62 protein-coding genes and 2 pseudogenes (2 of these 64 only partly in view) are annotated in these 55,362 nt (G+C 61.3%); 23 read left to right on the top strand and 41 right to left on the bottom strand.

The genetic code is table 11. The features are described 5' to 3' along the window. The 6 genes in view from JQ558_RS31080 to JQ558_RS31055 are tightly spaced (at most 25 nt apart) and all read right to left on the bottom strand, a layout consistent with a single transcriptional unit that may run on beyond the window. A protein-coding gene (locus tag JQ558_RS31080) for a hypothetical protein (RefSeq protein ID WP_249142722.1) crosses the window boundary here: on the bottom strand, positions 1–387 show its beginning. It extends 459 nt beyond the left edge of the window; 387 of the gene's 846 nt are visible here — the first part of the coding sequence; its start codon is at positions 385–387; the stop codon falls past the left edge of the window. Between the two features lie 7 nt (positions 388–394). Further along, complete coding sequence (locus JQ558_RS31075; protein ID WP_212296178.1) at positions 395–1,087, bottom strand: 4-carboxy-4-hydroxy-2-oxoadipate aldolase/oxaloacetate decarboxylase; 693 nt, start codon at positions 1,085–1,087, stop codon at positions 395–397. Next, positions 1,084–1,809 (bottom strand): PIG-L deacetylase family protein, encoded by a 726-nt coding sequence (locus tag JQ558_RS31070; RefSeq protein WP_212296177.1) that lies wholly within the window; start codon positions 1,807–1,809, stop codon positions 1,084–1,086. Before JQ558_RS31070 ends, JQ558_RS31075 begins: the two co-directional genes overlap by 4 nt. A gap of 25 nt (positions 1,810–1,834) precedes the next feature. Next, positions 1,835–2,833: a tripartite tricarboxylate transporter substrate binding protein gene (locus JQ558_RS31065; protein WP_212296176.1), complete on the bottom strand. Its 999-nt coding sequence runs from the start codon at positions 2,831–2,833 to the stop codon at positions 1,835–1,837. 10 nt (positions 2,834–2,843) lie between these two features. After that, the gene (locus JQ558_RS31060; RefSeq protein ID WP_249142721.1) at positions 2,844–3,713 is read right to left on the bottom strand and encodes an amidohydrolase family protein; all 870 of its coding nucleotides are present in this window, start codon (positions 3,711–3,713) and stop codon (positions 2,844–2,846) included. Between the two features lie 7 nt (positions 3,714–3,720). Beyond that, the gene (locus JQ558_RS31055) at positions 3,721–4,434 is read right to left on the bottom strand and encodes a TetR/AcrR family transcriptional regulator (RefSeq protein WP_212296174.1); all 714 of its coding nucleotides are present in this window, start codon (positions 4,432–4,434) and stop codon (positions 3,721–3,723) included. On the opposite strand from JQ558_RS31055, the gene JQ558_RS31050 reads away from it, so the two are divergent. Both JQ558_RS31050 and JQ558_RS31045 read left to right on the top strand, forming a co-directional pair. Then, entirely contained in the window at positions 4,433–5,383 is a 951-nt protein-coding gene (locus JQ558_RS31050) for a transporter substrate-binding domain-containing protein (protein ID WP_249142720.1), read from the top strand. The two genes, JQ558_RS31055 and JQ558_RS31050, sit on opposite strands and share 2 nt — an antisense overlap. Before the next feature lie 54 nt (positions 5,384–5,437). Beyond that, positions 5,438–6,415 carry a tripartite tricarboxylate transporter substrate binding protein gene (locus JQ558_RS31045; RefSeq protein ID WP_212207383.1) on the top strand — a complete coding sequence of 326 codons (978 nt, stop codon included), beginning with the start codon at positions 5,438–5,440 and terminating at the stop codon, positions 6,413–6,415. A 14-nt stretch (positions 6,416–6,429) separates the two neighbouring features. Here the strand turns inward: JQ558_RS31045 and JQ558_RS31040 are convergent, their stop codons facing one another. The 10 genes and pseudogenes from JQ558_RS31040 to JQ558_RS37550 form a co-directional block, all read right to left on the bottom strand. Beyond that, entirely contained in the window at positions 6,430–7,689 is a 1,260-nt protein-coding gene (locus tag JQ558_RS31040) for an MFS transporter (RefSeq protein ID WP_212296173.1), read from the bottom strand. 672 nt (positions 7,690–8,361) lie between these two features. Further along, on the bottom strand, positions 8,362–10,308 hold the full coding sequence (locus tag JQ558_RS31035) for an adenylate/guanylate cyclase domain-containing protein (RefSeq protein WP_212296172.1): 1,947 nt from the start codon (positions 10,306–10,308) through the stop codon (positions 8,362–8,364). Positions 10,309–10,331: 23 nt separating this feature from the next. Continuing rightward, complete coding sequence (locus tag JQ558_RS31030) at positions 10,332–11,273, bottom strand: HlyD family secretion protein (protein ID WP_212296171.1); 942 nt, start codon at positions 11,271–11,273, stop codon at positions 10,332–10,334. Further along, a complete protein-coding gene (locus tag JQ558_RS31025) occupies positions 11,270–11,515 on the bottom strand; it encodes a DUF3302 domain-containing protein (protein WP_212296170.1) in 246 nt (81 codons plus the stop codon). Before JQ558_RS31025 ends, JQ558_RS31030 begins: the two co-directional genes overlap by 4 nt. Positions 11,516–11,522: 7 nt before the next feature. Continuing rightward, positions 11,523–12,878: a DUF1254 domain-containing protein gene (locus JQ558_RS31020; RefSeq protein ID WP_212296169.1), complete on the bottom strand. Its 1,356-nt coding sequence runs from the start codon at positions 12,876–12,878 to the stop codon at positions 11,523–11,525. A 49-nt stretch (positions 12,879–12,927) separates the two neighbouring features. Continuing rightward, positions 12,928–14,334, bottom strand: coding sequence for a DUF1254 domain-containing protein (locus tag JQ558_RS31015; RefSeq protein ID WP_212296168.1), 1,407 nt, complete (start codon positions 14,332–14,334; stop codon positions 12,928–12,930). Between the two features lie 51 nt (positions 14,335–14,385). Then, positions 14,386–15,416: pseudogene (locus JQ558_RS31010) on the bottom strand (HAD family hydrolase). A gap of 72 nt (positions 15,417–15,488) precedes the next feature. Continuing rightward, positions 15,489–17,354: an arylsulfatase gene (locus JQ558_RS31005; RefSeq protein WP_212296167.1), complete on the bottom strand. Its 1,866-nt coding sequence runs from the start codon at positions 17,352–17,354 to the stop codon at positions 15,489–15,491. Positions 17,355–17,386: 32 nt separating this feature from the next. Beyond that, positions 17,387–18,310 (bottom strand): formylglycine-generating enzyme family protein, encoded by a 924-nt coding sequence (locus tag JQ558_RS31000; RefSeq protein ID WP_212296198.1) that lies wholly within the window; start codon positions 18,308–18,310, stop codon positions 17,387–17,389. Between the two features lie 91 nt (positions 18,311–18,401). Continuing rightward, entirely contained in the window at positions 18,402–18,872 is a 471-nt protein-coding gene (locus JQ558_RS37550) for a hypothetical protein (RefSeq protein ID WP_249142718.1), read from the bottom strand. 278 nt (positions 18,873–19,150) lie between these two features. On the opposite strand from JQ558_RS37550, the gene JQ558_RS30990 reads away from it, so the two are divergent. Both JQ558_RS30990 and JQ558_RS30985 read left to right on the top strand, forming a co-directional pair. Next, positions 19,151–20,392: a helix-turn-helix domain-containing protein gene (locus tag JQ558_RS30990; RefSeq protein WP_409410608.1), complete on the top strand. Its 1,242-nt coding sequence runs from the start codon at positions 19,151–19,153 to the stop codon at positions 20,390–20,392. A gap of 193 nt (positions 20,393–20,585) precedes the next feature. Next, positions 20,586–21,629: a transporter gene (locus tag JQ558_RS30985; protein ID WP_212296166.1), complete on the top strand. Its 1,044-nt coding sequence runs from the start codon at positions 20,586–20,588 to the stop codon at positions 21,627–21,629. Between the two features lie 60 nt (positions 21,630–21,689). On the opposite strand, the pseudogene JQ558_RS30980 reads toward JQ558_RS30985, so the two are convergent. Next, positions 21,690–23,537 (bottom strand): annotated as a pseudogene (locus JQ558_RS30980) (putative bifunctional diguanylate cyclase/phosphodiesterase); the annotation flags it as partial. A gap of 461 nt (positions 23,538–23,998) precedes the next feature. On the opposite strand from JQ558_RS30980, the gene JQ558_RS30975 reads away from it, so the two are divergent. From JQ558_RS30975 to JQ558_RS30940, 8 genes are all read left to right on the top strand, one after another. Next, a complete protein-coding gene (locus JQ558_RS30975) occupies positions 23,999–25,744 on the top strand; it encodes an ATP-binding protein (protein ID WP_212207379.1) in 1,746 nt (581 codons plus the stop codon). Between the two features lie 194 nt (positions 25,745–25,938). Then, a complete protein-coding gene (locus tag JQ558_RS30970; protein ID WP_212296164.1) occupies positions 25,939–26,517 on the top strand; it encodes a peroxidase-related enzyme in 579 nt (192 codons plus the stop codon). A 131-nt stretch (positions 26,518–26,648) separates the two neighbouring features. After that, a complete protein-coding gene (locus tag JQ558_RS30965; protein ID WP_212276215.1) occupies positions 26,649–27,011 on the top strand; it encodes a hypothetical protein in 363 nt (120 codons plus the stop codon). Between the two features lie 180 nt (positions 27,012–27,191). Continuing rightward, positions 27,192–27,485, top strand: coding sequence for an acyl carrier protein (locus JQ558_RS30960; RefSeq protein ID WP_192740419.1), 294 nt, complete (start codon positions 27,192–27,194; stop codon positions 27,483–27,485). A 9-nt stretch (positions 27,486–27,494) separates the two neighbouring features. Continuing rightward, the gene (locus JQ558_RS30955) at positions 27,495–27,968 is read left to right on the top strand and encodes a 3-hydroxyacyl-ACP dehydratase FabZ family protein (RefSeq protein ID WP_192740420.1); all 474 of its coding nucleotides are present in this window, start codon (positions 27,495–27,497) and stop codon (positions 27,966–27,968) included. Then, the gene (locus tag JQ558_RS30950) at positions 27,961–29,163 is read left to right on the top strand and encodes a beta-ketoacyl-ACP synthase (protein WP_212296163.1); all 1,203 of its coding nucleotides are present in this window, start codon (positions 27,961–27,963) and stop codon (positions 29,161–29,163) included. The genes JQ558_RS30955 and JQ558_RS30950 overlap by 8 nt, the downstream gene beginning before the upstream one ends. Positions 29,164–29,265: 102 nt before the next feature. Then, positions 29,266–30,543 carry a beta-ketoacyl-ACP synthase gene (locus JQ558_RS30945; protein WP_212296162.1) on the top strand — a complete coding sequence of 426 codons (1,278 nt, stop codon included), beginning with the start codon at positions 29,266–29,268 and terminating at the stop codon, positions 30,541–30,543. Positions 30,544–30,563: 20 nt separating this feature from the next. Then, on the top strand, positions 30,564–31,499 hold the full coding sequence (locus tag JQ558_RS30940) for a lipid A biosynthesis lauroyl acyltransferase (protein ID WP_212207374.1): 936 nt from the start codon (positions 30,564–30,566) through the stop codon (positions 31,497–31,499). 234 nt (positions 31,500–31,733) lie between these two features. Here the strand turns inward: JQ558_RS30940 and JQ558_RS30935 are convergent, their stop codons facing one another. From JQ558_RS30935 to JQ558_RS30890, 10 genes are all read right to left on the bottom strand, one after another. Beyond that, on the bottom strand, positions 31,734–32,414 hold the full coding sequence (locus tag JQ558_RS30935; protein ID WP_212276211.1) for a hypothetical protein: 681 nt from the start codon (positions 32,412–32,414) through the stop codon (positions 31,734–31,736). 222 nt (positions 32,415–32,636) lie between these two features. Continuing rightward, the gene (locus JQ558_RS30930; protein ID WP_283814199.1) at positions 32,637–33,557 is read right to left on the bottom strand and encodes a pyridoxal-phosphate dependent enzyme; all 921 of its coding nucleotides are present in this window, start codon (positions 33,555–33,557) and stop codon (positions 32,637–32,639) included. A 137-nt stretch (positions 33,558–33,694) separates the two neighbouring features. Next, positions 33,695–34,801 (bottom strand): polyamine ABC transporter substrate-binding protein, encoded by a 1,107-nt coding sequence (locus JQ558_RS30925; protein WP_212296160.1) that lies wholly within the window; start codon positions 34,799–34,801, stop codon positions 33,695–33,697. Between the two features lie 5 nt (positions 34,802–34,806). Beyond that, positions 34,807–35,976, bottom strand: a complete 1,170-nt coding sequence (locus JQ558_RS30920) for an aminotransferase (RefSeq protein ID WP_212296159.1) — start codon at positions 35,974–35,976, stop codon at positions 34,807–34,809. Positions 35,977–35,997: 21 nt separating this feature from the next. Continuing rightward, positions 35,998–36,345: a rhodanese-like domain-containing protein gene (locus JQ558_RS30915; protein WP_212276206.1), complete on the bottom strand. Its 348-nt coding sequence runs from the start codon at positions 36,343–36,345 to the stop codon at positions 35,998–36,000. A 129-nt stretch (positions 36,346–36,474) separates the two neighbouring features. Beyond that, positions 36,475–36,948: a GNAT family N-acetyltransferase gene (locus tag JQ558_RS30910; RefSeq protein ID WP_212296158.1), complete on the bottom strand. Its 474-nt coding sequence runs from the start codon at positions 36,946–36,948 to the stop codon at positions 36,475–36,477. Positions 36,949–37,017: 69 nt separating this feature from the next. Next, complete coding sequence (locus tag JQ558_RS30905) at positions 37,018–38,940, bottom strand: potassium transporter Kup (protein WP_212296157.1); 1,923 nt, start codon at positions 38,938–38,940, stop codon at positions 37,018–37,020. 153 nt (positions 38,941–39,093) lie between these two features. Then, positions 39,094–40,992 carry a potassium transporter Kup gene (locus tag JQ558_RS30900; protein ID WP_212207366.1) on the bottom strand — a complete coding sequence of 633 codons (1,899 nt, stop codon included), beginning with the start codon at positions 40,990–40,992 and terminating at the stop codon, positions 39,094–39,096. 165 nt (positions 40,993–41,157) lie between these two features. Further along, positions 41,158–41,985, bottom strand: a complete 828-nt coding sequence (locus JQ558_RS30895; protein WP_211996616.1) for a flagellar motor protein MotB — start codon at positions 41,983–41,985, stop codon at positions 41,158–41,160. A gap of 33 nt (positions 41,986–42,018) precedes the next feature. After that, the gene (locus JQ558_RS30890) at positions 42,019–42,792 is read right to left on the bottom strand and encodes a motility protein A (protein WP_212207365.1); all 774 of its coding nucleotides are present in this window, start codon (positions 42,790–42,792) and stop codon (positions 42,019–42,021) included. A 210-nt stretch (positions 42,793–43,002) separates the two neighbouring features. Here JQ558_RS30890 and JQ558_RS30885 point away from each other — a divergent pair, with 210 nt between their 5' ends. The 7 genes from JQ558_RS30885 (at position 43,003) to JQ558_RS30855 (ending at position 46,501) form a co-directional block, all read left to right on the top strand. After that, positions 43,003–44,001, top strand: a complete 999-nt coding sequence (locus JQ558_RS30885) for a hypothetical protein (RefSeq protein WP_212296156.1) — start codon at positions 43,003–43,005, stop codon at positions 43,999–44,001. Between the two features lie 38 nt (positions 44,002–44,039). After that, positions 44,040–44,339: a hypothetical protein gene (locus JQ558_RS30880; protein WP_212296155.1), complete on the top strand. Its 300-nt coding sequence runs from the start codon at positions 44,040–44,042 to the stop codon at positions 44,337–44,339. 522 nt (positions 44,340–44,861) lie between these two features. After that, positions 44,862–45,344, top strand: coding sequence for a hypothetical protein (locus tag JQ558_RS30875; RefSeq protein WP_212296154.1), 483 nt, complete (start codon positions 44,862–44,864; stop codon positions 45,342–45,344). Between the two features lie 45 nt (positions 45,345–45,389). Beyond that, positions 45,390–45,773, top strand: a complete 384-nt coding sequence (locus tag JQ558_RS30870; RefSeq protein WP_212296153.1) for a hypothetical protein — start codon at positions 45,390–45,392, stop codon at positions 45,771–45,773. An 89-nt stretch (positions 45,774–45,862) separates the two neighbouring features. Beyond that, complete coding sequence (locus JQ558_RS30865) at positions 45,863–46,027, top strand: hypothetical protein (RefSeq protein ID WP_212296152.1); 165 nt, start codon at positions 45,863–45,865, stop codon at positions 46,025–46,027. Beyond that, positions 46,014–46,241, top strand: a complete 228-nt coding sequence (locus JQ558_RS30860; RefSeq protein WP_212296151.1) for a hypothetical protein — start codon at positions 46,014–46,016, stop codon at positions 46,239–46,241. Before JQ558_RS30865 ends, JQ558_RS30860 begins: the two co-directional genes overlap by 14 nt. Further along, positions 46,238–46,501 (top strand): hypothetical protein, encoded by a 264-nt coding sequence (locus tag JQ558_RS30855; protein WP_212296150.1) that lies wholly within the window; start codon positions 46,238–46,240, stop codon positions 46,499–46,501. Before JQ558_RS30860 ends, JQ558_RS30855 begins: the two co-directional genes overlap by 4 nt. Before the next feature lie 183 nt (positions 46,502–46,684). Here the strand turns inward: JQ558_RS30855 and JQ558_RS30850 are convergent, their stop codons facing one another. After that, a complete protein-coding gene (locus JQ558_RS30850; RefSeq protein WP_249142717.1) occupies positions 46,685–46,894 on the bottom strand; it encodes a hypothetical protein in 210 nt (69 codons plus the stop codon). Then, positions 46,891–47,091, bottom strand: a complete 201-nt coding sequence (locus JQ558_RS30845) for a hypothetical protein (protein ID WP_212296149.1) — start codon at positions 47,089–47,091, stop codon at positions 46,891–46,893. The genes JQ558_RS30850 and JQ558_RS30845 overlap by 4 nt, the downstream gene beginning before the upstream one ends. Before the next feature lie 217 nt (positions 47,092–47,308). Here JQ558_RS30845 and JQ558_RS30840 point away from each other — a divergent pair, with 217 nt between their 5' ends. Next, complete coding sequence (locus JQ558_RS30840) at positions 47,309–47,653, top strand: hypothetical protein (RefSeq protein ID WP_212296148.1); 345 nt, start codon at positions 47,309–47,311, stop codon at positions 47,651–47,653. On the opposite strand, the gene JQ558_RS30835 is transcribed toward JQ558_RS30840, so the two are convergent. Next, complete coding sequence (locus JQ558_RS30835; protein WP_212296147.1) at positions 47,650–47,826, bottom strand: hypothetical protein; 177 nt, start codon at positions 47,824–47,826, stop codon at positions 47,650–47,652. The genes JQ558_RS30840 and JQ558_RS30835 overlap by 4 nt on opposite strands. A 72-nt stretch (positions 47,827–47,898) precedes the next feature. Here JQ558_RS30835 and JQ558_RS30830 point away from each other — a divergent pair, with 72 nt between their 5' ends. Next, complete coding sequence (locus tag JQ558_RS30830; protein ID WP_212296146.1) at positions 47,899–48,495, top strand: RNA ligase family protein; 597 nt, start codon at positions 47,899–47,901, stop codon at positions 48,493–48,495. Positions 48,496–48,613: 118 nt separating this feature from the next. After that, positions 48,614–49,267 (top strand): DUF4145 domain-containing protein, encoded by a 654-nt coding sequence (locus JQ558_RS30825; protein WP_212296145.1) that lies wholly within the window; start codon positions 48,614–48,616, stop codon positions 49,265–49,267. Here the strand turns inward: JQ558_RS30825 and JQ558_RS30820 are convergent. The 8 genes from JQ558_RS30820 to JQ558_RS30785 form a co-directional block, all read right to left on the bottom strand. After that, on the bottom strand, positions 49,256–49,537 hold the full coding sequence (locus JQ558_RS30820) for a hypothetical protein (RefSeq protein ID WP_212296144.1): 282 nt from the start codon (positions 49,535–49,537) through the stop codon (positions 49,256–49,258). The two genes, JQ558_RS30825 and JQ558_RS30820, sit on opposite strands and share 12 nt — an antisense overlap. Next, positions 49,537–49,878, bottom strand: a complete 342-nt coding sequence (locus JQ558_RS30815; RefSeq protein WP_212296143.1) for a septal ring lytic transglycosylase RlpA family protein — start codon at positions 49,876–49,878, stop codon at positions 49,537–49,539. The genes JQ558_RS30820 and JQ558_RS30815 overlap by 1 nt, the downstream gene beginning before the upstream one ends. Before the next feature lie 20 nt (positions 49,879–49,898). Then, the gene (locus JQ558_RS30810; RefSeq protein WP_212296142.1) at positions 49,899–50,075 is read right to left on the bottom strand and encodes a hypothetical protein; all 177 of its coding nucleotides are present in this window, start codon (positions 50,073–50,075) and stop codon (positions 49,899–49,901) included. Further along, entirely contained in the window at positions 50,072–50,314 is a 243-nt protein-coding gene (locus tag JQ558_RS30805) for a hypothetical protein (protein WP_212296141.1), read from the bottom strand. Before JQ558_RS30805 ends, JQ558_RS30810 begins: the two co-directional genes overlap by 4 nt. Positions 50,315–50,429: 115 nt before the next feature. After that, on the bottom strand, positions 50,430–50,603 hold the full coding sequence (locus JQ558_RS30800) for a hypothetical protein (protein WP_212296140.1): 174 nt from the start codon (positions 50,601–50,603) through the stop codon (positions 50,430–50,432). Then, on the bottom strand, positions 50,590–50,817 hold the full coding sequence (locus JQ558_RS30795; protein WP_212296139.1) for a hypothetical protein: 228 nt from the start codon (positions 50,815–50,817) through the stop codon (positions 50,590–50,592). Before JQ558_RS30795 ends, JQ558_RS30800 begins: the two co-directional genes overlap by 14 nt. After that, positions 50,814–51,101, bottom strand: a complete 288-nt coding sequence (locus JQ558_RS30790; protein WP_212296138.1) for a hypothetical protein — start codon at positions 51,099–51,101, stop codon at positions 50,814–50,816. Before JQ558_RS30790 ends, JQ558_RS30795 begins: the two co-directional genes overlap by 4 nt. A 54-nt stretch (positions 51,102–51,155) precedes the next feature. After that, positions 51,156–51,986, bottom strand: a complete 831-nt coding sequence (locus tag JQ558_RS30785; RefSeq protein WP_212296137.1) for an N-acetylmuramoyl-L-alanine amidase — start codon at positions 51,984–51,986, stop codon at positions 51,156–51,158. A 113-nt stretch (positions 51,987–52,099) separates the two neighbouring features. Here JQ558_RS30785 and JQ558_RS30780 point away from each other — a divergent pair, with 113 nt between their 5' ends. Further along, entirely contained in the window at positions 52,100–53,212 is a 1,113-nt protein-coding gene (locus tag JQ558_RS30780; protein ID WP_212296136.1) for an acyltransferase, read from the top strand. Between the two features lie 6 nt (positions 53,213–53,218). On the opposite strand, the gene JQ558_RS30775 is transcribed toward JQ558_RS30780, so the two are convergent. The 3 genes in view from JQ558_RS30775 to JQ558_RS30765 are tightly spaced (each overlapping or abutting the next) and all read right to left on the bottom strand, a layout consistent with a single transcriptional unit that may run on beyond the window. Next, positions 53,219–53,971, bottom strand: coding sequence for a transglutaminase domain-containing protein (locus JQ558_RS30775; protein WP_212296135.1), 753 nt, complete (start codon positions 53,969–53,971; stop codon positions 53,219–53,221). Continuing rightward, on the bottom strand, positions 53,968–54,423 hold the full coding sequence (locus JQ558_RS30770) for a hypothetical protein (RefSeq protein ID WP_212296134.1): 456 nt from the start codon (positions 54,421–54,423) through the stop codon (positions 53,968–53,970). The genes JQ558_RS30775 and JQ558_RS30770 overlap by 4 nt, the downstream gene beginning before the upstream one ends. After that, positions 54,423–55,362, bottom strand: the 3' portion of a protein-coding gene (locus JQ558_RS30765) for a hypothetical protein (protein ID WP_212296133.1). The gene runs 1,070 nt beyond the window's last position; only the last 940 of its 2,010 coding nucleotides appear in the window; the start codon falls outside the window, past its right edge — the gene reads right to left on this strand; its stop codon occupies positions 54,423–54,425. The genes JQ558_RS30770 and JQ558_RS30765 overlap by 1 nt, the downstream gene beginning before the upstream one ends.

The raw sequence follows: 55,362 nt of genomic DNA, 5'->3' as shown, positions 1-55,362 counted from the left end.
AAGGTCGACGCCGTAATCATTGGCGAGGATGCCGCGCAGCCACGCGCCGGTCGTGGTGGTGAAGGAGCGGATACCGACGCGCTTGCCGGCAAGATCCTGCGGCTTCAGCGCGCCCCGCTTGGCGTTGTACAGCGCATGTCCGTGCTGGTAGCGCGCCATCACCACATCGGGCAGCAGCACCATCGGCTTGTCAAAACTCCTGGCCATCAGATAGGTGACGATGGCCATCTCGGAGACGTCGAACGCGGCCTCGCGGACCATCGGCTTGAAGCCCTTGTTGGTCGGCGAATAGTCGACAAAGTCGAACCCGACCAGATCGGATTTAATCGCGCCGCTCTTCAGCGCTGATGTCCCCGGATGATCGCCGAGCAGAGTCCGCAGGCGCATTGCCATCTCAATCGCTCTCCGGCTCATCGACATAGACAAGGCCGGCCTTCGCCAGCGGCTCGCGCATCTTGTACATGTCGAGACCGAGCACACCGGCGGCGAGTTGCTTGCGCTTGCCGTCCTCGTCGGCGTGGCGTTTTTCGCCCTTGGCCACGACATCGGCGGCATCTTTCCGCCTGACGACCACGACGCCGTCGTCATCTGCGACCACAGCGTCGCCCGGCACCACGTTGATCCCGGCGCAGACCACGGGCACGTTGACGGCTCCCAAGGTCGCCTTGACCGTGCCCTTGGCCGAAATCGCCCTCGACCACACCGGAAAGCCCATCTCGCGCAGCGCCTTGGCATCGCGGACGCCGGCATCGATCACCAGGCCCCTGACGCCGCGCGCCATCAGCGAGGTCGCAAGCAAATCGCCGAACATGCCGTCGGTATTGTCGGTGGTGCAGCCGACCACCAGAATGTCGCCGGGCTTGCACTGCTCCACCGCGACATGGATCATCCAGTTGTCGCCGGGCTGCGCCAGCACGGTCACCGCCGTGCCCGCTGCCTCGCCGCCGGCCCATACCGGACGCAAATATGGTTTCATCAGGCCGAAGCGGCCATAGGCCTCATGCGCGGTGGCGACGCCGAGCGCGCCGAGGCGGTTCACGAGATCAGCGTCGGTGCGCTTGATGTTGCGGACAACGACGGTTTTCATGCCAGTTCCTCCATCGCCATCGGGAACAGCCGCTGATAGGCCTCGCCATAGGTCATGGCCTTGCCGGAATTGCGGCCGCCCTGCATGCCCCGCTGCAATGCGACGCGCTCATAGTACGCCCACAGGTGTTTTTGCGCGGCGAGAATTTCAAAGGTCTTGCGCTTCTGCTCCCAGACCTCATCGATGTTGAGGATCACCTGCGGCTTGAAATTGCACATCTCGGGCTGGTGCGGTTCGAACAGGAACACCGGCGGCGCGGCGTAGGTGTACTTTGCGCCGGGCTTGTGGCCCATCGCTTGCGCCACCACGCGGGTCTCCTGCGCGAAATGCGCGGCGTTGGGATGATCGAAATTGTAGGGGTCTTCCAGCGCGTGGGTGAGCACGAAGGACGGATTGAGCTCGCGGTAGATGTCGACCATGCGGTCGAAATGCGCTTCGGTGGTGCGCAGCGGATAATCGCCGGCATCGAAGAATTCGATTTCCGCGCCCAGCATCTCGGCGGCCCGCTGCGCCTCGTCGCGCCGTCCCGCCTTCACTTTTTCAAGCGTGGCGCCGGATTCCTTCCAGGCGAACTGGCTCTCGCCGCGCTCACCGAACGACAGGCAGGCGATCTTGATGCGGTAGCCTTTTTTGGCATGCAGCGCGATCGCCCCGCCCGCGCGCCAGACGAAATCGCCGGGATGCGCCGTGACCACGAGGCCGGTCTTGTTTGCGTTGGTCATTGCTGTTTCCTCTTTCGTGTTCCGGCTATTGTTTCTCGATCCCCGCCCGCTCGATCACTTTAGCCCATTTCTCGATGTCGTCCTTCAGCCGCTGCGCGATTTCCTCCGGCGTGGAGGACTTGGCCTCGATGCCCAGCTCAAGCGCGCGCTTCTTCAAATCGGGCGTGTCGAGCACGTCGCGGAGCGCGGCATTGAGCGTACCGATCACCTCCGGCGGCGTGCCCTTCGGCGCGAAGATCGCGTTCCAGGAGCGCGCCTCGAAATCGCCGCCGCCGGCTTCCTTTACCGTCGGCACATCAGGCAGAAACGAGGTGCGGACCAGTCCCGAGGACGACACCGCCGTCACCGCCTTGTCTGATATGTGCGACTGCACCGCAGTGTAATTCTCGATCGCCATCTGGATGTCGCCGCGCAGCAGCGCGATCAGGACGTCGGGCGAGCTGCGGAAGGGAACAATGGTCAGGTCGACGCCCGCGGTGGATTTGAACAATTGCGCCGAAAGATTTTGCGTCGAGCCGACAGTGATGGTGCCGACATTGAGCGCGCCGGGCTTTTCCCTGGCCGCTTTGATCAGGTCTGCCAACGTCTGGTACGGCGAGCCGGCCTGGGTGACGAGGATGAAGTCGAAATAGCCCATGCTCGAGACCGGAACGAAATCCGTGACCGGATTAAAGCGTAGGTTCTTGAACAGGGACACCGAGATCGCGGTGCCGTTGCTCAGCAGCGCCAGCGTATAGCCGTCGGGAGGCGACGACAGAACCGCGCGCGCGGCGGTGATGCCGCCGGCGCCCGGCATGTTCTCGATGATGAAGCGCTGCCCGAGCTTTTCGCCGAGCTTCTCCGTGACGATCCGCGCGGTGACGTCGGCAACCCCGCCTGGACCGAAGGGAAGGATCAGCCGCACCGGCCGGTTGGGATAGTTTTGGGCGCAGGCAATCTGCGGCATCAGCAGCAGCAACGCAATTGCGCCTGCGATCGATACGCAGCGGCCGATCAACCGAAAACCATCGCGCTTGCCCGTCATGGTTGCCCCATCAAAACTCAAACAGCCGTGCGGGATTGTCGACCAGAATCTTCTGCTGCAATTCGCTTTCTGGCGCGAACAGTGGAATGAGATCGACCAGATCGCCGTCGTTCGGCATCACCTTGACGTTCGGGTGCGGCCAGTCGGTGCCCCAGATCACGCGATCCGGCGCGGTCTCGATAATCCGGCGCGCGAACGGCACCGCGTCGTGGAACGGCGGACCGCTGGAGGATACCCGCTCGCAACCGCACACCTTGACCCAGCATTTCTCGTCGCGCTGCATCAGGTCGATCAGGGTGCGGAACGGCAACTGATCGAGACCGTCGGCGGCCTTGACCCGTCCCATGTGATCGATGGTGTAACGCACCGGCAGTTTTGCCAGCAGGTCGGCATATTCAGGCAAATCGATCGCATCGAAATGCAGGTCGATGTGCCAGCCGAGCGGCGCCACCATCGCGACGATCTTGTGGAACACCGCCATGTCAGGCACGCCGCCGAGATGGCGCACGAAATTGAATCGGCAGCCGCGGAAGCCGCCCTCGTGCAGCTCGCGCAGGCCGCGCTCGGTGATCGTATCGTCGATATTGGCGACGGCGCGAAACGTGCCGTTGCTGACCGCGATGGCGTCGAGCGCGACGCGGTTATCCGTGCCGTGCACGCTGGCATTGACGATGACGGCCCGGCCAATGCCGATCTTCCTGTGCAGCGCCCTGAAATCCTCCAGCGGCGCGTCAGGCGGCGTATACGGCCGCCCCGGCGCATACGGGTATTTATCATCAGGCCCGAAAATATGGGTGTGCGCGTCGCACGCCAGCGGCGGCAGACGGAATTTCGGCGTCCGCGTATCGCGATCCGGGCCGGGAATCGTTGGCTTCGACATCATGCTCTCATGGGTTACGTGAGCGCGAACCGGCCGGGGCTTTCCTGGCTCCGGCTTTCGCGGCAGACTCCGCGGCCGCCTGGCCGTTGATGTCAGGCGCCTGCAGCGAGGCGACGGTGGCGGAAACCAGTTGCTCGATCGCCTCGGCCATGTCGGCGCCGTCGGCCTCGCCGCGCGACAACCGCGTCACCCGCTCCGGGTTGACGAGGGTGTAATAGAGCGCGCCGAGCAGGAACTGGGAGCGCCAGACCAGCGTCTTGCGCGGCAGATGCGGCAGGCTCTGCTCGATCGCTTCGATGAAGGCGTTGGTGGTATCGTCGAAGATCTCCGCAATGATGCGGCCGACCACGGCGTTGCCTTCCGCCGACATGACAGCGCGCAGCCGGGTGAACCGCGCGCCGCCACCGGCCAGATCGCTGCTCGACGAAAACGCCGGCTGCACATAGGCGCGCACGATCGCCTCCAGCCGGTCCTGCACGTCGCGCACGCGCCGCGCCGCCACCAATAGCTCGATGCGGCGCTTGTTCATGGGACCGCAATGGCGCTTGTAGATTTCCAGCAGCAGGCCGTCCTTGCTCTTGAAATGATAGGTGACGCTGCCGGGGTTGGCGCCCGCCTCCAGCGCGATGTCGCGGATCGAAACCGCGTTGAAGCCCCGGGTCGAGAACAGGCTCTCGGCCGCGCTGAGGATGGCTTCCCGCATATTGGGATTGCGCGTCATGAGTTTTCTTTGGGTTTTTCTTCGGGGGTTTGCTTTCCGCTTTTTCTTTTGTACAGATGTACAAATTATCAGGTCCAGTCAACAAATAACTGAGTGGTGGTGGGAAACACGACGCCGCTCCGTGGACTGGGCATTGGAGAGCGGTATGGCCGGAAGGCGCCAGATTATTGTTGCGATTCTGATGGTTGCGGCAGCCCTCTGCCGCGGCAGCGCCGTTGCGGCCGATCCCGAGGTCAAGCAAATCCTCGCACCGAGCGGTACGCTCAAGGTCGCGCTTTACACGGGAACGCCGACCTCGATTCTGCCCGATCCGAAGGCTGGCGGGCCGAAGGGAGTCGGTTACGATCTCGGCAAGGAACTCGCAACGCGGCTCGGCGTCCCTTTTGAACCCGTTGTTTTTTCCAGAAATGCCGAGGTCCTCGAAGCGGTCAAGACGAGCAAGGCCGACATCGCCCTCACGAACGCCACAGCCGCGCGGGCACGGGAGATGGATTTCGGCCCGCCCGTTTTTGAGGTCGAACTCGGCTATCTCGTGCCGAAGGGCTCGGCGCTCACAGCGCTGACCGAGGTGGATGCAGCGGGCATACGCGTCGGCGTCACGGCAGGAAGCTCGTCCGATGCCACGCTTTCACGCGACCTGAAGAAGGCCGAGATCGTGCGCGCAGCAAATTTCGATGCGGCGATCGAGATGCTGACCGCCGGCACCCTCCATGCCTACGCCACCAACAAGGCCTCGCTGTACGAAATGTCGGAGAAGCTGCCGGGGTCGAAAGTGCTCGACGGCCGCTGGGGCGTCGAACGCTTCGCGATCGGCGTCCCCAAAGGACGCGACGGCGGGATGGCGTTCATCCGGCAGTTCACCGAAGCCGCGAAGTCGGAAGGCCTGGTCAAGGCAGCGATTGTGCGTGCGGGGCTGCGCGGCGCGGTTACGCCGGAAACACAGAATTAGCGGCACACGCCGCCCACTTCCAACCATCGATCCGGACAAGAAGGATTTCCTGCAATGCCTACCCCACGCAAACTCATCCGTTCTGTTCTCGCAGCGGCGCTATTCTCGCTGGCCGGTACGCAGGCAAACGCCGAGGGTTTCCCAAGCAAGCCGGTGCGCATCCTGGTGCCCTATGCGGCCGGCGGTGCGGTCGATGTCCTTGCCCGAACCGTCGGCCAGTCGCTGTCGAAGATCTGGGGCCAGCAGCCCGTGATCGAAAACCGGCCCGGCGCCGGCGGCACCATCGCTTCGCAGGCGCTGACCCAATCGGCGCCCGACGGCTACACCCTGATCCTGGTCGCCAGCGGCCATCCGCTCAATCAGTTCTTCTATCCAAAGTTGCCCTACGACACCTTCAAGGATTTTACCGCGATCAGCGAGATCGCCGCGTCGCCGCTCGCCATCGTCGTGTCCAAGAGCAGCCCCGTGAAGAATCTCGGGGAGTTGCTGACGATCGCCCGCGAGAAGCCCGACGCCTTGTCCTATGGCATGTCCGGCAACGGCACGTCGGCGCACCTTGCCGGCGAACTGCTCAACTACATGGCCAAGGTGAAGATCCTCGCGATTCCCTACAAGGGCGGTGCGCCCGCCCTCACCGCCGTGATCGCGGGCGAGATTCCGATCAGCGTCAATCCCTTGCCGGAGGTCGTCGGCCAGCTCGAGGGCTCTACGGTGCGCGCGCTCGCGGTGACGACGGCGCAGCGCGCCAAGGCGCTGCCGGATGTCCCGACGGTCGCGGAGTCCGGCTTGCCCGGCTACGACGCGTCGGTGTGGTGGGGCTTTCTTGGACCCGCGGGCATGGCGCCGGAACAGGTGACCAGGATCAACGCCGATCTCAAGGCCACTCTCAAGGACCCGGTGGTTCTGACCGCGCTGGAAAAGATGGGCGCGACGCCGGTCGGAAACTCACCGCAGGAATTCGACGCGTTCATGCGCGCGGAGGCCGCCAAGTGGGAGCCGGTGCTCAAGGAAGCCAACATCAAGATGCAGTGAGGCCAGCGCGACGCCTATCGCGCATTGGCCGGGGCATGCACCGGCCATAAATCGGCGCGCCAGTGCAGCATGATCGCCAGCATCAAGGCGAGTCCGACCGCCGCGTACAGCGTTCCCGTCGCGGCGAAGCCGATCTCGTCGATCAGGCTGCCTGCGGCCAGAAGGCCGAACGGCAGGCCATAGATCACCATCATGCGCACGCCCATCACCCGGCCGCGGAAATTCTCGGCTGCCGTGCGCATCAGGATGACGGCGATCGAGATCATCGCAAGGCTCTGCGAGAAACCGGCGATGACAAGGCAGACGATCGCGGTCGGTACCGTCTGCATCTGCACGAACAGCAGCAGCGTCGCATACCACAGCACGGTCGAGGCGATCATGAGCCGCGCCACCCTGATGCCGTGAATCAGGCTCAGCACGATCGAGCCGGCCAGCGAGCCGATGGCGAAACTTGCCGAGAGATAGCCGAGCCCGGTCTGGTTGGTGCCGTAGATCGCCTTGGCCACATAGGGCAGCAATCCGTTGGTGAGCGGATAGGCCGTGAGGTTGGCGAGGAACGCGACCCAAAGCGCAGCGCGCATGCGCGGCGTGGTCCAGCAATAGGCCACGCCCTCCATCAGGTCGCGCAATGGCGAGGGCCGCAGCACCTCGCTTTCGGTATCGCCGGTCGGATACGGCTTGGCCGGTGCCACCACGCACAGTGTCAGCAAGGTCGCGACGAGATAGAGGCAGACGATCGCCACATAGGCCGCTCCCATCCCGAGCGCGGCGAACAATCCGGCGCCGCTCAGCGCGCCGGCGATGCGCGCGGTATCCATCGTGGTTCGGGAGATGCTGATCGCGCCGATCAGTTGATCGCGCGGCATGATGGTCGCAACCAGTGCGCCGCGCACGCCGAGGTCCGACGGACGGACGACCCCCATCAGGGCCGCGACGATAAAAACAAAAAGTGGGCTGAGATGGCCTGACAGCGCCAGCGTCATCAGCACGGTCGCCAGCACCGCGTAGCACGCGCGCATCATGGCCAGGAGATCGCGGTGACCGATCCGGTCCCCGACGACGCCGAACATCGGCGCGACCAATGTGCCGATATAACCCAAGGAAGCGAACACGGTGAGCAGCAGCACCGACCCGGTCTCGACCAGCACGTACCAGCCGAGGATGATCATCTCCATCTCGAACGCCCACGAGGTGAGCAGATCGGCGGGCCACTGGAAACGATAATTCCTGATACGGAATGGCGCGAGCGCGGAAGGCCGCGCGAAATCGCTCAAGACGCGCTGTCGCGGTTCATCGCGTTCCACCCTGCCCTGTTTCTTGTTCTTTGCTTCGGCTTGGATAGCGTGCAGGGATCGCTTGTGTCAATTGAGAGGCCATTGATCTCGCAACGCAAAAGGTCATACCGGATATGAGTTCGCGGTCTCGCGGCGCGATGCGTCCGAGGTTTAAAGGCTAGCTTTCGCCCCCAAATCGAGAGGGCGCAGGGAATGCCGGATGCGCGCTGCACCCGCGGTCTCGTGTGCGATTGTGCAAACAAAAGCTGCACACGAGCATACAGGGCAGCGGAGGCGATCCGACATTCCCTGCGCAATGGCTTTACGGCTTATATCGTGCTCTCCCCGGTCGGGCCGAGCTCGTTGTCACCGTCGCTCCTTAGAAGCGTTAGCCTCTTCGGAACTTGACGCCAGCATCGGGGCGTCGGGACCACACGACTTCACCGTACGCTTCAGCCGCGCGCGTCAAGCGCAACTGTTGCGTCCACCACGACCCGCCCCTCGTTGTGACGATGGCCAACGCCCCTCTGAAAGGGACGGGATGGCGATAGATATGCACTGATTTTCTCTTCGAATAAGCGAAATATTTTTGATTCCGGGGCGTGACATTATTTCTGTCGATCAGAAGTGATTTGCCTTTCCGGGCAAAAACGGCCTTGTCCTGACGAAGGGTCACACAGATAGTTTGATCTCCGGGCCGGGCCCGACTTCGCCGCTGTCGGTCCTTGCCCCGACCAATTCATAAATCTGAAACTCGGCCGCAAAGCCCTTGGGCTTGATGCGATCTACCGCACGAAACATGAAGCGGGTTTCGACGCGCTGCCTGACTGCCTCGCTCACCAGCGCCAACGTGCCGTAGTTCTTGTTCAGGGATTCAAGGCGGGCCGCGAGGTTCACCGACGCCCCCAGAACGGTGTAGTTCATCCGGTCCAATGATCCGATGTTGCCGACCACGACATCGCCGACATGCAGGCCAAACCGCGTGTTGTAGACCGGCCATCCTTCGCGCTCGAACGCGGCGTTGAGCTCACGGTTGGCCTCGATACAGGCGAGCACTGCCGCGCAGGCATTCGCAACATGATCGTCATCCTCGATCGGCGCGTTCCAAATCGCCATCACGGCGTCGCCGATGAATTTATCGACCGTGCCTTTGTTCGCCATGATCGCCTCGGACATGGCGGCGAAGTAGCGCGAGGTGTACAGCATCACCTGAGTGGGATCCCTGTTCTCGGTCAGCCCGGTGAAGTTGACGACATCGGTGAACAGCACGGTCACCTCCCGGCGCGCGCCTCCCAGCGTCATCGCGTCGCCGGTTTCCACGAGCCGCTGCACCAGGCGTTTTGGGACGAAGTGTGAGAAGGTCTGCACCAGCGTGCGCATGGTGGAGACAGACCGGCCGAGATCATCAATCTCGCGGATCGTGGAATGCACTGATGGACCGACCGCCGGCTGGAACCTCTGGATCCGGTCGGTCTCGTCCGCCAGCGCCCGCAGCGATTTGGACAGAATCGAACCTATAACGAACACGATCGGCACCATGGCTGCGACGAATCCAAGCGTGGCGACAAACAGCCGCCGGCGCTCCGAGAGGATACTGGCGAAGAACTCGTCGACGGGCGCCACCACTGCGACGCGGAGGTTGGCCGGACCTGAACGGGGGATGGTCTGGAATGCGGCGGCATACAGCCGGCCCCCCGTATCGTTGAAGAACTGTTCGGAAATCCCATTCGTGCGCCAGGCCCGGATCGCCTTGAGAACCCCCGCCATATCGGTTTCACGCAGGCTGGGGATAGTGCCCGAAACCTCTCTTCCGAGCATTTCAGACATCCGGGGATGGGCGAGAATGCGATCGCTATCGTCGAACAGGAAGGCGACGCCTGAGGCCGTCAGCTTCTCTTTCTTCAACACCTCCTGCGTTGCATCCATCAGCAGGTCGCCCGCAATCACGCCATCCCTGCCCGCTTTCAGCGCGGTCTGCACGGTGTAGCCCTGCTTTCCGGTCGCGAAAAAAATGTACGGTCCGGTCAGCCAGCTGCCATCGCGGCGCTCAGCGTCTTTGTACCAAGGGCGCTGGCGCGGATCGTAATCGAGCGGCCCCGGCAACTCCCTGATTATTTCGAGCGTCTCCGACAGAAACAGCCTTCTTGACTTGACGCGAGCAGGATCGGACCGCGAGATCACGACCAGCCGGAACGCGGCCTGTTCGGGTGCCTCCAGCCGCGCGCGCGAGTCCCGACCGGTACCGCCGATATCGTCCATCTCGATGAACGAGCCATCGTCGTAACCGACATACAGGCTGAAGAGCTGTGTGTTGTTCTTCACCATGGCCGCGAGCAGAGCATACAGGCGCGGATTATCCTCGATTTCCGCGGACTGGATCGGCGGCAGCGCATTCAGAATTTCGAGATTGTCCCTCACCAGTTTCAGTTGCGAGCCAATCCGGTCCGCCGACGATTCGGCCACCTTGCCAATGAACTGGCTGGCGGCCGCATTAGTGACCGCGGTGATCCGCTCAAAACTGAGATAGACCAGTGCCAGACCGATGACGAGAACGATCGCGACGAACAGCGTGATGACGGAGGTCTTGAACCCGAGCCGGAGGCTTGTGTTGTTCGTCATCGAAGCACCATCAATCACTCCACTCAGAACGGATTGACGTAATTCGTGATCGCAATCTGGCGCAGCAGCACCTTGCGGATGACGTGCGCCAGCTTGACGTGTTCGGTGAAGATGGCGGCATCGCCGGCGCTGCCGGCGGGCAAACTCCGGACCAGATGCGCGTCGTCGAGCCGGATACGAACGACAAACGGCACGGAGGCAATATTTTTGGGCGTCACGGCCAGTCCCGAGGTCTGCACCTGACCGGTCGCGACCGCCTGAAGGACGCTCTCGACCTTGCCGCTGTAGATCTGCCCCGGCTTGAACTTGAACGTCGCCTCGACGGCTTGGCCTGGTTCAATGTAGCGGGCATCGATCTGCGCGATTTCGACACCAACGATACTGTCGGACGTATCGATGAAGGCCATGACCGGGGCCAGCGGCAGATTGGCGACGCGCGCGCCCTTGCGCAGTGCGAGGTTAGTGACGTAGCCCTCGGCCGGCGCGCGCACCACCGTCTTGTCCAGATTCCACTTCGCGCCTTCGAGCTGCGCCTTGAGCTGATCGACTTCGGATTGCCGCTGCTCGACGTCGAATCCACGGCCGGAATCGCGCTCATACAGTTGCGTCATCTGGGCAAGGCGGGTCGCAGACAGCTTCAACTGCGCCTCGATCGCGTTGACCTGCGCTTCATACGGCACGGGATCGATTCGAAACAGCACGTCGCCCGCCCTGAGCGGCTTGTTCGCCTCGACGGGAACGTCGATCACCTCGCCGGCCACGCTCGGCACGATCGAGACCGAGTTGCGCACGAGCAGCACTGGCCCCTGCGGCGCGCCCCACCCCATCGGGATGAACAGTCCGATATTGAGCAGCAGCAGGACGATGAACGGCGACACCTTCCAGAACAGGTTGAAGCGGACGACGCCAAAACGCACCAGCAAGAACAGCAGCACCAGATAAACACAGAGCATTGCGACGATCATTGCGGGCGCTCCTCTCTGCGTCGTGCAGGCGCGTCGACATAGGCCCAGATCAGGGCGAGCGGCCAAAGCGCAAAACCGCAGATCAGCGTCACCCAGCCGGCCACCGTCACGGCCTCCGCCCACGGATGGCCGCGGGTCTTGGCGATGTGCCCGGGCAGCCAGCCGGCGATGCAGAACACCGCAACCACACAGGCAATCAGGATGATCAGGACGATCCAGGCGAAGATGTCGAAGCCACTCATTGCTGTCTCACTTTCCCGGCTCCAGCGGCGGCAATTTCCACGTCCCCGTCATCGCCGCCTTGCTCGGCCCGTAGACGCGCGCGACCAGGCTGCACTTCGCCGCCGGCGCCGGCAGCCAGTTGCTTTCCTTGTCTTTTCCCGGCGACGCGTTGCCGACATAGATCGTCAGCGAGCCGTCCTTGCCGTACTGGAGTCCCTTGGTGCGGTCGCCGATCGAGTAGCGATTGATCGGGTTGGCGTAGAGGAACCGGTCGGGAATCGTGTACATGGTCATGGACCAGAAAAACTTTGCCGGCGGCAGATTGGCCTTGGTGAAATGAACCGTCGCCGGCTTGCTGCCGTCGCAGACGTAGCCGCCATACCAGGCTTCCTCGATCGAATTGCCGTAGAGACCCTTCATGGCGGCGACAGCACGATTCAAGTTGCTCTTTTGCTGCGCGCGGGAGCCGAACAGGCCATTAGTGTCGAAGGTCTTGCTCGCCAGAGCGTCGATCGCCGCCTGTCCCTCTTTCACGCCCGCATCGATGGCCGCAAGCGTTGCGGGATCGACCTTGGCGGCGTCCCAGGGCTTGCCGGGGCCGATGCCGATTTTCTCAAACCGCTTGCGTATCGCGACTTCGCTGGGATGCGGCGGCTCGGCGAATTGCAGCAGGAAGTTCAAATAGCCGACGAAGTCATGCGTCCGCGCCTTGGCCTTGTCATAGGGCGGGAATGAAATGGCTGGAGCAGCCGGCGGAGCCGGCTGTTTCAGGAACGCGCTGAGCGGCTGCAGCTTGTACTGCGCCTGCAGCGCCTTGACGTTGGGAACGTCATCGGGACCTTGCAGCGCGGTCCGCGTCAGCGTTCCCACGATCTCGGTTTCGGCCTTGAACACCTGTTTGATCCCGGCAGGCTTCTGACCCTTCCATTTCGGGCCGGCGATCATGTAGCTGCCGGCGCCGAAGCCGGTCGAGCGCACGCCGATATAGGCGAAATTCTGCGTGAAAAGGTCGATCCATTGAACGACGTAGTAGCGGTCCTTCGGCACCGCGGGCACGCTGATCACCATCGGCTCGGCGCGCAAATCGAGCCACGCCCACGAATAGGGCGTGTCGTTGTTCGGCGTGACGACGTCCTTGTTTTCAGGCGTGAACGGCTCCGAATAATGCCGGAACACATTAAAGCCGCCGACATAGGCGCTTGAGTCCTTGTCAACCGCCTGCGTGCGCCAGGTTTGATAATTTTCCATCATGGCGTAGGCATAGATGTAGGCGTCCCTGGCGATCGTCTGTGCTTCGGCCGGGGAAACATTTTGCGCCGACGCCTGGGGTGCAATGAAAATCGTCAGGGCCACTGCCGCTGCAATTAGCGTTCGTCCAAACATTTGCTTTTCCTTTTCGGTTCGGTACAGCGGATAAAAATCCAGCTTGGCATTATTTGACCGGCTGCACCGCAGGCGATTTCCATTTGTCAGCCAGAAGCTCGGGCTTCGGCCAGTAGTAGCGCGCGGCCATCATGAACCGCCCCTTCGGCGCCGGCAGCCAGTTCGCTTCCTTGTCGGCACCTGGAGAATCGTTCTGGATGTAGATGGTCAATCCGCCGTCCGGATCACGCTTCAGGTTCGGCAGCATCGGAGAGTTGACGAGGTAGCGGTTGATCGGATTCTTCACCAGTAGCTGGCTGGGCAGCGCATACATCGTCAGTGACCAGAATGCGTTGACCGGCGGGAATTTGCCATCGGCGTAGCGCAAGGTGTAGCGGCCGCTGCTTCCATCGAGCGGCTTGCCCTCACTGTCCTTGTCGTAGATCGGATAGAGCGCCTCGTCCTTTGAATTGGCACCGATCCCGACCTGGGTGCCGGTGGCGCGCTTGAGATAATTGTTCTTCAGAAACGCGCGGCTGCCGAACAGATCGGCGCTCTTGCCGCCGAGCGTCGCGCGATAGGCGTCGATTTCCTTCTGACCATCCGCCATTCCGTTCAGCAGCGCTGCCTTTCTGGCGTCGGACAGCGACGCCGTATCGAACGACTTTCCGGGTACGATCCCGATGCTTTCGAAGCGCTTGCGAAGAGCGGCCTCGCCGGGATTTACCGAGGTAAGCGGCAGCAGGAAGGCGAGCTGATTGAAGAATTCGAGCGACTTGCTCTGCTCGGCCGGCTTCATCGGCTTGATCCAGTCCACCTCAGGCGCGGGCGGCGGCGCCGGCTTACCGAGGTATTCGGACAATGGACGCAGTTTGTAGCCGGCCTGGATTTTCTTGACGTTGTCGAGATCGTCGGGATTGAACAGTTGCGTACGGCCGACCACGTTCACGAGCTGGGTTTCGGAGCGGATGACCTTCGCGATACCCTTCGGGGTCGGGCCTTTCCAGTTCGGTCCGGCGATCAGATAGTCGCCGCCATTATTGCCGGTGGTTCGCGATCCGACATAATCGAAGTTGAACGTATAGAGATCCATCATCTGGAACACGAAGTACCGGTTCTTCTCCATCGCCGGGACGGTCAGCACCATGGGCTCGGCACGCAGGTCAGGGCCGATAAAGGTGTAAGGGGTGTCGGAGTTGGGCGTGACGAACGCGGTATCGTCCGGCGTAAACACCCGGGCGACGTTCAAGATCGAATTGAACGGACCCTTGTACTGCGGATTGCCCTTGTCGATCGAGAATTCGTATAGCGTCGAATACACCGTCACCATTGGAACGCCGTAGATGTAGGCTTCCCTGGCGATCTGCTGCGCTTCCCTGTCCGATACGGGCTTTGCAAAAGACAAAGCGGTCATGGCGCACAGCGCCAGGGAAACAGACAGGAGGAAGGCAAGCGATTTCTTCGTGATGTTTCCCATGGATTGTCCTTCCAGTTTGTCGCGACGATCTTTTTTATTTTGATGGCTGGCTCACTGCTCGGGCGGAAAGACTGTCATCCAGTCCTGCTTCATGTCGACCACCGACCAGCCTTTCGCAGCGCCTTCATCCAGCGCCTTGTCGAGCTTGCCGATCCTGGATTGCCGGTCGTAGGCGTATTCACGCTCGCGTCGGTGTGACGGACGATGCCGGCGAACCGGGCGCCCTCGCCTGCGGTGGTCCATTGCAGCATCTGCAGATCGCCGTCGGAATTGCCGAATGCGAAGATCGGTCGCCGCCCGATGAAGCGGTTGATGCCGACGGGCTTGCCGGGACCGTCATCGATGAATTCGATCTTGGGCAGCTTCATCAGCTCCGGCTTGCCATTGGCGCCGGTCTGGAGTTTCACCACGCCTGACGAGCCCACCACCTGCTCGGGCGGAATGCCGTAGACCTTTTCCATCCACGGCCGCATGAACTCGACGCCGCCGCCGGACACGACAAAGGTCTTGAAGCCGTTGGCGCGCAGGTAGGCCAGCAGTTCCAGCATCGGTTGATAGGCGAGCTGGGTGTAAGGCCGGTTGAAGCGCGGATGCCGGGCGGTCGCGGTCCATTCGATGACCGCCTTTGCGAACTCGTCGATTGTCATGCCGGTGTGAGTGGCGGCCACGATTTGCAGCAGGCCCTTTTCACCTGAGGCGGCCAGCGCCTTCATGTCCTTGTCGAGTAACGCCTTGAACGGCTGCGTCGTCTTCCATTCCGGATGCTGCGACGCCATCGCCTTGATGCGGTCGAAGCCGAACGCGAGTTGGAAATAGACCGGCTGCTCGCACCACAGCGTGCCGTCATTGTCGAAGGTGGCAATGCGCTGCTCGACGGGAACGAAGTCGGCACCGCCTTGTGTCGTTACGCGCGAGACAAACTCCGTAATGGACTTTTTGACTGCGCCGTCGTTCCAGGCGGGCAGCGGATCGGACTGAGCGACGGCGAAATGAGGGACCGTGACGAAACTGACGACCAGCCACGCAACGAACAAAACGTGGCGGACGGCATTAAGCTGGAATACCGACATTGAACCGACCATTCGAATTCGAGGTCGCTGAGGCAACAAATAATCTGGCCCGCCCGTAGGCGAGCCGGAATCGCGGTGCCTCGCTTACCTCACGCCACGCTGCCGGAGTTGTTGCTCGATCATCTGGTTCACGCCGGAGCGGATCTTGTCGATGCTCTGAGCCCTTTGGCCGGCCTTCGCACGGTTGTCCTTGATGTCGTCGAGTTGCTCCTCGAGGATCGTTGCCGGCACAAAACTCGGCGGGAACGAGCGCGGCGGAAACTCCTTGAACGTCATCACGAATGCGCCGACGTCGTCCATCGCGCCATAGACTTGTCCGACGTGGTTGAGCTGCCAATCCCAAAACGTATTGGAGGTGATGTCGGCGCGTTCGAACGGGTCCTGCAGCAGATTGAAAATCTTCTGCAAGCGAAGCTTGGTGAAGGGCTCGGCCCAAACCTGCATCGTCCCGGGTGAGCGCTGTTCGGCGTACACGTACTTGTAATCACCCTTGCGCAACGCCACCAGCATGCCGTCATCGTCGGCATAGAAGAACTTGTCGCGCGCGCTCCTGGTACCGTTGTTGTTGCCTGCGGTGCCGCTGACATTGCGCAGGAAGGCGGTCTGGTCGAATCCGTCGAGATGCACCTTGTAATTGACGCCGTTGGCCGTGTAGCCGGCCTTGAGCTTGTTGACGATATCGGGTTCGCCAGCGGCGGAACAAAGGGTCGGAATCCAGTCGTTGTGACTCATCAGTTCGTTGGTGACGGTGCCAGGTTTGATTACGCCGGGCCAGCGGACCAGGCACGGTACACGAAAGGCGCCTTCCCAATTGGTGTTCTTCTCCGAACGAAACCAGGTCATGGCGCCATCGGGCCACGAGTTCATGTGGGGACCGTTGTCGCTGGAATAGACCACGATGGTATCGTTGGCGAGGCCCATATCGTCCAGGGCCTTGAGCCGGCTGCCGACGGTATCGTCGTGCTCAAGCATGCCATCGATGTACTCGCTGTCGCCGTGGGTGTAGCGGCCACGATGGCCGGCGCGGACGTGTGTGCGAAGGTGCATGCGCGTGCTGTTGAACCAGCAGAAGAACGGCTTGCCGGCGGCTTGTTGCCGCTTGATGAAGTCGATCGCCGCGGCCGATGTCTCGTCGTCGATCGTCTCCATGCGTTTCTTGGTCAACGCACCGGTATCCTCGATGGTCTGCTTGCCGATCTTGCCGAAACGCGGATCGACCGTGGAATCGTCGCGGTCGGTCGCCTTGCATTTCAGGACACCCCGCGGGCCGAACTTGGCGAGGTAGGCCGGGTCCTTCGGATAGTCCGGCAGTTCCGGCTCTTCCTCGGCGTTGAGATGGTAGAGATTGCCGAAGAATTCGTCGAAGCCGTTCACGGTCGGCAGCGACTCGTTGAGATCCCCGACATGGTTCTTGCCGAACTGGCCGGTGGCGTAGCCGAGATTCTTGAGCAGACCGCCGACAGACGGATCGAGCTGGCTCATTCCCATCGGTGCGCCGGGAAAGCCAACCTTGGTGAGGCCGCTGCGGATACCATGCTGGCCGGTCAGAAACGCTGCGCGGCCCGCGGTGCATGACTGCTCGCCATAATAGTGCTGAAGCTTGATTCCTTCGCGACCGATGCGGTCAATGTTCGGCGTCTCGTAGCCCATGAGCCCGTTGGAATAGGCGCTGATGTTCGCGATGCCGACGTCGTCACCCCAGATGATGAGGATATTGGGTTTGCGGCCGGACGCCGCAGCGGCAGCCGTCGGAGCAGCAGGCGCCGGAGCAGGAGCCGCCGGGGCTGCTGGCGCAGCTTTTTGTCCCTGCGCGAGCGCTGCGGAGGTCAAGGTCGCCGCCGCCACCAGCGCCGACGAACCAAGCAGGATGTTGCGGCGGCTGACCGTGCGGTCATCGTTGTCGTCGGTGAAGCCTTCGGTATGGTTGTTGGTTTTTTTTTCGCTGGACACTCAACTCTCCGCTCGTTGCACGACAGTGGAAATCATCGCGTGGCTGGACTCCTCACTACACACCGGAATCCGAGGTGACTGGTCGAGGTATCGATCGCCTCCGCATGCCGCGCCGCCGGGCGATAGCGGCGGCAGTAATTCGGCGCGCACAGATGCGAACCGCCCTTGATGACCTTGCGCGGGATTTTGACGTTCGGCTGGCGTGGGTCGTAGCTGCCCTCCTCGCGCCCGCCGCGGGGATTTTCGGGAATGCAGCACGCCTTCGGCGCGTCGGCTTCATGCTTGGGCGTGTACCAGTCCGAGGTCCATTCCCAGACATTGCCGATCATGTCGTGCAGGCCGTAGCCGTTCGGCGGGAAGGCCGTCACCGGCGAGGTGCGCTCGTAGCCGTCCTCGTGAAGATTGTGCAGCGGGAATTCGCCCTGCCAGGTATTGGCCATATGCGCGCCATCGGGCGTGAATTCGTCGCCCCATGCGAATTCGGCGCCGTCGAAGCCGCCGCGCGCGGCGAATTCCCACTCGGCTTCGGTCGGCAGGTCCTTGCCCGCCCATCGCGCATAGAGCAGCGCGTCCGAATAGGAGATATGTACCACGGGATGATCGTTGAGGACGTTGATGTTGCTCTTCGGCCCGTAGGGATGCCGCCAGTCAGCCCCCTTCATGAAAGACCACCACTGGCTCCAGTCGCGCAGGTCGTAGGTCGAGTGCGGCCGCTCGAACACCAGCGAGCCCGCGTACAGCATGTGCGGCAAGGCACCTGGATAATGCTTCGGATCGGGCAGGATTTCGGCAAAGGTCTTGTGCCCGGTTGCGATCACGAACCGCTTGAACAGATGGTTGGTCACCGGCGTGCGGTCGATCCAGAAGCCGTCCACCGTCACGCGATGTACCGGCGCTTCCTCAGGATAATGTTTGTCGGAGCCCATGCGGAACGTGCCGCCGGGAATCCTGACCATGTCGGCGGTCCGGTTATCTTCCGATGGTTTGTCGTCCCGCTCTATGTCGGTTTGCAGCAGCGTCATGACACTGAACTCCTGACGTGCGCGGTTACGGGCAAACGTCCAAGAAGCCCTGCGTCTTGCCCGGATCGGTGTAGTACCAGCAGTAACCGGGCGCCGGTGGTGAGCCGGCATAGGCTGCTGCGGAAGCAGCGGCGACGAATCCGATCGCGGCACCGGCGGCGATCGCGCCGCCCGGACGCCAATAGTAATTGGCCGGACGGACCCAGCGGCCGGGGCGCGCGACACCCGGACCCACCACCGCCCCCCCACGCACCACGGTCCGACTGGCAGCGTTGCCTCGCGGACCGACGACGGTGGTCCGGCGTACAGAGCCTCCGGCTCGCGCGCGGACTTCAGTCACCAGACTGTCTTGTGTGAGTTCTTGCCTGAGTTGCTGCTGCAGCGAACCGGAGGGCACGATGACCGTCGCCGTTACCGGCGAAGGCGTCAGAACAACGAAGGCGGAGAAGGCCAGCGCGTAGAGCATTTCGTTGCGAGCGTTGGCCAGATCGATCAAGCGGGTTCTTGTTGAACGCATAGGCGGACCCTTTTCTTATTGCGGCCGCTCGCGTCAAGGTTGCGCGCGGCAGACGTAGATCAGTCAGCCCCTCTTCCCTATCTTCCGCCCAATTTTTTGGTGCGGCACATTGGCGCCAGCCTCTTCAAAGGCTTACGAGACACATTGGCGCACTTGCAGGCTAAACGAATCTCGAAGCTCTGTGATGTGCAGTTTGTGCCAATCTGCATCGGCTCGATTTCAGCCTTAATGGACAACTTCGCAAATCGATCAACGCATTGACCGAACTTCATGTCGTACTGTCCAAAACTTTAGGCAAATATTCTCGTCGGCTCCCGAGCTGCGCCGAGCGTCTGTGCAACAGCGGATCACTGAAATTCATTGTGATCGCGCTGGAGTTGTGGCTAGATCGAGTCGGGGATGGGGCATCGCTTCCTTGGGGAGTTGTCGATGCGCTATGGTTTGTGTGTGTTACTTCTCGCTGCGGCAAGGCTCCACGCGCTCGAGAAGCGGGCGGCGGCGCCATGAGCGGGCAGCTTGCGGTCAGTTCCTCCAGTCTGGACAGCTTCGAAGGCCTTCATAACGCGATCAGAGGATCGCACGTCGAGGTGATGCAGCTCGGCCGCGGAAAGTTTCGCGGCTCGTTGAGCCATGTCGGCATCGGAGATTTTTCGCTGAGCATCGGCTCGTTTTCCGTGGGCGTTCGTACCCAGCGCATTTCGACCGACGACAAGCTCGTTGTCGGAATGCTCCTCAATTCGCAAGACCGGGTCACCCACTGGTCGTTCGATATGCGTCCGGCGGATGTTCTGGTCGTGCCACCCAGCACCGAACATGACGGCATTTTCCATGGCGCCGCGGCCTATGCCGCAATCCGCCTCGATCTCGCCGAGGTCACGTCTCTCTTCAAGAGTGAACCAAGGTTGAGCGATCCCGCGGCATGGCTCGATAAAAACGTCTATCAGGCGGACCCTGCGATCGGCATCGCAGCGACAAAACGACTGCCGCTGATCATTTCCCGGTTGGCGCGGCAGCAGACCGGCTTATCCGATGCCGTCGCCGATTTCTGGAAACGGTCGATCATCGACGCCGTCACCGGAACGATCGTGCAATCGTTGCCGCCGGACACCAGAGGGCTTTTGCCCTCGGCGACCCAATTGGTCGGGAAGGTGGACGATTATCTCGATGCAGCCGGCCTTCGCCCGGTGCACGTTTCCGAAATCTGCGCCCACCTCAACGTGTCGCGACGGACGCTGCATCGCGCATTTTACGACGTCCTCGGTTTGGGACCGATAACGTACCTGCGTCACAAACGGCTTTGTGCCATTCATTCCGTTCTGAGGGAGAGCACCCCTGCGACGGTCACCGTCGCGCAGGTAGCGATCCAGCACGGTTTCATCGAGCTTGGACGCTTCTCGCACTACTATTATTCGCTGTTCGGGGAGTATCCATCGGAAACGCTTGGCGGCCGCGGGTCCCGTAGGGAGATTGGTCCGCATTTCGCTAGCAGTCCGACGTAAGCGCGGCATCGAATCGTACGTGACAAAGCTTTTCTCAGACTGCAGCCCGAATAATTCCGGCTGTAACTCATCGGCCACGGATTTTCGAACTGCCTGTGGCCTACTATTGGAAGTTGCGACGGGCTCGACGAATGATTCCGCTCATCGGGAACCAAGGAAGTTCGTGTCGCGCATGCAACGAGGGGAGTGGTGCATGTTGAGAATCGAATCAAACATCAGACGACTTGGTGGCGTGTTGGTGACGACGGCGCTCGTACTTTGCCCTGCGGTCTCACACGCCGACGAGAGCGGTATCTCATTCTGGCTCCCGGGATTATATGGCAGCCTGTCAGCGACTCCCACAACGCCCGGCTGGTCAGTCGCAACGATCTACTACCACACCTCCGTGAACGCGTCGGGAGCGGCGGCGGCCTCCCGGGTAGTCCAGGTCAACGGGGTTCCCCGTTCCGTAAATGTCAATCTGAATGTGAATCTGAGTGGTCAAGCTGACCTGCAGTTCATCGCACCCACCTACACCTTCGCAGAACCTTTTCTGGGAGGCCAATTGTCGGCGACCCTGGCCGGCGTTTGGGGAAGAAATTCCGCAAGCATCGCCGGCACCTTGACGGGACCGCTCGGCAACACATTCCAAGGATTTCTCCAGGACGCGCTCGTCTCTTATGGGGATCTCTATCCGACCTTTAAGCTGAAGTGGAACAGCGGCGTCCACAATTACATGGTCTACGGAGCGGGTGACATTCCCGTCGGTGACTACAAACCCGACCGGATCTCCAACGTTGGAATTGGTCATGGCGCCATCGATTTTGGTGCCGGCTACACTTATCTAAACACTGCTACAGGCACGGAAATCTCCGGCGTCGGCGGCGTCACTTACAACTTCAAGAATCCCGATACTCAATACCAAAGCGGCATTGATTTGCATTTCGATTGGGGCGTATCGCAATTTCTGTCCAAGCAGGTCTTTTTCGGCTTGGTCGGCTACGCCTATCAACAGATCACCGACGATTTCGGTCAGCCGGCCGTTCTCGGTGGTTTTCGCTCGCGCGTTTTCGGGATGGGCCCGCAGATCGGATACATTTTTAAGATTGGGGAGAACCAGGCATTCCTCGGACTGAAGGGGTATGGCGAGTTTGCCGCTGCCAATCGTCCGTCCGGCTGGAATACATGGCTGACATTCTCGATTTCCGAGGCCGTACCGACCACGGTGACCCCGACCAAGCGCCTGGTGAGCAAATAGCGATCGATCCAAACCACCACGGGTTTCGCCGGGAGCCCGCGTCAGGGCCGGCTACAGGATTCAAGCCGCGGATACCACCTTTCCGCGGTGCGAGAGCAGCAGCCGCCGAATGTCCTCGGCTGGTATCGCGGGGCTGAACAGAAATCCCTGTATCTCGGTGCAGCCGAGAATGTACAGCAGGTTTCGCTGCTGCTCGGTCTCGACGCCTTCCGCTGTCGTCGTCATGTCGCTCGCGGCCGCAATGTTCACCACCGCCTGGACGATCGACGACGAGGCGCCTGCGCCGGCCAGATCCCTGATGAAGGATCGGTCGATCTTGATCTTGTCGAATGGAAACCGCTGCAGATAGCTCAGCGAGGAATACCCGGTGCCGAAATCGTCCAGCGCGATGCGTACCCCCAGCTTGCGCAACTGATGCAGCATCTGAAGCGCGCCGTCGTCGTCGCGGATCAGCACCGCCTCGGTGATCTCGAGCTCGAGCCTGGATGCGGCGAGGCCCGAGGCAGCAAGGGCCGCCGCCACGTTGAGCGCCAGCGTCTGGCTCCGGAACTGAACCGGTGAGACGTTGACCGCGACGCGGATCTCCGCCGGCCAGTTGGCAGCCTCGGCGCACGCCGTGTTGAGCACCCAGTGACCGAGCTCGTTGATCAGGCCGGTGTCTTCGGCGACCGGAATGAACTCCGCAGGCGAAATCATGCCGCGTTCGGGGTGGCGCCATCGCAGCAGCGCTTCGCAGGAGGAGACCTTGCCGTCCTCGAGATTGAGCACCGGCTGATAATAGGCCTCGAGGCCGCCATCTGATATCGCCTGACGCAATTCGAGTTCCAGGACTCGTCGCGCCTTGGCGCGGGCGTCCATGCCGACCTCGAAGAAGCGATAGGTCCGCCGTCCGTCGCTCTTGGCGCCGTACAACGCGAGGTCCGCGTTCCGGAGCAACTGGTCGAGATCGAGCCCATCGCCGGAGGCGAGCGCGATGCCGATGCTGGCATCTGTCGTGATCAGGTGGCCCGCGCACTCGAACGGCGCCCTGATCGCCGCGTAAATTCCTTCAACAAGTTGAGTGGCTTCCGACTGTTTCTTGATAGCGGTTTGAATCACGGCAAACTCGTCACCGCCCAGCCGCGCCGCGACATCTGTATCCTTCAGACACAAGCGCAGCCTTTCGCCCACGCCTTTGAGCAACTCATCGCCGATCGCGTGGCCGAGGGCATCGTTGACGCTCTTGAATTCGTCGATGTCGATATAGAACACCGCCAGCTGTTCGCCCGGTTGGACCGCCTTCAGCGCCTGGTCCAGTCGCTGGCGAAACAGGAGCCGGTTGGGCAGGTCGGTCAGCCCGTCATAATGCGCCAGATGGGCAATTTTCTCGTCAGCGCGGGTGCGCTCGGTGATGTCCTCGATCGTGGCCACCCAGCCACCCGCATTCAGCGGCCGGTTGACGATCTCGATCGCCCTGCCGCCCGGCGCTTCCGTCAGTTGCCGCGTGGCCTTGCCGAGCGACACGGTGCGGATGATGGCATTGCAGAACGCGTCGACATCGCCGTCAAAGGATCCGGTTTCTTTGCGGTGTTCGATCAAACGATGCATCGTGCAGCCGGGCTTGGCCACATCCGGCGACAGGCCAAACATATCGAGATAGGGCTGGTTACAAATGACGATACGCGCCGATGCATCATAGAGAACAAGACCTTGCGGGATATTGTTCACGGCAACGCTGAGCTGGCGCCGCTCGGCCGCAAGCCGCTGCTCGGACAATCGATGGCGCCTCAGCAGCAGAGCGACGACGAGTGCGAGGATGACGACGAGGGCAAGCAGTACGCGTTCGCGAAGCTCCCACGCCGATGTCGCCACGCCAGCCAAAATCGCCACGGCGATCAGGACAGCGCAAAGCGCCAGGCGCCTCACCGTCCCGGTCTTCTCTACAGGATTCGCAGAATCGCCCGGCATGTATGGCCGCTATCGAAAGTCACCTTGGTCCGTCCCAGCGTGACATCGTTACGCATCACAAATGGAAGGCGGGTTACAACTTGCGGTTAGCAATCGGTTACCGCGATACGCGGACTGATGCTTGATCTCGAGTCCGGTACCGGACATTGCCGGCGCCCGATCAAATCCGGCCTCTCCCCCGATGTGGTAAACGAATGATTAATCCAGAGGCGATCGCACGCGCGCGCACAAATGCAGAAAAGCGCTGATTTTCCTGCACAACTAGCGTGTTGTGGCCGCGGCAGGCGCCTGTTGCAAAACGAAGCCTGAGCGGGATGCAACAGATTTAGCCAATCGGGAACGACGCCGGTTTAACCGTTTCGCTAGTCCCGGCCGCCCATAATGCAGCCAGATCAATCTCATGACATGCCAGGTTCAACATCGTGACATCCTTCGGACGTGTGATTTCGGTGCGCGGCTCCCTCGCCCGGGTCGGACTTCTTGCGGTAAGCCAGATGGCTACCTCGGAAGTACGCGCCACTGTCGGCCGTTTCATCAGCATCCGCTGCGCAACTTCCACCATCGTCGCCATGATCACCGACGTAACCTGCGAGGATCTGCCGAGCTCCGATAATTACATTGCCAGCGCGGGCGTCGACCTGCTCGGCGAAATCCTCGGCGGCGATCGTCCGAAATTCCAGCGCGGCGTCACCAACTATCCGACCATCGGCGATGCCGTCGAGCTGATCACCAATCAGGAACTCCGCACGGTCTATGCCCCGACCGGTTCGGACCAGATCAATGTCGGCACGCTGCAACAGGACCGCTCGGTCATCGCCTATGTCGACGTCGAGGAAATGCTCTCCAAGCATTTCGCCGTACTCGGCTCCACCGGCGTCGGCAAATCGACCGGCGTCTCGCTGCTGCTCAACGAAATCCTCAAGTCGCGGCCGAACCTGCGCATCTTCCTGCTCGACGTCCATAACGAATACGGCCGCTGCTTCGGCGACCGGGCGCTGGTGCTCAACCCGCGGAACCTGAAACTGCCGTTCTGGCTGTTCAATTTCGAAGAGATCGTCGACGTCCTGTTCGCCGGCCGCCCCGGCGTGCCCGAAGAGCTCGATATTCTCGCCGAAGTCATTCCGATGGCGAAGGGCATCTACACCCAGTACCAGAACGCCGACCGGGTCGGGCTGAAGCGGATCGATCCCAAGGCGATCGGCTACACCGTCGATACGCCGGTGCCCTACCGGCTGGTCGATCTGATTTCGCTGATCGACGAGCGGATGGGCAAGCTGGAGAATCGCTCATCGCGCATCATCTATCACAAGCTGATTTCGCGCATCGAAACCGTGCGCAACGACCCGCGCTACGCGTTCATGTTCGACAACGCCAATGTCGGCGGCGACACCATGGCGGAAGTCATCAGCCATCTGTTCCGCCTGCCCGCCAATGGCCGGCCGATGACCATCATGCAGCTCGCCGGCTTCCCCGCCGAAGTCGTCGATTCCGTGGTGTCGGTGCTGTGCCGCATGGCGTTCGATTTCGGCCTCTGGAGCGACGGCGTCTCGCCGCTGCTGTTCGTCTGCGAGGAGGCGCATCGTTACGCCGCCGCCGACCGCAATATCGGTTTCGGACCGACCCGCAAGGCGGTCTCGCGTATCGCCAAGGAAGGCCGCAAATACGGCGTCTATCTCGGCCTGGTCACGCAGCGTCCGGCCGAACTCGACGCCACCATCATCTCCCAGTGCAACACGCTGTTTGCGATGCGCCTTGCCAACGACCGCGACCAGGCCCTGCTGCGCTCGGCCGTCTCGGACGCCGCCGCCAATCTGTTGTCGTTCGTGCCCTCGCTCGGCACCCGCGAAGTGCTGGCGTTCGGCGAAGGCGTGGCACTGCCGACGCGGTTGCGCTTCAAGGAAGTGCCGATCCATCAATTGCCGCGCAGCGAGGCCACGATTGCGACCGCGCCGTCGGTTGCCGCCGGCCATGACATGCATTTCGTCAGCGCCGTGCTGGACCGCTGGCGTGGCGCCACCTCGCATCGCGACGTTCCCAACGATCCCATGATCAACGAACGGCCCGCCGCACGAACGCTGGAGCCGCGTTCTATCGAAGCGCCGATGCTGCAGCCGTCGCTGGGGCTGGATCCCGACCGCTTCTCGCTGTTGAAGAAGCCGCTGCGCTAACCATTGGTGTTCGCGCAGGTTTTTTTGTGCGCGAACCCGCCTGCCGGGATCAAGTCCCGGGCAGTTAGCTCGGCAGCAAACGCGGTTGTGTTGACGCGTTTTCTTCACGCGAACCGGTATCCACTTCGCTCGAAAACGCTTTATATGGTTCAGCCATCAGCGCCGCATCGCGCGGCCAAAGCCGGGACCATTCCATGACGCAGCCTGTTCCAAAACGCTTCCCGACACCCTCCCTCGATAAGCTGCCGGAGGATATCCGCACCCGTATGCTGGCGGTGCAGGAGAAATCGGGCTTCGTGCCCAATGTCTTTCTGACGCTGGCCTACCGTCCCGACGAGTTTCGCGCGTTCTTTGCCTATCATGATGCGCTGATGGAAAAGGACAGCGGCCTCTCCAAGGCCGAGCGCGAAATGATCGTGGTGGCGACGTCCAGCGCCAACCAGTGCCATTACTGCGTGATCGCCCACGGCGCGATCCTGCGCATCCGGGCGAAGAACCCTGTCATCGCCGACCAGATCGCCGTCAACTACCGCAAGGCCGACATCACGCCGCGCCAGCGCGCCATGCTCGACTTCGCCATGAAGGTGAGCCAGGAGGCGAACACGGTTTCCGAACAGGATTTTACCGAGATCGCCGGCCACGGATTCTCCGACGACGACATCTGGGACATCACGGCGATCTCCGCGTTCTTTGCGCTGTCGAACCGGCTGGCCAACGTCACCGCGATGCGGCCGAACGACGAGTTCTACATGATGGGGCGGCTGCCGAAATAGCCACACGCTCGCCAAGCCTTGGTTCCATGAGACTCTGCGGGGATGGGCCTGCGTGGATACGCACCAACATTTTATGTTGGAAGCACGGCCGGCATGCTAAACAGGACTACAAGCTTTGTGGACCGACTGCAGTGAAGACTCAGCTGCCCATACAAGGGGATGACGAGCACGTCGTGGTCAAATTCCGGCCGCGCACCTCGGCCCATCCCCCCAGCCGGCGGGACGAGCCCGCCGCGGGCAATGTCCAGCCGCCCGCCCCGACCAGTGCCCAACCGGCGGCAAGCGATCTGTCCCGCTACGAACGGTCCCGTGACGAGCCGGACGACTTCCGCCATCGCATGCTGGCCAACATTGCGGCCCTGGCCTTCACGATGGCGCTGACGGTGATCGGGATATGGCTCGCGATCAGCATTGCCGATCTGCGCAAGACCCAGGATTGCGTGCTGATGGGACGCCGGGACTGCGCCCGGATTTCCGCAATGCCGCACAGTTAGAAGGCAGGCCTAAACGGCCGTTTTTGCCGATAAATCGGTCCCCACAGGGGTTGCCAACCTCCATTGAACTCAGGGCTGCGCTCCGATATACGGGCTCTCGACTCCGGCCGAGGGAAAAACGCCGCGCCCGCCTCCCCCTAGCCGTCCCGGATTTATCTCCAGTATATCAAAGGCTTAATGATGTCTTCTACATTCGATCAGATCGCCAACATTATCGCCGAGACTTGCGACATTCCGCGCGACACGATCAAGCCGGAGAGTCACGCCATCGACGATCTGGGCATCGACAGCCTGGACTTTCTCGACATCGCCTTTGCCATCGACAAGGCGTTCGGGATCAAGATGCCGCTCGAAAAATGGACCCAGGAGGTCAACGACGGCAAGGCCACGACCGAACAGTACTTCGTGCTGAAAAATCTCGCCGATCGTATCGACGAACTGGTCGCGGCCAAGAACGCGGGCACGGGCGCGTAATCGCCCACCATGGACCTTGATTATTTCAAGCTGATCGACCGTATCGTCGACCTCAATCTCGGCGAACGGACGATTGTGGTCGAAGCCCAGGTTCCGGAAAAGCACACCATTTTCGAGGGGCATTTCCCCGGCTTTCCAATCATGCCCGGTGTCCTGCTGACCGAAGCGATGGCGCAGAGTTCGGGCTGGCTTTTGCTCGGCGTGTTGAAGTTCGAGCGCATGCCGTTCCTGGCCATCGTCAAGGAAGCCAAGATGCGGGGTTTCGTCAGTCCCGGTCAGTTGCTGACGATCGAAGCCAAGGTCGAGCACGAAGGTTCCGGCTTTGCGGTCACCAAGGCCAAGGGCCGCATCGGCAAGGAACTGAAGTGCAGCGCTGAAATAACCTTCGGCCTTACCCCATTCCCCGACCCTGCCTTTCGTGTCCACATGGACGCGATGGCCGAAAAGATCGGGTTCCCCATGCAGGTGCTGAAGCATGACTGAACCCACGGCACCGGCTGCCAAGGAAGTCTGGATCACCGGCATCGGCATCGTGTCCTCGCTCGGTGAGGGACTGGATGCGCATTGGGATGCGCTGAACCAGAAGCGCATCAATGTCGACGACAAGCGCTTCGCGCCTTACATCGTCCATCCCCTCGCCCCGGTCAGCTTTGACGCGCAGATCCCGAAAAAGGGCGACCAGCGCCAGATGGAAGCCTGGCAGCGCATCGGTACCTATGCCGCCGGGCTGGCGCTGGATTCCGCCGGCGTCAAAGGCAACCAGGAAATCCTGGGACGGATGGACATGATCGTGGCCGCCGGCGGCGGCGAGCGCGACATTGCCGTCGACCTCGCGATCATGAACGCCGACGCCAAGGGCAATTCGAGTCCGGCCTTCCTCAACGAACGGCTGATGAATGATTTGCGGCCGACGCTGTTTCTGGCCCAGCTCTCCAACCTGCTCGCCGGCAACATCGCCATCGTCCATGGCGTGTCCGGAACCTCGCGCACTTTCATGGGCGAGGAAGCAGCCTCCATCGATGCGGCGCGGATCGCGCTGGCGCGGATCGAATCCGGGCAGAGCGAGATCGCGCTGGTCGGCGCCGCGCATAATGGCGAGCGCCCCGATCTGCTCATCCTCTATGAATTCGGCGATTTCAATCTGACCGAGAAATACACCCCGGTGTGGCAGCGCGACGACAAAGGCGGTTTCGCGCTCGGCTCCGCCGGCTGCTTCCTGGTGATGGAATCCCGCGAGCACGCCGAAGCCCGCGGCGCCAAGCCCTACGCCCGGCTGACCAAAGTGGTCGCCGACCTCGCCCAACGCAAGCAACCCGGCGCGGTGACGAAATCGCTGCAAGCGCTGTGGCCGAAGCTCGGCGTCACCGGCGATACCGGCAACCTGATTACCGGCGCGACCGGCGTCGGACCGGTGACGTCGGAAGAAAAGGAATTCCTGCGCCAGCATCCCGGCTTTGCCGTGCGCGCGACCGGGACGATGTTCGGCCACACGCTGGAAACCCAGTTTCCGCTGGGACTGGCGCTGGCGGCACTGTCGCTGTCGCGCGGCGCGCTGTTTCCGCCCAACGATCCGACCGGGCTCGAGGTTGAAAAGCCTGGTGTGCCGGACCAGATTGTGGTGCTCGGGGCCGGTCACTGGCAGGGCGAAGGCATGGCGCTGGTCGAGGCCATCAAGTAGCGCGTGATCCGGAACCAGATCGCTGTCAGGCGGGATCACGCCGAGACCATGAAATGAGCGCGCGAGCGCTTGCAGTTGCGGCGCAGCATCGACGGGGGAAACATGTCAGCACCACGCGATAAATTCGGCAGGCCGATCGTCGTCGTCACCGGTATGGGCGTCGTGACGTCGCTTGGCGCCGGCAAGAAGGACAACTGGACCAGGCTGACCGCGGGCGAATCCGGCATTCGCACCGTGACGCGCTTCCCGATCGACGGCCTGAAGTCGACGATGGCGGGGACGGTCGACTTCGTCCGTGTCGATCCCGTCTCCTCGACTGGACTGACCGAGCAGCTGGCCAAACTGGCGACCGAGGAAGCGCTCGAACAGGCTGCCATCGGCGGCAAGGCCGACTTCCCCGGGCCGCTGTTCCTCGCGGTGGCACCCGTCGAGGTCGAGTGGCCGCAGCGGCTGGAACTCGGACGCGCAATCGGAAAGACCGATTTCGGCTATGAGGACATGCTGCGCGTCAGCGGCGGCGGCCGGTTCTCGGCGTTCCATCACCGTTTCATGTTCGGCTCGGTGGCAAGCCATCTGGCCGAGACCTACGGCACCAAGGGCTCGCCGATCTCGCTCTCCACCGCCTGCGCGTCCGGTGCGACCGCGATCCAGCTCGGCGTTGAAGCGATCCGCCGCGGCGACGCCGATGCCGCCCTGTGCGTGGCGACCGACGGCTCGGTCAATCCGGAAGCTCTGGTGCGGTTCTCGCTGCTGTCGGCGCTATCGACGCAGAACGATCCGCCGCAAGCAGCTTCAAAACCATTCTCCAAAAACCGCGATGGTTTCGTCATGGCCGAAGGCGCCGGCGCGATGGTGCTGGAAAGCTATGAGTCCGCAATGGCGCGGGGCGCCAGGATATTGGGCGTCGTCGCCGGCTGCGGCGAACTGACCGACTCGTTCCACCGCACCCGCTCCAGCCCGGACGGCAAGCCGATCATCGGCTGCATGCGCAAGACGCTGGCGGATGCCGGCCTCGAGCCGGAGCAGATCGACCATATCAACGCGCATGGCACCGCGACGCCGGAAAACGACAAGATGGAGTACAACACCACCGCCGTCGTATTCGGCGATCATTTGCCGAAGATCCCGGTGTCGTCGAACAAGTCGATGGTCGGGCACACGATTTCGGCCGCCGGCGCGGTCGAGGCCGTGTTCTCGCTGCTGACGCTCGAGCATCAGCGGATTCCGCCGACCATCAACTACGAGGTTCCGGATCCGGCGATTCTGTTCGACGTCGTCGCCAACAAGGCGCGCGACGCCCGCGTCACCGCCGTGATGTCCAACTCGTTCGGCTTCGGCGGGCAGAATGCCTCGCTGATCCTGACGCGTGAACCGGCTTAGCAGCTGCGCTTTTTGAGAACATGAACCGCCTGCTCCTACGAACCAAGGCGCGCCTGCGCGACGCCGCCAAGCCGGTTGCGGAAGCCGCCGTTGGCGGGCTGACGATCGCGTTGTTGCGCACCACGCGCTATTTCGATCCGGACAAGACCGCCAATTTCTTCGGCCGCGTCACGCGCTTCATCGGCCGCAGGCTGCGTGAGGACCGGATCGGCCGCGAGAACCTCACGGCCGCCTTCCCGGAAAAATCGCCGGAAGAGATCGAGAAGATCCTGGCCGGCGTCTGGGACAATCTCGGCCGCATCGGCGCTGAATTTGCCCATCTCGATCACATCTGGGATTACGACGTCGATCATCCGGACAAGCCCAGCCGCATCGAGTTCGGCGCGCGGACCAAGCAGATCTTCGATCAGCTCAGGGACGACGGCAAGCCGGCCATCATCTTCGCGAGCCATCTCGGCAATTGGGAAATACCGGCGCTCGGCGCCGTCGCGCACGGGCTCGATTGCGCGATCCTGTTCCGGCGGCCCAACAGCGAATCCGCCGATCGCGCGATCGAGCGGATCCGCGCCGTCAAAATGGGCACCTTGATTCCGGCCGGCCGCGAGGCGCCGCTCAAGCTCGCCGAAGCGCTGCAAAACAACCAGCACGTCGCGATGCTGGTCGATCAGTATTTGACCAACGGCGTCGACGTCACCTTCTTCGGCCGCAAGACCAAGGCCAATCCGACGCTGGCGCGGCTGGTGCGCCAGGTCGAATGCCCGATCCATGGCGTGCGTATCATTCGCCTGCCCAACCATCGCTTCCGCGCCGAACTCTCCGAAGAGGTCAAGCCGGTGCGCGATGCGTCAGGACAGATCGACATCGCCGGCACGATGCAGGCCGTGACCTCTGTCATCGAGGGCTGGGTGCGCGAATATCCGGACCAGTGGCTGTGGCTGCACCGAAGGTGGCGGTAGCGCACCGTTGGTAGCCCGGGCCGGCTTAGCCGCCGAACACCAAACCGAGGTTCCAGGCCTTCATCGCGACGGTCGCCCCCAGGATAAAGATGATCTGCAGCAGCGTGCGCGTCGAAAAGAACGTGAAGATGTTGGTCATGTGATGCTCCCGGCGGCAGCTATAGAATCTGCCTCGGGTTCCGGCAACAGTAGCGCAACAACATCCGGGATCTTACGGCATAGCCCCAGGCAGCCTCAGGCACTGATATCCGCATAGGCGCCGGCGGACCCCTGCGGAACTGAATAACCCGTCTGCCGCTGCGCGATGGCCTTTTGCCCTTCCGCCTGCATCGCCTCGAAGGCCGCATCCAATTGCTGGCGTGTATAGCTTGTCGACACGCTCTGACGTGGCCGCCATGCCGATTGCGTGATCGCCGTGGAAGCCTTCTCGATCGTCCCGCCCACGCCTTTCGCGATACGCTCCGCGCGCGATTGCGCCAGATCAGGGCCACCGATCAGGCCGGGAGGATCTTGCAGGTCCCCGACCGTTGCCGCGGCGGCGTTCGTCATCACCGAAGACCCGCCGTTATAAAGGGTGGCCACGACCTTGCCGTTGACCTTGACGGTGGCATAGATGTTTTGCGGCGCATTGTCGGGCACATCGGTGGCAGCGGCTGAATTCGCGGCTTGCGTCGCCAGCCACATCATCGCCATCCGGTCGCGCAGCTCGGGGTGGTCCTTGATCGAGACGGCCTTCAATCCGGATGTGTCGAGCTTCTTCAGCTCCGAAACCGGAATGCCCTGCTTCGCTTTTTCCGTTGTGGTGCTTGCATCTGCCTGGGGCACGGGTAACGCGTCGGCCCGCGTCAACACCGTCGTCGAAGAGGTTTGCGCGGGACGCAAATAGCTCCCGGCACCAGCCGTACTCGTAATCATCGATACACCCTTCCGCAGCATTCAGGGTGAAAGCAATCGCCATGCCACGCGGAGATGATTGAAAAGACTGGTGTTCCCACAGCCAGACTGGACCGACCGGAAAATCTTGCCGGCAGCGGCAAGTCTTTCCACCTTGGAGGAACCGGTGACGCCGCCGCGTTTAACAAGAGCTTTCCAGGTTGAGCCCTGCGGCGCTGGCATTCTCTCTCCAACGGCACAGGTTTACGCATTTCCTCCGCAAGCAATGACCCAGACGCGCGAATGCTCGCTGCCGATGGCGCCGCCGAGGACAGCTCCCATCGCCAACGCTCCGCTCGGCTCCGCCCGGATGCCGCATGTCGCGTGGAGCAGCGCCCTTGCACCCTGCACAAGCTCGTCATCGACCGCGCACACCCGGACGTTCGACTGCTCCAGGATTTCGAATGCGCGCGTCCCGATCTGACGCGCGCGCAGCGCATCGCATATCGTATCCCCTGAAGATTCGATCCGGACTGGCATCCCCGCTTCGCGTGCCCGGGCGTATCGTCGGTGGGTGGCGGGCTCGACAACATAGATCGCAGCGGAAATAGACCGCGACCGCAGCGCAAGAGTCACACCCGCAGCCAGTCCGCCACCGCCGCAGGCCACAACCACCGCATCGGAAGCAGCACTGCTCGCCTCAATGGCGGCTGCCACCTCCGAACCAAGCGTATAGCTTCCCGCAATCATCTCGATGTCTTCGAAGGCGTGCAGGTTACGCCACCCGCGTCTCCGCGCTTCCGCCTGCGCACGTGCAGTTAGCTCCGACCGCCCGGCGATCTTCATCTCAGCTCCGGTTTTCCGCGCCTGTTCTCGTTTGAGATCTGGTGCGTCGCCGGGCATAAACAGACAGGCTGGTTTGTCGAGCACCTGAGCCGCCAAACCAACCGCGATTGGAAAATTTCCTGCTCCGGCAGCAACAACACCTCGCTCGGCGTTTCCTAACCCAAGTACGGCACCGCGAAACTTGAACGATCCGCTGCGTTGAACGGTCTCATCCTTGACGTGGATCATCCGCCCGACCTGCGCGTCCAGCACGGGCGAAGTTCGCACAGGAGTCTTTAGTGCGTGGCGAGCAATGAATTGGAGATCGCCGGGGGAAGGAACGATCAACGAACCAGGCATTTCGACTTAGCGGCAAATGCGAATAAACATCGCCGCTTATCAGGCAGATTCACATACCTGTCTAATCAGCTGTTGTGACGGTCCGACTTTTCTCGTGAAGCTGACCCGCAATATTTCGTCGCGCGATCGTGCCTATCCTACTTCCCGGTCTTCACCCGGGTCCAGAGCCGGTTGATGATGCGCTGGGTCACGGGATCGCGGGCGTTGATCACGAACAGCTTTTTCTGGATCGCTTCGTCCGGATAGATGTTCTTGTCATTGAGGATTTTGGGATCGACCAGCTTCTGGCTCGCCAGATTGCCGTTGGCGTAGGACAGGAAATCCGAGTTCTTGGCGGCGACCTCCGGCCGGTAGAGATAGTCGATCAGCTGATAGGCTTCCGCGACGTTCCTGGCGTCGGCCGGGATCGCGAGATTGTCGAAGAACATCTGCGCGCCTTCCTTCGGGATGGTGTAGCCGATCTCGACATCGTTCCTGGCCTCCGCCGCGCGGCTGCGCGCCTGCATGATGTCGCCCGACCAGCCGACCACGAAGCAGATTTCGCCCGACGCCAGCGCGCCCAGATATTCCGACGAGTGAAACTTGCGGACATAAGGCCTGATCCTGGTGACGAGATCGGCGGCCTTTTCCAGATCGGCCTGCTTGGTCGAGTTCGGATCGATGCCGAGATAGCTCAGCGCCGCAGGCAGAATGTCGTCGGCGGAATCCAGCATGTGGATGCCGCAATCCTTGAATTTTGCGAGGTTCTCCGGCTTGAAGACGATGTCCCAGCTGTCGATCTTGGCGTCAGCGCCCAAAATCTTCTGCGCCGTTTTGACATTGTAGCCGATCCCGGTGGTGCCCCACATGTAGTTGGCGCCGTAATTATTGCCGGGATCGTAGGTCGCGAGCTGGTTCGTCACCACCGGCCAGGCATTGGCGAGGTTGGGCAGTTTCGACTTGTCGAGTTTCAGGAAAACCTTGGCCGTTATCTGGCGCTGCAGGAAATAGCCGGTGGGAACGACGACGTCGTAGCCGGATTTTCCGGCCAGCAGCCGCGTCTCCAGCGTCTCGTTGGCGTCGAAGGTGTCGTAAGTTACCTTGATGCCGGTTTCCTTGGTGAAATCCTCCAACACGCCAGGCGCCATGTAGTTCGACCAATTGTAGAAATTGACCGTGCGCTCTTCGGCCCTCGCCGGCGACAGCAACAGGATCGCGGCAACCGCGGCAATGAAACCGACAACATTGCGGGTCCGCTCGCGCATCTCGTCTACCTCTTCCGGCGATGCACCGCGTCCGACAGACGCTCCAGCGCCGTGTCCAGCGTTTCATCCTTCTTGGAGAAACAGAAACGCACCACCGACGTCACCGCATCCTGTTCGTAGAACGCCGACACCGGGATCGCGGCGACCTTGTAGTCGTTGACGATGCGATGGCAAAATTGCACGTCGGTCTCGTTGAGTCCGAGCGGCGACAGGTCGACGGTCAGGAAATAAGTGCCTTGTGATTTCAGGACGGGAAAGCCGATGCTCTCGAGCCCCTTCGTCAGGCGATCCCTGCTCCGCGCCAGCTCCTTGCGCATGTCGTAAAAATACTCGGCCGGCTTGTCGAGACCGAAGGCGACGGCGGCCTGCAAATTGGGCGCCGTCGTGAAGGTGAGAAACTGGTGCACCTTCGCGGCCACGCGCAGCAGCGGTGGCGCGGCGCAGACGAAGCCGATCTTCCACCCCGTCAGCGAAAAGATCTTGCCCGCGCTGCCCACCTTGATGGTGCGGTCGCGCATACCCGGGATCGTGATCAGCGGGATGTGCTCGCGGCCGTCGAAGGTGACATGCTCCCAAACCTCGTCGCAGATCGCGATAGTGTCGAACTCCTGGCAGAACCGCGCTAGCAATTCGAGGTCCTCGCGCGGATAGACCACGGCGGCCGGATTGAGCGGATTGTTGAACAGCACCGCCTTGGTCTTGTGACTGAAGACGCTGCGCAGCATCTCCTCGCTGAGCCGCCAGTCCGGCGGCTCGAGACGCAACAGCCGCGGGATGCCGCCAGCCTGGCGGATGATGGGCAGGTAGCTGTCATAGACCGGCTGGAAGCAGACGACCTCATCGCCGGGTTCGACGACGGCAAGAATGGACGACGTCAATGCCTCGGTGCCGCCCGAGGTCACCATCACTTCGCTCATCGGGTCGAGGTTCAACCCGTGCCAGCGTCCATAATGGGAGGCGATCGCCTGCCGCAACTCCGGAATGCCCATCATTGACGGGTATTGGTTATAGCCGTTGATCGACGCGTCCGCGGCGGCGCGCCTGATGTCCTCGGGCCCGGGATCATCCGGAAAACCCTGCCCGAGATTGATGGCGTTGTTGTCGCGCGCGGCTTGAGACATCGCCTCGAAGACGGTGACGGGAAGGTCGGCGAAGACCTTGTTCATGGAGGTCATTTTTTCAAAGCAGTCCCTGGATCAGCCGCCGGCCTTGGTTTGCAGTCCCGCAGCCTTCCAGCCGATGATGCCGCCCGCCAAATGCTTGTCATAGGGGAGCCCAGCGGCCTGCGCCGCCAGCGACGCCGTCACCGAGCGCTTGCCCGAGCGGCAGGCGAAAACCACCTGCCTGCCCTTGGGGTCTGGAATGGCCGCCGGATCGAACGACTGCAGCGGAACCACCACGCCGTCCGGATAAGCTTCGACGGCGACCTCGTTCGGCTCGCGCACGTCGACGAGCAGATAGCGTCCCTCCGCCATGCCCTTTGCGACATCTTCCGGCGTCAAATCGTGCACCTGATGGTCCGCCACGTAAAATCCTCCCGACATCCTGCTTTGAGGGGTCCCGCCCGCCAGCCGGGCGCCAAACTCGCCTCTGGCGCGACGAAAATCAAGCGCTGTGAACGGTTTAAAGGATGACCAAAAACGGGCCACGCGGCCCACATCGCATGTCACGATTTATTCTCTTGCAGCGGTGTTTTCAGGGCAGAGTTGCCTTGCGATCGGCCAAGCCCCGACCGGCGTTTGCGGACCGGTCACCCTGTACCCCCGTCGTAGGTAGAATCCCTTGGCATTTGTGCTTGCTTCGGCGCGAACCACCTCAAAGCCGCGTCCACGCATCAGCGCTTCGAGCCGGTCAAGTAACCCGGCGCCGACGCCCTGCCCGGCATATTCGGGGGCCGTGTACAGCCCCTCAAGGACGTCGCCGCGGATGGCGCCCCACCCGGCTACGACGCCATCCAGTTCAGCAATCCATATTTCCAGGTCGCGAAGCTTCCGCTCCATTCCGGCAGGCGCGAGCTGCCTCGCCCACGCCTCGGCGTCTGCGACCGGCATTTTCGGCGGCGCCAGCTCAAGGATCGATCGTCGCCGCACCTCGAACAGAAGTGCCGCGTCGTCGAACGTAGCCAGGCGGTGAACGGCAGCATCCATGTGACGTGTGATCCAGCGGCGGGACGTGAGACCCGCGCGGATGTCATACCAGATTGTCTGGACAACGCTCTAGATCGTCACCTGCGTTCCCACCTCGACCACGCGCCCGGTCGGGATCTGGAAATAGTCGGTGGCGTCGTTGGAGCTGCGGCTGAGCGCGATGAACAAATGGTCCTGCCAGCGCGGCATGCCCGAATGCACGGCCGGCTTGAGCGCGCGGCGGGACAGGAAAAACGACGTCGCCATGATGTCGAACTGCCAGCCGAGCTTGCGGGCAAGCGCCAGCGTCCTCGGCACGTTCGGCTGCTCCATGAAGCCGAACCGCAGCGTGATCTTGGAGAAGGTCTCGCTCAATTGCTCCATCCGGATCCGCTCGGAATCATTGATCCGCGGCGTCGGCGCGGTTTCGATGGTGAGAATGACGTTCTTTTCGTGCAGCACCTTGTAATGCTTCAGACTGTGCATCAGCGCGGTCGGCGCACTCTCGGGGTCGCTGGTCAGGAACACCGCCGTACCGGGGACCCGCTGCGGCGGCCGCTTTTCCAGCATCGCCGCCAGCTCGACCAGCGGGAATTCCAGCTTGCGCGATTTCTCGAACAACAGCCGGCTGCCGCGCCGCCACGTGTACATGAGCAGCATCACGATGCCGCCCAGCGCCAGCGGCACCCAACCGCCTTCGAACACCTTCAGCAGATTGGCCGCAAGGAAAGTGAGATCGAGGAACAAGAACGGCGCGATCAGCGCGGCGGCTGTTACCGCCGACCATTTCCAGACCCGCCAGATCACGACAAAGCCCATCATCGCCGTGACCACCATGGTCCCGGTCACGGAAATTCCATAGGCCGAGGCCAGTGCGCTGGACGAGCGGAACAGCAGCACCAGCAGGATCACCGAAATGAACAGCAGCAGATTGATGCGCGGAATGTAGATCTGGCCGGAATGCGATTCCGACGTATGGCGGATTTCAAGCCGCGGCATCAGGCCGAGCTGAATCGCCGTGCGCGTCAGCGAATAGGCGCCGGTGATGACGGCCTGGCTCGCAATCACGGTCGCCAGCGCCGCAAGCACGACCATCGGGATCAGCGCCCAATCCGGAAACATCAGGAAGAAGGGGTTCTCGATGGCCTTGGGATCGCCGATCAGGAGCGCGCCCTGCCCCATGTAATTCAGCGCCAGCGACGGCAGCACGATGAAGAGCCAGGCGGTCTGGATCGGCCGTTTGCCGAAATGACCGAGGTCGGCGTAGAGCGCTTCGGCGCCGGTGACGGCGAGAAACACCGCGCCGAGCGTCACAAAGCCGATCACGCCATGATGGATCATGAAGGAAACCGCATGGAACGGATTGAAGGCCGACAGTACTTCGGGATGGCGCATGATCTGCGGTACGGCCGCGATCGCGATCACAGCGAACCAGACGCACATCACCGGCCCGAAGAACGCGGCGACCCGCGCCGTGCCGCGCGACTGAACCGCAAACAGCACGATCAGGATGATCACCGTAAGCGGCACGACATAATGCTCGAAGGTGGTGGTGACGAGCTTGATGCCTTCGATCGCCGACAGCACCGACAGCGCCGGCGTGAGGACAGCGTCGCCATAGAACAGCGCACCACTGATGATTCCGAGCAGCACGATCGCGCCGCCGCCCTTGCCGACCGCGCGCTGCGCCAGCGCCATCAGCGCCAGCGTTCCACCTTCGCCGTTGTTGTCCGCACGCAGCAGGATCACCACGTATTTCAGCGTGACGACGATGATCAGCGCCCACAGGATCAGGGAAAGAATACCGAGGATCGCCGGCGTGGTGACGCCGCCGGACCCGCTTGCCGCCACAATGGCCTCGCGCAGCGCGTAGAGCGGGCTGGTGCCGATGTCGCCATAGACCACGCCGATGCAGCCCAGCATCAGCGCCTTGAAGCCGGCGGTGCAGTGCGCTTCCCCATGCCCGTTGGCCGCCGGCGTTTCCGCCGCGGTAATCGCAATCTGGGATGACATCAGACGGGCCTCGGGTTTTGCCGCACCGCACAATAAGGAAGTGCAGGCCTATACTCCTGTCGTGAATGCATAGGTTAGCCTGAATTCAGGCCTCCGATATGCATTCCGCGCATGGGTTCCAGGGAGTTGGCGGCCCGAAATATCGTCAGATAATCAGATGGTTACCTGAGTTCCGACCTCGACGACGCGCCCGGTCGGGATCTGGAAATAGTCGGTGGCATCGTTGGCCGACCGGCTCATGGCGATGAACAGGTGGTCCTGCCATTGCGGCATTCCCGACTGCGCCGACGGCTTCAGCGAGCGCCGCGAGACGAAGAACGACGTCGCCATGATGTCGAACTGCCAGCCGAGCTTGCGGGCGATTACCAGTGCCTTGGGCACGTTCGGTGATTCCATGAAGCCGAAGCGCAACCGTACGGTGGCAAATTTTTCGCTGATGGTCTCCATCTTGACGCGTTCGGCCGGATCGACGCGCGGCGTCTGTGCGGTCTCGATCGTCACGATCACATTGTGCTCGTGAAGCACCTTGTTGTGCTTGAGATTATGCAGCAGCGCCGTGGGCACAAAATTCGGATCGCTGGTCAAAAACACCGCGGTACCCTTAACGATGTGCGGCGGACGCTTTTCGAGGCTCTTGATCAGGTCGATCAGCGGCACCTCGATGCGCCTCGTCTTGGCGATCAGGATCGCCGCGCCGCGGCGCCAGGTCCAGATCATCACCGCCATCGCGACCCCGAACAGCAGCGGCACCCAGGCGCCTTCGAGCAGCTTCAACAGGTTGGCGGTGAAGAACGCCATATCGACCACGACGAGCGGCAGGATCAACGCGGCCGCTGTCGCCGCGCGCCAGTTCCACAATTTCCAGATCACGACAAAGCCCATGATGCCGTCGACGACCATGGTGGTGGAGACGGCGATGCCGTAGGCCGACGCCAATCCGCTCGAGGTGCGGAACAGCAGCACCAGCAGGATCACGCCGAGCAGCAGCAGCCGGTTGACCCGCGGCAGGTAGATCTGCCCGGCATGGGTCTCGGAGGTGTAACGAACCTCGAACCGCGGCAACAGGCCGAGTTGCACCGCCTGCCGCACCAGCGAATAGGCGCCCGTGATCACCGCCTGGCTCGCGATCACCGTGGCCGCCGTCGCCAGCATCACCAGCGGCAACAGCAGGATTTCGGGGGCCAGCCGGTAGAACGGGCTTACGATCGCCGCCGGGTTGGCCAGCACCAGCGCGCCCTGCCCGAAGTAGTTGATCAGAAGCGCCGGCATCACCAGATAGAACCATCCGGCCTGAATCGGCTTGCGTCCAAAATGCCCGAGGTCCGCATACAGCGCCTCGCCGCCGGTCACTGCCAGAAACACCAAACCCAGCGTCACCAGTCCGATCATGCCGTGCGAGAGCACGAACTGGATCGCGTAATAAGGATTGATCGCCTGCAAAACGGTAGGATCGTCGCTGATGTGGATAAGGCCCAAAGTCGTCAGCGTCGCGAACCAGACCACCATGACCGGGCCAAAGGCCGACGCGACGCGCGCGGTGCCGCTGCTCTGCACCGAGAACAACAGCACCAGAATGAAGATCGTCAGCGGCACCACATAATGGTCGAGCGCCGGCGCGACGAGCTTGAGACCTTCGACCGCCGACAACACCGAAATCGCCGGCGTGATCATGGAATCGCCGATGAACATCGAGGCGCCGACGACGCCCAGCGCCATCAAAACCCAGCTGCGCCGGCCCATCGCCCGTTGACCCAGCGCCATCAGGGAGAGCGTGCCGCCCTCGCCATGATTGTCGGCGCGCAGCAGCAGCAGCACGTATTTGACCGTCACGACGATGAACAGCGACCACAGGATCAGGGAGAGTACGCCGAGCACGATCTCGCGCGACACCGGCCCCCCCGCCGCCGCATGGGTTACGGCTTCGCGGAATGCGTACAGCGGCGACGTGCCGATGTCGCCAAACACCACGCCGATGCTGCCCAGTGTCAGGGCCCAAAAGCCTGAGGTGACCTGCCCCTCATGGGCCTCGGTGGATGTGGCGCTGACAGTCATGACGCGGGAAACACGCTCTCAGTTATTTGCTCAGTTATGGGCGGCTATCGACGCTTCTGCGTCGCCTGTCAATCATTGGCAAGCATAGCACCGCTGGGGATGCGGCACCCAAGCAAAGCAAATTTCATCGCACAATTCGAGAGGTAAGATAGTAGTTGCGACGAATTATGGCTTCAGACCAGGTGGAAGCGGTGGATTTTCGCGCATTAATGTGATGGTCACGCGACGGTTTGCCGGCAACGTCGGATCATCGGGAAACAGCGGTTGGCTGTCGGCCTTGCCGGATACGGCAAAGACGTGCGATGGCGGCAGGCCCTCGCGCTCCAGAATCTGACGCACCGTGTTGGCGCGGTCGGCCGAAAGATCGAACGCGCCATAGTCGCTTCGCGCCGGCAGGAAACCCGCCGCCGTGTGGCCGACGATCGACAAGCGCAGTGGCGTCGCCTTCAGCGGAACCGCGAGTTTCTGGATCAGCCGGCGGGTGCGGTCATGGGGCACCTTGGAGCCATCGGCAAACATCGACCGCCCTTCCTGATCGACGATCTCGAGATTGAGGCCCTGGCTGGTCTCCTCGAACATGATGTGCTTGGACATCTCGGTCAGTTCCGGCAGGTCCTGCAACGCCTGCCGCAACGACGCCGAAGCCAGCGCGAACTCACGATCGACCGCGATGCGGGCGCCGCTTTCGCGGGAGCGCTCCTTGTCGTCCGGGGTCGGCGTGGCAGAGGATTCCTCCGGCGAAATGTGAGCGGTGTTCTTCAGCTTCGGCCGCGTCGGCAGACCGTCTGATTCGACGATGCCGGAATAGCGGACTTCGGTCTGCACGCCGAACGCTTCCCGCATCGAGCCGGCGACGATCTTCAGCTTGTCCTTGTCCTGGCTGGAAAACGCGACCAGCATCACGAAGAAGGCCAGCAGCAATGCCATCAGATCGGCGAACGTCACGAACCAGCCGTGACCGCCATGTGCCTCTTCGCGTTTTTTCTTGGCCATGCTCTATATCCGCGCCTGGATGCTGCCGAAGGGTCAGGCCGGCGCCAGTTCGCCTTCCTCGTGGCGATGTTTCTCGGGCAGATAGGCCAGCAGCATCTCACGCACCAGCGCCGGGCTCTTGGAATCCCGGATCATCAGGATGCCGTCGATGATCAGCGTGCGATTGGTCTCCTCGTCGAGCAGCTTGCCATGCAGCTTGTCGGCGATCGGCAGACAGATCAGGTTTGCGACCAGCGCGCCGTAGAGCGTCGCCAGCAAGGCGACGGCCATGAAGGGACCGAGCTTCGAAGGATCCTGCATGTTCGAGAACATCTGCACCATGCCGAGCAGCGTGCCGATCATGCCGAACGCCGGCGCGCAATCGCCGATGGCGCGATAGATCTTCGAACCTTCGTTGAGGTGCATCAGGAAATTGTCGCGATCGCGCTCGAGGTTGTCGCGGATGAATTCGAGATCGTAACCGTCGGCGACGTAGCGGATTCCCTTGGCGAGGAACGGCTCGTTGGTATCAACCTTTTCCAAACCGACCGGACCCTGCTTGCGGGCGATTTCGGCGATGCGGGCGAGTTCATCGACCAGGTCGCGCGCCGACAGACGGCTCATCGTGAAGGCGAATTTGGCGCCGAGCGGCATGCCATGCAGAATCGCGCTGAGCGGAAACCGGATCAGTGTCGCCGCGATGGAACCGCCGAAGATGATGATGACGGCATGGATGTCGTAGAACATCCGGAAATCGCCACCCATCAAAATCAGCGTCGACAGCACGATGGCGCCGACGACCAGGCCAATGAGCGTGGTGATATCCATTCTGAACTCCGACGCGTACGCGAACGACCTGCCCGTCCTGGACGGTGGCGCGCCCAAACGGGCCGCGCCAATTGAACCCTACGTCGGCGCTGTTAAAGACGCGTTACCAGAAAAGTAACGCTGAATAATAAGTTAACGGGAAACTAGACACTCAGCGGTTTCGCTGTGTTTCATAGGTTTCTTGGCCCCTGTGTCTAGTCGGAGATGACGATGAGCATGACCATCAAGGACCTGGTTGAAGCCTACACCACCGATAGAGTTTCGACCTACCATGCGCTGCGCTACCACACCCGGAAGAACGCCGCGAGCATCCTGAAGCGACTGGTCGCCAGCCATGGCCACATTGAGCTCAGCACCATCAAACGTCGCGAGTTGACCGAGTGGTATCTCGACTGGTCGGCCGGCGGGAAGCTTTCGATGGCTCACTCCTTCATAGCCCAGATCCGGACCATGATGGGGTTCGGCGCCAGCATGCTCGAGCACCCCGAATGCGAGCGGATTTCGATGGTCCTGCACCGCATGCGGTTCCAGCATGGGCCGCCCCGCAGCGTGCACATGACGGCCGATCAGGCCAACGCCATCCGAGACGTTGCTCGAGCTCATTTCGGCTGGCCGTCGATCGCGCTGGCCCAGGCGATCCAGTTCGAGCTCCTGCTCAGGCAGGGTGACGTCATTGGAAGTTGGGTTCCTGAGAACGAGCCCGGCGAAAGCGACGTTCGGCGCGACGGCGAGAAGTGGGGCCGCGGCCTTCGCTGGGAAGAGATCGATGAAAACATGATCCTGCGCCACGTCACCAGCAAACGGCAGAAGCTGCTCGAGATAGACCTCAAACTCGCTCCGATGCTGGTTTCAGAACTCGAGATGGAGGGCTTTGACGGTACCCGCGCGTCCCTACCAGCTTTCGGGCCGATGCTTATTTGCGAAATTACCGGACAGCCCTGGAAGGCAACCGAATTTCGCCGGAAGTGGCGTCTGGTGGCCAACAAGGCCGAGGTGCCGAAGGCGATCAAGTCCATGGACTCGAGAGCCGGCGGCATCACCGAAGCGACGGAGGCCGGCGCTGATCTCGAGCACGTCAAGCACGCAGCCACGCACAGCGACATTGCCCAGACGCAGCGATATAGCCGCAACGCTACCGATAAAATCGCGAGCGTGCAGAACACCAGAATCCAGCACCGCGCCAAGAAGAAGATGATCCACGGCGATTAGCCAGAACGTGTTGACCGAACATCGAGGAGACGCGGCGCATGCGCGCAGTGGTTTGCAAATCGGTTGCTGAGTTTTTCGCAGAGGATCAGGGCGTCGTGAACGTCCGCTATACCGCTGTGCAATTCCGCGGCAAGGTGTACGTGGCCGGTCCGAGGCACATGGATGCAATCAATCTGGCGTTTGCCGGGATGACGCAGATGCAAAAGCACAGGGTGAGCAACCGGATCGCAGACGGCAAGGAAACGATGCTGTTCGGCAGCGCGAAGGGCGACGGAACCGAATGGGAATGGAACGAGGAATTTCAGAATGCCCGCATGCATATGTACGGATTCGACTAAATGCCGCAGCCCCCGACGTGATGAGCAGGCAACGAATGTCCCCTAGTGGAGGTTTTCACCCACATGGCTAAAGGGCGCAGTCGAAATCGATACCCGGTGCCCCGTTACGTCGAGCCCGTCAACCTCTGCGGCGATCGTTAGCATAATTGGGGCGAAGCCGCAGTACAACACTTCTAAACAGGCAGGGTCAGATGTTAGTCATTCAAAGCGAATCCTTATTGCCTGGACAAGTGGCCTTGAAGCGCAGCGGCAGTGTTGTGTGGGTCGGCCCGATAACTGCGCCGTGGGAAGACGTTGATTGTGATACGGTCATCGTAAGCGGAACTGATTACGACGCCATCAGAATGCGCACCCTACCCGCAGGCCGGCATTTCTAAGCGATTAGCTCGACAGTGAGGCAAACATGACTGAATTTGCGAAAAGCGGAGCAGACGCTTCCCTTCAGGACCGAGGTGGCTAGGTCCTCCTTGCACCAACCTACGGTTTTGCTACCTTTAGGTGTTCACTTTTTGAGGAATTGCGATGCCAGCAGAAATACTTGGGGGAATTAGCGCTTTAAAGTCGGCCTTTGATATCGCGCGCACCCTCAAAGACATGGATGACACCGCGAAGCGCAACGCTGCCATCATAGACCTACAGCAAACGATTCTTGACGCCCAGGCGGCGCAGCAGGAAGCGTTAAAAAAAGCCGAGGCTCTTGAAGGGCGTGTTAAAGAACTCGAGAACTGGGAAGCGGAACGTCAGGAGTATACGCGCTACCCAGCTGCACCAGGCTTATTCACCTACGCGCACACGCAGGAGTCTTGCGGCGAAGTAGGCACTTTCCCCCAGCTGTGTCCCAGTTGCTTCCACCACCGTCATAAATCATTTTTGAACACCGAAGACTGGAATCCTGGACGGTGCGAAGTTCTTGTGTGCCGCGATTGCGGCTGGCATGCCTATGTTGTTGGGTCAGCGGAGCCAGAGCATCAGAAGCTTGCTCCGAGGCCTTATCGCGGCAATTAAGGTCTACAACCCTGATGATATAGGGTGCATGCATCAGGGGGAATCATGTGGAACGATTCGAAGGCTTGGATGCAGGAGTACTGGGAGGGCAACAGGTTTACTGAACTCCGAGACTTCGCGAAATGGTGGCTCGACCTCGCCCGAAATCTTGCGGTCGTTGCGATTGTCAGGGCGTTCTCCGAGAAGAGCGATAGCAAGATTTTGGCGATCTTCTCCACCATCGTCACCCTAGCGCTAGTCGGATACGTGTACTCGTATTTTGCGCAGTTCTATGCCCATACGATTGATCGATACCACTCGCCTAGCTCATCGCTCCTTCGCCGCCTTGCGATCACTATCCCGGCTTTGGTCCTCCTCCTTATCACAATCAACGCATCGACCTTTGGCCTTATTGGCATCGTCAAAGAAATATCGACGCTTCAGAAATGATTGAAAACTACGCGCGGTAGGATTCGGCTGGGGCAAGCTCAACATGTTGGGCAATTTGCCTTAGCGGTCGCACTGCGCTTGATGGCCGTATGACATTCCGATTCCGCACCATCCTGACCGGCCGCAACGTGCCGAGGATCGAGCAACCGGAGGCTCCGATGCCCCCGTCGATCATCAACGAAAAGACGCTGGCGGATTTTATTCGCGTGGTCGAACTGACGGGCATCCTGAAGCCGGTTGATGCCGGTGCCTGACCGCATTCGGATCATCCCGCATGCCCCCGCGGGGATTCCAGACTGCGGAAGCTTCGAGGTGAGGTATCCGGACGGACGTGACCCGACCTATTTCTTTTGGGACGATAACCCAGGCCGGCGGTCCATTACACTCAAGGTGGATCAGGAACAGGCCAAGAAGGCCGCGCAGGATCTGGCGAGAGCGGAGCAGCAGAAGGTGGATAAGAGCCAATGAAATACACCGAAGCCCGCCCCTACTCCGATCCGGAAAAAGCAGCCCGACGCCTGATGGAGCACGCACAGGCCTTCGAGCCCATCCAGGACAACCGGATCTATATCGAGAAGATCAACGGTCCCTTCCTGTTCGGCGACAAGGCCACGCCCGCGCAATACAGCGCTGGCCTCAAATACGCGATCGACAAGGGCTGGCTGGTGCTGCACGAGAGCGGGACATTCGTGAAGCTTACTCAGGCCGGCTCTGATCTATTCGCTTAGACATCGCAACCTTCTTGTTAGACGCCGCCGCCTCTGCAAGTCGCACCTCGCTAGCAAGCGTGTCGCGCTCCACCAGCACCCTCCGAGCCTCCCTCCAGCGACGTTCAGCCTCCTTCAGAAGGCTGTGATCTAGCGGATCGACTTGTTTGAAACGTCGTCCTTCGGTCATGGCGATTTTTCTTCCTAGTGGGTTTTGGCGGCGGATATGGTCCCTATCAAGCCCATATCGGCATGGCGCACTGTCACGCCGCGCCCGGTTTCGTCAGCGATTTTTCGCGCGACCCTTAAAGCAGCAGCCTCATCCGCTAGCTCAAGGATGATTATGCTTCCCTTGCCTGAGAATGCTGTTGGGTTCTCGACATGGATCAGGATCGGAGGCGATTTCTCGCTCAAAGTGGGGCCTGCAGGCCGGGCGAAGAAATCCATTCATCGACGTGCGTTGCGGTTTCCAGCTGGCGAGCCTTGCGCATGAGCTTATCGCGCACCGGACCATAGGGCAGTTGTTCAGCCTGAGCGCGCAGTCGCGCGGCTTCCTGCTCAAGACGCTCGTTAAGAGATAAAAGATGTTTGACACGTCGCCGTGTACCCATGGCGCGCTCCTTCCATTAGAGGGGGCGGGAGCGCGTGATGGGCGTTCTCATCACAGATGAATGCCACGAACCGGGCTGTGATAAATCATTAACGCACGAACCCCGGTGGGGTGCCATAACATTTGATATGCTGCGGCGCGGAAAGCGGAACCAAGTCCTCGATTCGCAATCTCAACAACCTGCCCTATCTTGGGATCGGGGCGTGTGGAGTTGCGTAATGAGTTCACCTTCGATCATTCCAAACGATCGTTTGGACCGGGATTTTTACATCGTTCTCGAAGACTTCAGTAGCGGCGCGGCCTTCCGCGAGACCGATGAAGGCATCGACTACCGGGTCCTGATGCAGAACCTGCTTGCCGGCGAGTATGGCACAGTGCTGCGGGTCGTGGCTTTCAACCCGTCCGAAGGCTGGTCGCGCGACGCCTCCGAAGACGTCGCCCGCGAGCTCGAGCGCCGCATCAGCGCCGAGGGCCGCGAGGTCTCCGAAGGCCTGCAGGACTTCATCGAAGGCCAGCTGGGCCGAAAGATCGGCGTGCAGCTGCCGCTACCGCTGCAGATCTAGCGTTCATCTATAACCTTGCTGATGTCGGGCTGCTCAAGACCATTGGCACGCTGGCATTCGCACGGCATCCCCGCGCCGCATTCGCAGCCCTTATCCCGGTCCCAAACCTTGTCCGGGTGGTTCTCGCACACCCAACCGAGGCCGTGGCAGATGGGGCAATCGGGATCGATCATCCTTCACCAATCCATGCACGCTTTGCTTTGTTCCGGACTCGCAATTGGATTGCCCTCAACTATCTAATCAACATGCGTAATTTTGAGTATTGCAAGCCGGTTCTCGCGAAAGCAGTCCCCACCGGCCCCGACTGGATTCACGAGGTCAAATACGACGGCTACCGCGGGCGCATCGTCCGCGACGGCCGCGACGTCAAGCTGCTCTCGAAGAGCGGCCTCGACTGGACATGGCGATACCCGTTCATCGTCGAGACCGCGCTGAAGATGAAACAGCAGCAATTCATTATCGACGGCGAGATTTGCGTGCTGGACGTCCAGGGCGTCTCCGATTTCAACGCGCTGCATTCCAACCGGCACAACGAGGAAGCACAGCTCTACGCCTTCGACCTGGTCGCGATCGACGGCGACGACTTGCGGGACATGCCGCTGTTCGAACGCAAGGCCCGGCTCGGCAAGCTGCTGAAGGGCCGCCCCGAGGGCATCTTCGTCGCGCCATTCGAGGCCGGCGAGATCGGGCCCGGGCTGTTCGAAGCCGCCTGCCGCATGGGCCTCGAGGGCCTGGTCTCAAAGCACCGCGAGCGGCGCTACCGGCCGCGCAGCTGCGACTGGATCAAGGTCAAGAACCGGAAGCATCCGGCGTTTTCGCGGGTGATGGATTCATTTGCCTGAGAGTACCGAGCGTATTCCGGACCGTCGCCCCGCTCGCTATGCGAATAGCGTATCTGCGTGGGGTGTGCGAACAAAGCACATTGATGCCTTTGCCTTTATTTGACGGGGAAGAAAAACGATGCCGGAAACGAAAGGTTTCTGCCCGACATGTCGCAGGGAGCAGAACTCGGAAATTATTGCACACCACTCACTTCGGAATTTCGTTTCGGGTGACGAGGGAGGTTACATTCAGAATGACCATTTCATCTTGAAATGTGGGGGTTGTGACACGGTATTCCATCGCCGTGACACAGCATTTTCTGAGGTTTGGGATAAGGTCGATAAGCAGTACTGGCCGGCCCAATCAAAACGCGACCGCCCAGAATGGTTCGGTGCCAATATTATTGCCGTCGATCGTCTCCTCTACAAATTGGCCGGAAGCGTATACACCGCACTCGACCATGATCTGACTGTGCTAGCCGCAACCGGCATGCGCACCACTTTTGATCGCGCCTCGGAATTGCTCGGGATCGACCCGGACAAGCCCTTTACAAAAAAGCTCGATGATCTGGTGACAAAAGGAAAGATTGGCGTAACGGAACGCAGCAATCTGAACGTTCTTGTCGATGCAGGCAGCGCCGCAGCACACCGTGCATGGGAACCGAGCATAAAGGAGCTCGACACCATGATGGCTATTCTTGAACACTTCCTCTACCGCGCCTTCGTGATTGACGAGCAGGTGAAGGCGCTCAAGGTGCCACCCCGCCCGGCCAAGAATAAATCAATACCATAGCGAAACCGAATGCCCGAACGCTTCCTCATACGGTTTCGGTAGGATATGGCAGGACTTCGCGCAGTCGCGGTGCGGGTAGTTGGGCTCATGTGCGCCGGCCGCCTTCACCGCGGCAAAGCCGATCGCGAGTGCCAGCGCTAGCATGAACCCGAAACGGTTGATCAGCCCCATGTCCGGCCGGTATCGGTCGACCAGCATCTCGACGACCCAGGCCGAGCCGCCGATCGCCAGCAGCACCAGGAGCGTCAGCGCGAGCTTGTGCGCTTCCATCAGTGCACGCTGACCCGGGCAAGCCCGCCCATGCCGATCGCGTCGGCCGCGGCGCGCGACAGATCGATGCAGCGGCCCTTCACGAACGGCCCGCGATCCGTGATGCGCACGGTGACGCTGCGACCGTTCGCAAGGTTGGTGATCGTCTTCATCGAGCCGAACGGCACCGGCTTACGCATCGCGGCCGTCAGCGCATGTGTGTTGAAGATCGAGCCGTCGGCTGCGCGCTTGCCGTGGTAGCCGTCGCCGATGCCGTACTGGCTGGCGGTGCAGGTTTCGGCGAGCGCGGTTGATGCGAGCGCGACAAGCGCCAGCACCGCGAAAAGTGCGGTCCGGATCATGCGGTGATGCTTTCTATGGGTTAGGCGCGCGCCTTGATGATGTCGGCGAGCAGTTCGGCTGCGCGCTTCAGTTCGTCCGCCTCGACCATGAGCGCGTCGCGGGCCGTTTGCAGCCGGCTTTCCTGATCGGTGAAATCCCGATCGTTTCGCCCGTCATCTGTAAAGATGCGGCGGATATTGTTGAGAATCGAATTCATTGTCGGCCAGCCCTTAGTTCGTTAGTCAGGGCTACAAGCGCGCCGCGCGTGCTATGGATGGCTTCGGCCATGCGATCAGCGGCAGCAATCCGCTCATCGTAACTTTCAGTCAGCTGGTTTTCGAGCAGCTGGATCCGGCTATCCTTCTGCTTTTCCCGTTGCTCCGATCGATAGATCACCCAGAGCAGCACCAGGCAGACGATGCCGGCAGTACCAAGTTTCAGAAGCTCTTCATTCATTGGCGTTAAGCTCCTAGCTACCGCCGCTTGCTAGGATCATTCCCAGCCTGAGATCGTCCACGAAACGATCGAGGGTCAGGGCTGCGCCGACGTTGCACCGAAGGCGCGGCCCGCTTCATTTCGGCTTCTTGCACTGATCGCGGTACGTCAGTTCGTTCGCGAGAATGCGCTTCTTGACCCCGGACGCCGCCGCGATCGAGCCGTCGCCCTTCTGCACCACGACCGGATTGTAAATCTGGCAGAAGGAATCGACCGGCGGTGGCACATGCTGGCAGCTACTCAGGCTCAAGGCCGCGCAAACCAGCATCGACCTCTTGATCAGACATCGCATTGACCTTCTCCATGATCGCCTTGCCGGCGGTCGTCTTGATGAGGATGGATTGCGAAACCTCCGCAATCGCCTTGTCGTAGCCCTCGGATATCAGCTCGCGCTCACGCGCCCACGTCATGATCTGGTTGACTATCTTGAGCAGCGTGAGCGCGAGCGATATCCAGGACATCATTTTGCGACGACCTTCACTTCAGCCGAAGACACGGCATCCGGCGAGGTAACTGCGGCCGCCAGCGCGGGCGTCGTGACGACCGTCGTGCCAGGCAGCGCGGCCGCGGACGCAACGATCGAACTTTGGGTCTTGTTGAACATGCCCCAGATGACGCCGCCGATCGTGATCATGGCACCGACGATGCCCGGCAGCGCCTCGGCGCTGATCCAGCCCTTCGCAACGATGAAGCCACCCCCGAAGGTGAGGATGTGGCGCAAGATACTGCTGATCTGTTCCCAGTTCATATTCCAGTTCTCCAATGATGATAGTTTGATTGCGCGATACCGTCGCGCGGCGGATTAGTTCAAGGTGACGTACCGGGCCGCCACGTAGTCATCGCCGGCGATCTGGTACCAGAGCGTCGCGCCGTTCTTGGCCTCGCCGATGATGTCGATCGTGTCGCCCTTCTTCAGCCGGCGCGTCTCAGGCGACTTGCCGCTGGCCTCATCCCGGACGGCGAGAAAGTCATCCGCCGCGACGTTGACGACGCCCTTCCGCTTCTGGGGCACCACGGCCGGTGGCGGATCGTCGTCATCGTGGCTTTGCTCGCCGCCAGCGAGCGCGACCATCTTGAGTTGGATGGCCGCGATCATCGCATCCTTGCTCACCCGCTTGCCCGGGCACGTCTTGGACGTCTTCGGATCGTCGCGGTGGAAGTGCAGACCACGAACGCCCTTGACGAAGTTGTCGGGCGTGAGCCCCAGCGCCAAGTACAGGCAGGCGAAACCTTCCGCGTACCGATCGCGCAGCGCGTCCGTGAACGGCTCGCTGTCGAACTCGCCGACGCATTCGACGCCCCACGAATTGGCGTTGAACGAGACCGCGTGAACGCCGCGCTTTTCCGGCAGCGACAGGACGCAGAAATTTTCCGGGGTGAAGAAGAAGTGCGGTCCAGCGCTCCAGCCCAATTCATTGCCGTAGTAGCCGGCCAGGTTCGACATCCATTTTGCGTCGGTGATCGGCACCTTGCGGTTGCCGTGCGCGTAGGTTTTCCACGTCGCCAGGCTGGGCCCGCCGGTGTGGTGCATGGTGATGAACTTCGGGGTCCACGACTTAAATTCGATGGTTTCCAGATAGGCCAGGAAGGCCGCAGCCGTGGGGAAGCACTTCCCGACATAGGGGATTGCCATGGAACTCTCCGATTTCAGGGGTTTTCGCTGTGGTTGTGAGCGTGAATTGTTACGCTGGACGATCGCGATCCTGAGTTGATCGCCGTGGGGTTGTAGTGTTAAAGCCTTGCCCGATGGGAATAGTCAGATTTTTGCTCGCCCTATGCGTCGTCGCCGAGCACACGGCTTCGCATGGCGTTCTCGGAGTACAGTTGCTGTCTGGAACCACTGCGGTGCAGTGCTTCTATGTAATTTCCGGCTTCCTGATCACGATGGTATTGAATGAGCGGGCGGGCTATCGGAGCCTCGGCAACTTCTATTTGAGCCGGTACTTTCGCCTGTGGCCCGTCTACATCGTCGTCGCTGTTGCGTCCCTGTACGTGGTCTATTGGGATGTGATGTTCACGCAGTTGCCGAAGGTCGCCGACTGGCCCGCGGTCGCGTTTGTCGCAATCTCCAACCTCACACTGTTTTTTCAGGACTGGTTTCTGTTCTTGCGACTTGACGGGAGCAGCCTCCTGCCGACGTCTGATTTTGCATCGGCCACCCCACCGCCTCTCCATGGATTCCTTTTGGTGCCGCAGTGCTGGTCCATTGGTGTTGAACTGACGTTCTACGTGATCGCCCCATTTGTTTGCCGAAGTTGGCGGGGGCTCTCGCTTCTGTTCGCCTTCGGGCTCGCCAGCCGCATTGTCACGGCGGCGCTCGATCTCCCGCCTGACCCTTGGATGTATCGCTTCGCGCCCAGTGAAATGCTGTTGTTTTCGTCTGGCGGGCTTGCCTATTTCGCGGGCCGGAACCTCTGCCCGCGGTATCCGCTCACGACAAAAGTTGCTTGCGTCTTGGCGATGGCGTCGATCGGGGCCGTCGTGCTGGGGCTGCCCCTAACCAACAGATACTCCGCGGCCGCACTCGACCATCTGCTGATCCTGAACGGTCCCGCGTTGGTGTTGATGACGGTTGCAGCGGCTCCGCTCTTTTACGCCACCCGAAACAGCGTGATCGACCGGTTCATCGGAGAACTGAGCTACCCGATGTATGTCTCGCATCTCCTGATTCAGACCATGCTAACTCGACAGGCGCCCAGTATGGTGACCCCCGATAATCTCCTATATGTGGCCGTGGTCGTCACCGTAAGCGCGCTGCTGGTCTTGGGCATCGTCTATCCCATCGACAGTTTACGGAAGCGACTTGCATCAGGCTATACGACGTCCCGCAAATCACTTGTTCCAGCGCCTGCAGAATAAGGCGTTTTAGGGTTGTGCCAACATGGCGTAGGGATCGCCATTGATTGAGGCAACCGCGTCATAAGTTGCGCCCCCGATATAGGAAAGCATGCCAGTCCAGCCTGGCGTGTTTGCCGCCGCCGGATAGCTCAGTTTGCGATCACGATGGACCGACGTTGCAATGAAGCTCGTCAGGTCCGTCAGCGTTTCGTGATAGACATCGTTCAGATAATGTTCTGGCGTGATGGAGCCTTGCGTGTAGCCATCGGTGGAGAATGTCACCGGCTCATTGCGCAATAGCCGCTCGCGCGCGTCCATCCAAGACAAGCGCCAGCCCTTCTGATCGCGCAGCGTGATATTGTAGTGGCCGTCGCATACGATCCACCGGCCGCCGATCAAGATTTCCGACGACGCGTGAACAAATGCCGTGTCCGAGTTGATGTTAACGACACCATCCCACAAGCCGACGTATCGCGCCCTGATACCAAATGCCCGGCAAGCAATCAGGAACAGAAGGCACCGACCGCCGCATTCGTGGGTGTAAAGCTGGTCACGCACGTTGTCGCGATAGGCTACATCGGGCGTCATCCATGGCGAGTAACCCGATGGCGTCGGGCCAAGTGCAACTCGCCAATAGACCTGATCGCGAAGGATCAAGACGGCCGCCATCTTGCTCGGAGTCGCGGCAAGCGAGGGGGCCAGAGCGGTTGCGATCGACCTGACGGCCTGCCATGCGCTCCCGGTCGGGAACTGCGCAGGATCTAGCGGTTCATCGGTCATCCGCCGATTTCCTCCAGAATGAATGTCGTGCCGGAGCGCAGCTTGTCCGTGTTATCGAAGCGACGGCCGAACCAGACATTTCCATTGTTGGACTTGGCCGCAAGTTGATAGGTCACGGCTTGCGGTTCTGTCAGAGCCAACTCAACGTCGATCAACGAGATGGCATAGCGGCGCATTTCGTCGGAATTGATCGCTCGTTCTCCATCCAACGACGAAACATTGGGCGGCGTTAAATCAACAAACGGACCGTCTGCGATCTGACGCCAAAGCGTGATTTGGCAAATGTCGCCGTAAAAATACTGCAGGTTGAGCGATCCCACGATAGAAATTTTCGCCTTATTACCCGCCGCGATCGTCTTGGAGATCGAGAAGCCCGGGATGGCTTCAAACGCTGCACCGGCGACGATTGGAGAAGCGGCGGGCGGGACGGCCAAGAATGCATAGGTATCCATCACCGCACCCGTCGTGCCGTGATGTAGCCATAAATGACCTGCGTGCTGGTCGTGAAAGTGGAGCGGCCGCTAAGATAAACGGTGGTTGTCCCCGACAGGCTGATGCGCTTTAGCCCAGTCGCGATCGCGTGCTGGTTTCCCGCCGTAAAGTTGACCTGTTGTTGAAGGAAGCCACTCGCAGGCGGTGTAGGGCGCGTAGCTGATGTCGTGGAAATCCACGCCTGGACTACTGTCGTGACCGTGCTTCCGCTGTTCTGGTTGAACCATGCCCAGCCCTCCACGTCCCAATCGCCAGCCGTCAGCGATAGCGAGATAACGTTAATGTCTACGTTCGTTGTCATCGACAGCGCAGAGCCGGACGCAAGTGAGGCTTCCGAATACTCGCCTACGTACCCCGCTGCCGCGCTGTCATTGGTGTTGGTTCCGGAAATCGAAATACCGGCAGCGCGCGTCAACTTTCCGTCGGTGTCGCCAAGCCCAATCTCTGAGTTCTGGATCACCTTCCCGGTCGTGCCGTCGTACCGCGCAAGAGTGTTGTCCGTGGATGATGCAGGCCCGGTAACATCGCCGCCGCCGCCGCCGCTCGCCGAGGGATTACTGCCGACCAGCCGCCAGCGACTGGCGGTGGCGTCGTACAGCAACGTGACGCCATCGCCACCGCTGAGCGTTCGATCCCCGCTGAACCCAAACCGATTGGCCGCCGTCGACGCCGCATTTTCCGACGACAGGATGATGTTCTGTGAGCCGGTGTTGTACCAGTAGATCAGGCGCCCATCACTGCCGCCGGCGAGACCCGTGACAGTTCGGCTCGCATCCGAATTGACCCGCACCACGGACGCCGTCGAGAATCCGGTGGGCGCGTAGTTGTTCTGATCCGAGGTGATCTGCGACGGCGAGATATCGCCGCTGACTACTTGGGCCTGCTGAACGTCGAGCGTG

The sequence above is a fragment of the Bradyrhizobium sp. AUGA SZCCT0160 genome, assembly GCF_018130105.1.
Lineage (GTDB): Bacteria > Pseudomonadota > Alphaproteobacteria > Rhizobiales > Xanthobacteraceae > Bradyrhizobium.
The sequence above is the reverse complement of the archived record's forward strand: the minus strand, read 5'-3'. Positions and strand labels throughout refer to the sequence as shown.

Coding starts and splice junctions, on each gene's coding strand:
- JQ558_RS31045 (WP_212207383.1), top strand. CDS start 5,438: ATGCCTACCCCACGCAAACTCATCCGTTCTGTTCTCGCAGCGGCGCTA.
- JQ558_RS30960 (WP_192740419.1), top strand. CDS start 27,192: ATGTCTTCTACATTCGATCAGATCGCCAACATTATCGCCGAGACTTGC.
- JQ558_RS30905 (WP_212296157.1), bottom strand. CDS start 38,940: ATGTCATCCCAGATTGCGATTACCGCGGCGGAAACGCCGGCGGCCAAC.
- JQ558_RS30785 (WP_212296137.1), bottom strand. CDS start 51,986: ATGGCAATCCCCTATGTCGGGAAGTGCTTCCCCACGGCTGCGGCCTTC.
- JQ558_RS30870 (WP_212296153.1), top strand. CDS start 45,390: ATGTGGAACGATTCGAAGGCTTGGATGCAGGAGTACTGGGAGGGCAAC.
- JQ558_RS30945 (WP_212296162.1), top strand. CDS start 29,266: ATGTCAGCACCACGCGATAAATTCGGCAGGCCGATCGTCGTCGTCACC.
- JQ558_RS30795 (WP_212296139.1), bottom strand. CDS start 50,817: ATGATGTCCTGGATATCGCTCGCGCTCACGCTGCTCAAGATAGTCAAC.
- JQ558_RS30885 (WP_212296156.1), top strand. CDS start 43,003: ATGAGCATGACCATCAAGGACCTGGTTGAAGCCTACACCACCGATAGA.
- JQ558_RS31020 (WP_212296169.1), bottom strand. CDS start 12,878: ATGTTTGGACGAACGCTAATTGCAGCGGCAGTGGCCCTGACGATTTTC.
- JQ558_RS30810 (WP_212296142.1), bottom strand. CDS start 50,075: ATGAATTCGATTCTCAACAATATCCGCCGCATCTTTACAGATGACGGG.
- JQ558_RS31015 (WP_212296168.1), bottom strand. CDS start 14,334: ATGGGAAACATCACGAAGAAATCGCTTGCCTTCCTCCTGTCTGTTTCC.
- JQ558_RS30825 (WP_212296145.1), top strand. CDS start 48,614: ATGCCGGAAACGAAAGGTTTCTGCCCGACATGTCGCAGGGAGCAGAAC.
- JQ558_RS30820 (WP_212296144.1), bottom strand. CDS start 49,537: ATGGAAGCGCACAAGCTCGCGCTGACGCTCCTGGTGCTGCTGGCGATC.
- JQ558_RS30770 (WP_212296134.1), bottom strand. CDS start 54,423: ATGGATACCTATGCATTCTTGGCCGTCCCGCCCGCCGCTTCTCCAATC.
- JQ558_RS30865 (WP_212296152.1), top strand. CDS start 45,863: ATGACATTCCGATTCCGCACCATCCTGACCGGCCGCAACGTGCCGAGG.
- JQ558_RS31070 (WP_212296177.1), bottom strand. CDS start 1,809: ATGACCAACGCAAACAAGACCGGCCTCGTGGTCACGGCGCATCCCGGC.
- JQ558_RS30860 (WP_212296151.1), top strand. CDS start 46,014: ATGCCGGTGCCTGACCGCATTCGGATCATCCCGCATGCCCCCGCGGGG.
- JQ558_RS31030 (WP_212296171.1), bottom strand. CDS start 11,273: ATGATCGTCGCAATGCTCTGTGTTTATCTGGTGCTGCTGTTCTTGCTG.
- JQ558_RS31065 (WP_212296176.1), bottom strand. CDS start 2,833: ATGACGGGCAAGCGCGATGGTTTTCGGTTGATCGGCCGCTGCGTATCG.
- JQ558_RS31075 (WP_212296178.1), bottom strand. CDS start 1,087: ATGAAAACCGTCGTTGTCCGCAACATCAAGCGCACCGACGCTGATCTC.
- JQ558_RS30830 (WP_212296146.1), top strand. CDS start 47,899: ATGCGTAATTTTGAGTATTGCAAGCCGGTTCTCGCGAAAGCAGTCCCC.
- JQ558_RS30910 (WP_212296158.1), bottom strand. CDS start 36,948: ATGGATGCTGCCGTTCACCGCCTGGCTACGTTCGACGACGCGGCACTT.
- JQ558_RS30900 (WP_212207366.1), bottom strand. CDS start 40,992: ATGACTGTCAGCGCCACATCCACCGAGGCCCATGAGGGGCAGGTCACC.
- JQ558_RS30940 (WP_212207374.1), top strand. CDS start 30,564: ATGAACCGCCTGCTCCTACGAACCAAGGCGCGCCTGCGCGACGCCGCC.
- JQ558_RS31060 (WP_249142721.1), bottom strand. CDS start 3,713: ATGTCGAAGCCAACGATTCCCGGCCCGGATCGCGATACGCGGACGCCG.
- JQ558_RS30930 (WP_283814199.1), bottom strand. CDS start 33,557: ATGCCTGGTTCGTTGATCGTTCCTTCCCCCGGCGATCTCCAATTCATT.
- JQ558_RS31050 (WP_249142720.1), top strand. CDS start 4,433: ATGAGTTTTCTTTGGGTTTTTCTTCGGGGGTTTGCTTTCCGCTTTTTC.
- JQ558_RS30875 (WP_212296154.1), top strand. CDS start 44,862: ATGCCAGCAGAAATACTTGGGGGAATTAGCGCTTTAAAGTCGGCCTTT.
- JQ558_RS30775 (WP_212296135.1), bottom strand. CDS start 53,971: ATGACCGATGAACCGCTAGATCCTGCGCAGTTCCCGACCGGGAGCGCA.
- JQ558_RS30805 (WP_212296141.1), bottom strand. CDS start 50,314: ATGAATGAAGAGCTTCTGAAACTTGGTACTGCCGGCATCGTCTGCCTG.
- JQ558_RS30925 (WP_212296160.1), bottom strand. CDS start 34,801: ATGCGCGAGCGGACCCGCAATGTTGTCGGTTTCATTGCCGCGGTTGCC.
- JQ558_RS30915 (WP_212276206.1), bottom strand. CDS start 36,345: ATGTCGGGAGGATTTTACGTGGCGGACCATCAGGTGCACGATTTGACG.
- JQ558_RS31035 (WP_212296172.1), bottom strand. CDS start 10,308: ATGACGAACAACACAAGCCTCCGGCTCGGGTTCAAGACCTCCGTCATC.
- JQ558_RS30845 (WP_212296149.1), bottom strand. CDS start 47,091: ATGGGTACACGGCGACGTGTCAAACATCTTTTATCTCTTAACGAGCGT.
- JQ558_RS30890 (WP_212207365.1), bottom strand. CDS start 42,792: ATGGATATCACCACGCTCATTGGCCTGGTCGTCGGCGCCATCGTGCTG.
- JQ558_RS30815 (WP_212296143.1), bottom strand. CDS start 49,878: ATGATCCGGACCGCACTTTTCGCGGTGCTGGCGCTTGTCGCGCTCGCA.
- JQ558_RS30920 (WP_212296159.1), bottom strand. CDS start 35,976: ATGACCTCCATGAACAAGGTCTTCGCCGACCTTCCCGTCACCGTCTTC.
- JQ558_RS30950 (WP_212296163.1), top strand. CDS start 27,961: ATGACTGAACCCACGGCACCGGCTGCCAAGGAAGTCTGGATCACCGGC.
- JQ558_RS30855 (WP_212296150.1), top strand. CDS start 46,238: ATGAAATACACCGAAGCCCGCCCCTACTCCGATCCGGAAAAAGCAGCC.
- JQ558_RS31000 (WP_212296198.1), bottom strand. CDS start 18,310: ATGGTCAGGATTCCCGGCGGCACGTTCCGCATGGGCTCCGACAAACAT.
- JQ558_RS31025 (WP_212296170.1), bottom strand. CDS start 11,515: ATGAGTGGCTTCGACATCTTCGCCTGGATCGTCCTGATCATCCTGATT.
- JQ558_RS30955 (WP_192740420.1), top strand. CDS start 27,495: ATGGACCTTGATTATTTCAAGCTGATCGACCGTATCGTCGACCTCAAT.
- JQ558_RS30780 (WP_212296136.1), top strand. CDS start 52,100: ATGGGAATAGTCAGATTTTTGCTCGCCCTATGCGTCGTCGCCGAGCAC.
- JQ558_RS30970 (WP_212296164.1), top strand. CDS start 25,939: ATGACGCAGCCTGTTCCAAAACGCTTCCCGACACCCTCCCTCGATAAG.
- JQ558_RS30835 (WP_212296147.1), bottom strand. CDS start 47,826: ATGATCGATCCCGATTGCCCCATCTGCCACGGCCTCGGTTGGGTGTGC.
- JQ558_RS30895 (WP_211996616.1), bottom strand. CDS start 41,985: ATGGCCAAGAAAAAACGCGAAGAGGCACATGGCGGTCACGGCTGGTTC.
- JQ558_RS30935 (WP_212276211.1), bottom strand. CDS start 32,414: ATGATTACGAGTACGGCTGGTGCCGGGAGCTATTTGCGTCCCGCGCAA.
- JQ558_RS30840 (WP_212296148.1), top strand. CDS start 47,309: ATGAGTTCACCTTCGATCATTCCAAACGATCGTTTGGACCGGGATTTT.
- JQ558_RS30985 (WP_212296166.1), top strand. CDS start 20,586: ATGTTGAGAATCGAATCAAACATCAGACGACTTGGTGGCGTGTTGGTG.
- JQ558_RS31055 (WP_212296174.1), bottom strand. CDS start 4,434: ATGACGCGCAATCCCAATATGCGGGAAGCCATCCTCAGCGCGGCCGAG.
- JQ558_RS30880 (WP_212296155.1), top strand. CDS start 44,040: ATGCGCGCAGTGGTTTGCAAATCGGTTGCTGAGTTTTTCGCAGAGGAT.
- JQ558_RS30790 (WP_212296138.1), bottom strand. CDS start 51,101: ATGAACTGGGAACAGATCAGCAGTATCTTGCGCCACATCCTCACCTTC.